Raw genomic sequence first — 56,892 nt, forward strand, 5'->3', positions numbered from 1 at the left:
GCCGCCGCCCAGCGCCACGCCGCCGCCGCGGCCGTGGCGGCGCGGGAGTCCTACAACGCCGCCCGGGACGCCGCGGCCCACGCCAACGCGGCCGCCGCGGCCGCCGAGGAGGCCGCCGACCATGCCGGGGACGCGGCCACCGCCGCCGCCCGCGCCACCGCCGCCGCGAACGGGGCCACCGTCGCGGCGAACAACGCCACCGCGGCCGCGAACCAGGCGGCCGCCGTCGAACAGGCCGCCCGGGACGCCGACACCGAACGGCTGGCGCTCTTCAAACAGGAGCGGATCGAGGAGGCCAAAGCGGCCCGGCAGAGCGAGAACCAGGCCCTGACCACGGCCCTCGCCGACGCCACCGAACAGACCCGGGTCGACAACGAGACGGTGCAGTGGCTGGCCGAGGCCGGCGCGGCCGGGGCCAGCGACGCCACCGTGCTCGGCAGCGGCCGCAAAGCGGCGGCCCGGCTGATCAAAACGCGGCGGCACCTGGACCCGGCAGGCCGCCACCACCGCGCTCACCGGCGGCGTGGACGAGGTACGCGCCTTCGTCACCACCGGACTCGGCACCGCCGCCCTGGAGGACGACCGGGACCGGGTGCTCGACATCACCGCGACCACCACCAAGGACGCCCAGCGGGTGGCCGGTCAGGCGGTGCTCGACAAGTCGCACGCCGAGATCGAGGAGTGGCTGCGGACCCGTGCCTACCCGGGCAAGAGCAACGACGACCGGATCGCGATCGCCAGGCTGATCTCCACCGGCGGGTCGGCCACGAAGGCCGCGGCCACCGCCGCGCTCAACGGGACCGACGCCGCCCGGCAGGCGTTCCTCACCTCCGGCCGGTACGAGGCCGAGGACACCGACAACCGGGTCCAACTCGCCCAGATCATCTCCGCGGGCGGCCCCGAGGTGCAGGCCGCGGGTCAGATCGCGGTGTCCGGCCCGCGGGTCGGCGTCATCGAGTTCCTCAAGCGGGGCCAGTACTCGGCAGCCCGGCGTGACGTCGAGACCGCCACCCACGTGGTCCGGGTCACCGGCCTGGTCCAGCAGGCCGCGAAGATCGCCGCCGACGCCCGGACCGACGCCGCCAACGCCCAGAAAGCCGCCGCCGAGGCCCGCAAGGCCCAGGAGGAGGCGGCCCGGTACGCGCAGGAGGCGAACACCGCGGCGAGCCAGGCCATCACGTACGCCGCACAGGCCACCCAGTCGGCGAAGGACGCGGCCGCCTCCGCCGCCAAGGCCGTCCAGTCCGCGCAGACCGCCCGCAACGCGGCGGCGTCGGCGAGTGCCGCGGCGGCGTCGGCGGCCCAGTCCGCAGCGCGGGCCGAGCGGTCCGCCCAGGCCGCCAAGGCTGCCGCCGCCAACGCCTACACCTCGATGCAGTCGGCCTACGCCTCGGCGAAGGCCGCCGGCAAGAGTGTGGCCGAGGCTCAGGCCGAAGCGGACGCCGCACTGAACCACGCGATCGACCTGCGCCGGCGTGAGGAGGCGGAGGAGCCCGGGGACCTGACCCAGCCGCCGGCCGACGGCTCGCTGCCGTTCCGGTGGACGAACCTCCAGAACAATCTCCTGGCACAGGCGAACATCCAGGCCTCCGGCGCCGAGTGCATCACCGGCACCAAGCAGTTCATCTGCTTCGGGGTGAAGACGTTCGGCGGCAAGACCATGACCATCGGCGACTACCTGCTCTACCCGCACGACCGGAAGACCTTCGACGAGGAGTTGAAGGCCGAGGCCAAGCAGCGCGCAGACTTGCGGCAGGACGGCATCCGGTCCGACATCTACGGGCTCAATCTGCTGGAACACGAGAGCAACCACTCCGATCAGTGGGCGCTGTTCCCGGACACCAAGTCGTATCTGATCCAGTACTGGGCGGCCTGCGGATACTCGTACTGGAAGACCAGGGACCGGGACGAGCCGGACTACGGCGACTACAACTGGCTGGAGATCTGGGCCAACCCCTACCAGGGCAACTACTGGGAGGTCCCGGCGATCGGCAGCCCGCCGCCGTTCAACGTCCGGGAGCCGGTCGACATCCTGGTCGTCCAGGACCGTCTGCTCGACCAGCTGTGGCGCGAACTCACCAAGAAGAAGTGCTACATGGCACTGTGGTGCTGATGCGCACATCGACGAGTCGGGCGGTGGGCGCCTCGGTCGCGCTCGCCGCCCTGGCCGGGCTCGCCGCCTGCACCCCGGCGGACCGGCCGCTGCTGGCGCTCCGGACGGCCGGCGGCGAGCCGGTGATGCTGATCGTGAGCTGCGACGACTTCCGGATCGGCCGGATCTACCTGTACCCGCTGGGCGACAACCCGGCGGTCGCGGTCGACGGCCCCGAGCGGGAACTGGAACGGACCGGATCCGCGGTCCCGGACAGCATGCCGCTCTTCGGGGAGCCGCCCGCCGGGTGGGCGGTCACCGACGACCGGCTCACCGCGCTGGCCCCGGCGCAGCGGTACAGCCTGTTCGCCGGCACACCCGACGGCGACGACACGGTGCCGATCGCCTTCACCGACGCTGATCTGGCCGGGCTCGGGCCGGACGAGGTGCTGGTCGGCAAGGCGCCGATCAGCCATCAGCGGATGACCGAGCAGGAGTTCCGGGAGCAGGGGGAGAAGGACTGCTGACCTGACGGTCAGAATTCAAAACCGCCGGGGCGGTGGTTGCGGTCGGCGATCAGTCCCGCGAGCACCGCCACGGCGATCTCCGCTGGGGTACGGCTACCGATGTTCAATCCGACCGGACGTCGCACCCGGCTGATCTGATCGTCCGGAACGCCCAGTTCGCGCAACGCCGCCACGTGCGGGCCCTCGGCACGTGGGTTGCCGAGGATGCCGATCCACCGGGAGCGGCCGGCCAGCGCCTCCTTGAGCAGCGCGCCGATCTCGATCGCCGGCCGATGATGGTCGGTCAGCAGGATGTCGGTGTGCTCGTCCGCGGCCGCCGCGACCAGGTCGCCGACGTAGGTGTCACCGTGCGGCCGTGGTGTGCCGGACAGGCGGGTCGGATCGGGCTCGACCAGCACGGTCCGGAAGCCCAGCTCCACCCCGAACCGGAACAGCATCTCCGACACCGGCGACTCGAACACGGCGATCAGCCGCCGCGGGCTCCCCTGATCAGTCACCCCTACGACTCTGCCAGACGGCGATCGGAAATTCACCCGACCAGATGTCTCTGACCTACTAGGTCCTGGTCTATAGTCGTGTGCATCGAGTTCCTCGGCGGCGGCTCGTCGAGGGACTACCCTTCACCCCTGGAGGCACTGTTGCCAACCCTTGACGAACGTGTCACCCGACTGGAGCGTGACATGGCGGACCTGAAGCGGCTCCGCGCCAGTCAGGACAGCGTTCTGTCCGACTTCGGCGAGAAACTCCGAGTCCAGCACGAACTCATCCAGGCCGTCGCGGAGACCCAGTCCGAGCACACCGCCTTGCTGAACCGGCACACCGCGATGCACAGGGAGACCGGTGTGCAGCTTGCGGGGCTCAAACTTGACGTGTTCAGCCTCAAGGGCGGCGTGGAGCAGATCATCGGGATGCTCGACACGGTGATCGAGCAGGGCCGCGAGCGGTAGCGGAGCGGGCGATTCGGGGTCGCCGGGCCGGGCGTGTCACGCTAGAGCGCGTGACTGCACCGCTCATGCTCGGCGACCATGCCGTTAATCCGCCCGTCGTGCTCGCGCCGATGGCCGGGATCACCAACGTGGCGTTCCGGCGGCTCTGCCGGGAGCAGGGCGGCGGGGTCTACGTCTGCGAGATGATCACGACGCGGGCGCTGGTGGAGCGGATCCCCAAGACGCTCAAGATGATCGCGTTCGCCGAGGACGAGGGTTTCCGCAGCCTCCAGCTCTACGGGGTGGACCCGGATGTGACCGCGGCCGCCGTCCGGATGGTCGGTGAGGACAACCTGGCCGATCACATCGATCTGAACTTCGGCTGCCCGGTGCCCAAGGTCACCCGCCGCGGCGGCGGTTCGGCCCTGCCGTGGCGGCGCCGGCTGTTCGGGCGGATCGTGAGCCAGGCGGTGGCGGCGGCGAAACCGTTCGGCATCCCGGTCACGATCAAAATGCGCAAGGGCATCGACGACGACCATCTGACGTACGTCGAAGCCGGCCTCGCCGCGCAGGAAGCAGGCGTGACCGCGGTGGCCCTGCACGCCCGTACCGCCGAGCAGCGCTACTCGGGCCAGGCCGACTGGGACGCGATCGCCACCCTGAAGCAGGCGCTTGACGTGCCGGTGCTCGGCAACGGCGACATCTGGGAGGGTTCGGACGCGCTGCGGATGGTCGAGCACACCGGCTGCGACGGTGTCGTGGTGGGCCGTGGCTGCCTGGGCCGCCCCTGGCTGTTCGCCGACCTGGAGGCCGCGTTCACCAAGGGCGCCGACTACCGGCCGGTGCTGCCGGCCCTCGGCGAAGTCGCCAAGATCATCGCTCGGCACGCGCAGTTGCTGGTCGAGGCCCTGGAGGACGAGCGGCACGGTTGCGCCGACTTCCGCAAGCACGTCGCGTGGTACCTGAAAGGCTTCCCGGTCGGCGGCGAACTGCGCCGCGGCCTGGCGATGATCTCCTCCCTGTCCGAGCTGGACGACCTGCTAGCCAAGCTCGACCCGGCCGTGCCGTTCCCGGTTGAGGCGCTGGGCCAGCCCCGGGGCCGGGTCAACGCCCCGGGCAAGGTGTCACTCCCGCACGGCTGGCTCGACAGCCGAGACGACGAGACGGTCCCCGAGGGCGCCGAAACCGACGAATCCGGCGGCTGACCCCACCCGCCTCCCGTTGCCTGCCTCCTGCCTCCTGCCTCCTGCCGCCCGCCTCCCGCCCTCCCCTCCGCGATCTGTGGAGTTCGGACACACCTGTCTCGTGGAACTCCACAAGATCGAGTTGCTGGGTAGGCGGCGGCCGGCACCTCACCGGCCGCCCTCCCGTTGGCGATCTTGTGGAGTTCGGACACGTTCGAGTTTCGCCATTTTTGGCAGCGGTATTGCAGGTCAGGGCCGACGCCGACGTGAGTCTTGCGTTCGTTCTGGTCAGCGCCATCCCCAACGAACTCCGCGGGATAACCGTGAGGTCTTATTGCCGTGGACGGCCGCCCAAGGGCGATGCCGGGAGCGAACAGCCGAGGGCGGGTCCGCCGGCCGCAGCGATAGTCAGCGCACACGTTGACCTGGGCGCAGCGATGGTCAGCGCACGCGTTGACCTGGGCGCAGCGATGGTCAGCGCACGCGTTCGCCGATCGTGTGCGTCTGCTTCGCTCCGACGGGGACAGACGCACACGTTGTGCCGTCCGTGTGCGCCCGTCGTCGTCCCGGCGAGGGTGAAATCGCACGTTGCCGCATTGTGTGCGCTGGTCGTCGCATGCCGGCCGAACCCCGGCGACCACGCCGGCCGAACCCCGGCGACCGCGTCTGGCCGCGCGCTGGTGACCGGGCCGGGCCGAGCGCCGCCGACCGAATCCAGCGGAAGGCCAACGACCAAGGTTTGCGACCGATGCCCGGTGCGCCGTCACCCAAGCGATCCCCAAATGGCGAAACTCGAGGGACGCGCCTGTCTCGTGGAACTCCACAAGATCGAGTTGCTGGGTAGGCGGCGGTCGGCACGTCACCGGCCACCCCTCCCGTCAGCGATCTTGTGGAGTTCGGACACGCCTCGTGGAACTCCACAAGATCGAGTTACTGACAAAGTGGCGGGCGGCGGCAGACGGTGGCGGGCGGTGGGCGGCGGCGGACGGTGGCGGGCGGCGAGCGGTGGATGGCGGCGGAGGTGGCGGGTGGCGGTGGCGGGCGGCGGTGTGGGGGCGGAACGGGCAGGATGCAGGGATGCCCGAGCGTTTCGTGGAACCGTTCCCGTTCTGGCCGGCCGACTCCGAGCCGGGTGACAGGCATCAGTCGGTGGCGTGGGATTCGGCGTCCGACGAGCCGGCCCTGCGGCAGGCGCTGGCCGACGGTGACGTCGATTGTTGGGTGACGCTGTCGCGGCTGCTCCGTGACCAGGGCCGCACAGCCGAGATCAGGCAGCTCTGCGAGCAACTGGCGACGACCGCCACCCAGCCGCAGCTGGCGAGGTTCGTCGAGCTCAGCGCGCAGAATTTCGACGCCGCCTCGGGTGCCCGCTTCCAGTACGAGCTGATCACCAGGTTCCCCGCCGAGGCGACGGCCCTGGAGCACTGCGCCCGTCTGCTGGCCGAGAGCGGCCACCACGACCTCGCGATGAACGTGCAGCGGGAGGCGCTGCGCCGGGGCACGGACCGGACCTACTTCATGGTCAATCCACGTCGGACCATGCGCGCCCTGACCGAGGCGGGCCGCCTCGACGACGCCGAGGAGCTGATGCGGGCGTACGCCGACGAGATGCTCGCCGCCGTGCCGCTGGCGCTGCTGCTACAGGTGCGAGGCCGGGCCGCCGAGGGCGAGGATCTGTTGCGCGGCCATCCGTCGGCGGGCCACCTGTACCTGCGGTTCGCGTTGTGCACCCTGCTGGAGCGGGACGGCCGGCCCGCTGAGGCGGCTTCGATCCGGCCACCGGAGGGCTGGCCGCACCAGATGCGCGGCCGGCTCCCGGCGCCGAACAGCCCGCACGAGGCGATCTGGTCGGTGACCGACTTCCTGGGCCGGGCCTTCGCCGTATGAGGGCGTGGTGACTTCTGGTGCGGATCGCACCAGAAGTCACCACGCGAACCTGACCGTCAGGCGGTGAGTTTCCACTGCTGGCAGGTGTTGCCGAGGGCCGACCACTGGCGGACCGCGACGCCGTCGGCGGTGCCGCAGTTCGTGACGTCGAGGACCAGGCCGTTGCCGCGGTTGGCGATCAGGTAGCCGCCGTTGACGGGGGTGAGGCTCCACTCCTGGCAGGCGTTGCCGAGCGGGGCCCACAGGTTCAGGGCCGTGCCGTTGGCGGTTCCGCAGCCGACCGAGTCGAGGACGGTTCCGCTGTTGGCGTTGGTGATCCGGTAGTAGTTGCCGGCCGTCTTCGTGAACGTCCACTGTTGACAGGCGTTGCCGAGTGACGACCACTGCCGGATCGCCGTGCCGTTGGCGACCGCGCAGTCCGCAGCGTCCAGCACCTTGCCGGTGGCCTGGTTGACGAGCCGGTAACGGGTGCCGCCCACCGGGTACGACACACCACCGCCCGGATCGCCGGAGGGGGCGACGAGTGTGGTGGTGAGCTTGTCCGGCGTACCCAAGTTGGGTGTGCCGTCGCTGTTGAAGTTGACCTTCTTGAGCCGTGTCGTGCGGGTGGCGCCGCAGCCCTGGGCGGTGGTGTCGTTGGCGTGGTAGGCCATCCACGTCTCGGTGCCGTCGGGCGAGGTGAAGAACGAGTGGTGGCCGGGCCCGTAGACGCTGTTCGGGTCGGACCGCTGGAAGATCGGCGTGCTCTTCTTCGCCCACGACGACGCGACGAGCGGATCGCCGCCGGTCAGGGTGAGCATGCCCAGCTTGTAGTCGGGCGTGTTGCAGGAGCTGGCGGAGAAGGTCAGGAACGTCTTCCCGCCGTGCTGGAGGATGTACGGGCCCTCCTCGGTGTTGCCGCCGACCTTCTCCCAGTCGTAGGTCGGGTAGGAGATCCGCGTGCCGTAGGCGGACACCGTCCACGGGTTGCTCATCGGCGCGATGAACAGGCTCTGCAGGTCACCGACCCACGACGAGTAGAGGAAGTAGTTCTTCCCGCCGATCGTCGCGACACTGCCGTCGATCGCCCAGCCGTTGTTCGCCTGCACCTTGAGCTGGCCCTTGAACGAGTACGGCCCGATCGGGTCGGCGCCCGACGACTCGAGGACGAACGAGCGCTGCCCGTCGCAGCAGGCCGCGGTCCCGGCCGAGTAGTACAGGTACCAGCGGGTCCCGTTCGGCCCGGTCAGCTTGTGCAGCGACGGCGCCCACACGTTGCAGCAGCTCGCCGCGGCGGAACCGGTGTACACGACGTTCTCGGTGGCGCCCGGCAGTGCCGCCACCGACTTGGCCTTCTTGATCACCACCTGGTTGTTCCAGGTCGTGGCGGCCAGGTAGTAGTAGCCGTTGTCGAAGCCCACCCACGGGTCGGCGCCGTACGGGGCGGAGGCCACCGGATTGGTGAACCCGACGGCCGCGTTGCTGCTCAGTGGGTTGAACGCGACTGCCACATAGGCCGGCACGGTCATCAGGAGCGTGACGAGCGCGGCTCGCAGAGGTCGGATGCGCCGCATGTCAGTACACCGTCGGCCAGCCGGACGAGCTCCAGCTCAGCAGGTTGATGCCGAGCCGCGCGTCCCCGGCGGCGGTGTAGTAGTGGTAGACCAGCACGTCCTGGGTGCCGTCCTGGAAGACCGCCGGATGCCCGGGGCCGTAGACGGCGTCGTGCGAGGCGAGGATCTCGGTGCCACCACCGGCGGTCATCAGCGTGCCGGCCCGGTCCTTGTACGGCCCGGTGATGCTGGTCGACCGGCCGACCATGGTCCGGTACGTGCTGGACGCGCCCTTGCAGCAGAGGTCGAACGCGACGAACAGGTAGTAGTAGCCGTTCCGGTAGTAGATGTGCGGGGCTTCGACCGACTTGCTGTTCACGAACCGCTCGGCGATGTTGTGGACCGTCGAGTCGGCGCGTTTGCCGGTCGACGGGTTCAGCTTGATCATCTTGATCCCGCTCCAGAACGAGCCGAAGCTGAGCCACCACTCGCCGTTCGGGGTGACCGTCAGGTTCGGGTCGATCGCGTTGAATCCGCTGGTCGTGGTGCTCTCCATGACCTTGCCCTGGTTGGTCCAGGTGCCGGCCGCGCCGGTGGTGCTGGAGGCCAGGAAGATCGCCGACTTGCTGGAGCCGAACGTGGAGGCGGAGTAGTACATCAGGTACTTGCCGCCGCGGTAGGAGATGTCCGGCGCCCACAGGTTGGTGTCACCGTTGGTGTAGGTGTCGGCCCACGGCGTGCCGTTGGGGAAGGCCTTGCCCGCGTCGGTGAACCTGGTCCGGTCGGCCGACGTCTTCAGCCCGATGCCCGGGGCGGTGTAGGCGAGGAGGTAGCCGCCGGCCGGTTTCTTCACGATCGTCGGGTCGTGCGCGAACGTCGAGCCGGTGACCACCCCCGGATTCGGGTAGGTCGCGGCGTCGGCCCGCATCAGGCCGTACGCGCTGGCCGTCACGGCCAGCAGGCCGGTCGCCCCGGCCAGCAGGAACTTGCGGAGACGGGATCGCATGGGGATGCGCCTTTCGGTGGGGGAAACGCAGGTATGTGTTCCGCCGGGCCGGAAAGGTTGCGCGTTTCAGCGCTGCAATGCCAGGAACGCGGTGAGTGACAGCGGGACGGCCATCAAGGCGCACAGCAGCGGCAGCGCCACCGGCAGGCCGAACGCCGCGTAGAGCAGCACCGCCGCGACCTCGGCGCCGAACCCGGCCACCGACAGGGCGGTCGTCCGGGCCGGGCCGGTGATCGCGTCCTGGAGGCGCGCCTCGGCGTGCACCATCGCGAACTGGAGCAGCCCGAACGCCACCGACACCGGCACGATTCCGGCCGGATGCGGCACCAGCGAACCCGCGGCCAGCAGCGCGGCGGCCAGGGCCAGGGCACCGGCCAGCGGACGCGGCGACTCCGGGGAGAGACGATCGGCGAGGCCGCTTCCGGCGGCCATCGCAAGGGCGGTCAGAGCAAACAGCAGCGGTACGGCCGAAGTCGGCGCCCCCATGTCGCGGGCGAGTAACGGCAGGTACTCGTCGAGGGCGGAGAACCCGGGGACCGCGGCGGCGACGGCCAGCGCCCGGAGCACACGGCGGCTGCCGGTGGCGGCCCGCAGGCCTGCTCGTAGCACCGGGAAGTACCCGCCTGCCTCCTCGGCATTCCGGGCTGTTCGGTCGTCCGTACCGGATGAAGGGAGACGAAGGGCGAGCAGACCGCCTGCGGTGACCGTCGCGATGCTGATGACGCCGACCAGGACGTAACCGCCGGCCAGGAGGGCCGGGGTGGCCAGGATGGTGGCGGCGAGCATCGCCAGCATGCTCGCCATGCGGGCGCGGCCCATGATCCGGGTGTACGCCGTGCCGTCGCCGACCTGGTCGTAGACGAGCGCCTCGAGCGATCCGGAGGCGAACGCGCCGCCGAGCCCCCACAGCACGAAGCCCGTGGCGAAGCCCGGATAGGTGGGCCAGATCAGCCAGACCGCCCAGCCGGCCGCGGAGACGATCTCACCGACCGCGTAGACACGCTTGCGGGACCAGGTGTCGGCCAGCGCGCCGGCCGGGATCTCGCACACGAAGGAGACCACCGACCAGATCGCGAACAGCGACGAGATCTCGGCGGTGGTGAGCCCGGCGTCGGCGAAGAGCAGCGCGTAGACCGGGTAGAGGAGCACGCTGTCCTGCAGCGCGTGCACCGCATAAAGGTGTCAGCGTCAAACCGGATGCATGGCTCTCATCCTGCTCCGGCCCGGCCCGATGTCAACGCAATTCGGCCTCGTCGGCGGCGGCCCGCCCGGACTCCCAGCCCTCCAGGCTGTCCACCCGGCTGCCACGCACCCGGACCGTGCGCGGGAACGCCCGGTCCATCGCCTCGTGCACCTTGACCTCGCGGTTGCGCAGCACCGGCAGCAGGTCGTCGTGGCCGGTCAGCTCCCGCTCGACGGTCTGCCGCATCCGCTCGCCGATCCGGATCCCGTAGGAGACCAGGAACGACCGGCGGAACGCCTTCAACCTGGCCTTGCGGACGTTCTTCTCGTCACGCACCATCGCCCGGTTCGCCTGCACCAGCAGCGACGTGTAGAGCAGCTCGACCGCATCGATGTCGGTGTCGAACCCGAAGACCGTGCTGAACCCCAGATCCTGCGACCAGACCGTCCGGCACGTGTTGGCCCGGGCCACCGCGTCGAGCAGGCCCGCCTTCTCGCTCTCGTAGGGGTGGTCGACGCCGATCCGCCTGGCGAACGGCACCACGTCGACCGCCGCGACGGTGACCTCCTCGATCCGGTACCTGGTGATCAGCTCCTGTGCCTTCGCGCTGTAGCTCTCCGCCTCGGCCGGGAACTCGGTCGACTCCGCTTTCGCCAGCAGAGCCCGCACCCGGTCGAGGATCCGCTGGTCACCGTGGTGCGGCACGGTCGTCAGGGGGGTGCCCGGCGGCGGGATCAGGATCTCGATGCGCGGCATCCGCCGCAACTCGGCCAGCAGGTCCAGCGAGGCGTCCAGCACGGCGATCCGGTCCGGTTTACGACCCTCCGGAGTACGCAACCCGTCCGCCTGGTCACGCCAGCGTTCGTCGACCGGATCCCGGCCACGCAGGTAGTCACGGGCGGCGTCGGCGACCAGCCGCCCCTGGATCGGATTGCCCCGCCGGGCCACCGCCCGGTGCAGCTCGGCCGGCTGCCAGCCGTTGCCGAACAGCCGCTCGAACTCGCCGCTCAGCGCCGCGCTCAGGGCAGCGTCGGTCTCGGCGGCGGGTGCGCCGGTCAGGGCGTCCAGCGCGTCCTCGTAGTTCAGAGCGCCGGAGCGCACCCCGTCAATTATCTCCCGGGCGCTCATGGACAGGAATGGTAGTTGCCGGGGTCCTGGTTCCCGGCCAGGACCCCGGCTGCCGTGACCGCCGAGCGGCCGGACGGTCACGGAGTCAGCAGCAGGACCTCCCTGGTCCGGCCGTTCGCGCCGACCAGCCGGTAGCCGCCGGTGGCCAGCGCCTCGATGCGCCAGGAGGTGCCGTCGAGCGACCGGCGGGCGCCGGGCGCGGTGATCCGGTACCACCCGTCGGTGACGTGGGTGAACCGCCAGCGGTCGCCGATCCGCTTCGTGTTCGCCAGGTCGGTGAGCAGCACGTCACCGGCCGGCTGGATGCGGAAGTCCTGGCAGGCGCCCACCGTGAAGGTCTGCACCGCCGCGCCGGCCCCGCCGCAGCCCGCGGGTTGCAGCGCCCGGCCGGCCAGCGGGTTGACGATCCGCGACCAGCCCCCGGTGCTCGGCGTCAGCCGGAACCGCTGGCAGTCGTTGGCCAGCCAGCCCCACTGCGCCACCCGCGCGCCGTCGGCGTCGATGCAGGCGGCCACCTCGGCGACCTTGTTGCTCTGCCGGTTGGTCAGGCTCACCAGGCCGTTGCCCCGGTCGGTGAGCTGCCACTGCCGGCAGGTGCTCTGTTCCTCGCCCGCTGCGAGGGTCACGTCGGCGCCCTCGTAACCGCAGGAGGCGTTCGCCAGGACGGCGTCGCTGTCCCGGTGGACCAGCTGGACGTAGGCGGGGCCGTGCCCGTGCCCGCGGTTGCCGCTGAGCGGGTCGGACAGCCGGGGCCAGCCGTGCGCCCAGGAGATCCGGCGGATCGAGCCCTTCGGCGCGCCGCCGTCCGCCCTGTCGTAGTAGTGGTGGGCGAACAGGCCACCGTAGACGTCGCCGTGGCCCGGACCGGCGAAGTCGTTGTAGCCGGCCAGGATCTGCGTGCCGCCGCCCTCGGTCAGCGGCTTGCCGGCGGCGTCCGCGTACGGCCCGGTGATGCTCCGGGACCGGCCGGCCATCACCCGGTAGTCGCTGTTCACGCCGCGGCAGCAGAAGTCGAAGCTGACGAACAGGTAGTACCAGCCGCCGTGCCACGTGATCGACGGCCCCTCGATCGCCATGCCGCCCCGCGAGGCGATCCGGTGCTCGGTGGTGTCGGTCGCCGACAGCAGCCCGGTCCGCGTGTCCAGCCGGCGCATCCGCAGGCCGTCCCAGAACGAGCCGTACGACAGCCACGCGTTCCCGGCCCGGTCGAAGCTCACGTCCGGGTCGATCGCGTTGACGTCCTCGACCCCGCTGGTGGTGCGCAGGACCATGCCCCGGTCCACCCACTGCGGCTCGTCCAGTGACTTCGTGGTGGCCAGGCCGATCACCGAGTTGTTGGTGCCGAACGACGAGGCCGCGTAGTACAGGTGGTACTCGCCGTCGAAGAAGTTGATGTCCGGCGCCCAGAAGTCGGCCGGGGTCACCCCGAGCTCGTCGACCACCCAAGCCGGCGGGGTGTCGAAGACGGTGCCGGTGTACGTCCAGTGGATCAGATCGGTGGACCGCCGGATCGGCAGGTAGGTGCGGGTGCCGCTGTCCCCGGTGATGATCTCGTAGTACCAGCGGCCCTGCTTGATCAGCGTCGGATCGTGGGCCACCGGGTCGGGATTCGTCGCGCTCGGCGGCACGGCCTGAGCCGGCACAGCGGGAACCGCGGTCAGGAGTATGGCGGCGAGCAGTGCGCCGAGAATTCTCACAAGGCCCTCACAGACGGATGTGACGCGGCGCGCGGTGCTGGCACACCTTTGCAGCGCTGCAAAGACAGGATGCACGCGCGTCGATCCGACAGCAAGGGAAACAACCCGGAAACCTTGATTACGGTGCGGTGGTCCACAGGGCGGAGACCGGCAGCGCGACCATGCCGTCGCCGAAGCTGAGCGACTCGTCACCGCAGTAGAGGACGAAACCCGCGCGGAAACGATCACCGAGGCGTCGTTGCAGGAGCCGGAGACCACGGAAATCGGCCCCGGTCACCGTGGCGGCGGCTTTCACCTCGACGCCGACGACGCTGCCGGAGTTGTCCTCCAGGAGCGCGTCCACCTCGTACTGGTCCCGGTCGCGGTAGTGGTGCAGCCGTACCGTGAAATCCGTCCAGGTGAGCTGACGGGCCAGCTCGCCGAGCACGAGATTCTCGATGAGCCGACCGGCGGAGACATCAGCCGCCGCGCCGGCGGCCAGATGCCCGGCCAGGCCGGGGTCCAGGAACATGACCTTCGGTGTCGACACCGCACGGGTGGTGAGGCTGGCCGACCATGCAGGAACGATCCTGATCAGGTAGATCGTCTCCAGGATGCCGATCCACGACTTGACCGTCGGGAGCGTGACGCCCAGAGCGCTCGCGAGGCGGCTCATGTTGAGCAGGCCGCAGGTCTGATCGGCGAGCAGTGAGATCAGGCGCCGCATGTCACCTGTCCGGTCGATCTCGGCGACCTGCTGGACGTCTCGAACGATCATGTCGTTGACATAGTCGGCCATGAATCGTTCCCGCCGCCGTTCGTTCTCCCGGTGGACCGCCTCGGGGTAGCCGCCGCGCCGAGCCCGGGCCAGATAGTCCCGGCGGGACAGGCCCATCGGCTGTGCGCGAAGCTCCGGACCCTGCCGGAAGGCGGCGGCGACGAAACCGTCCGGAGCATCATCGATCTCACCCTGGGACAGCGGCCAGAGCTCGATGGTCTCCGACCGGCCGGGGAGCGCGTCCGGGAGGCTCTTCAGTGCGAGCAGCCGTGCGGAGCCGGTCAGCAGGAAGCGTCCTGGGCGGCGATCACGATCGACGAGATACTTGATCGCCAGCCACAGATCGGGCACCCGCTGCACCTCGTCGATCAACATCAGGCCGTCGTGATCGAGGAAGCCGAGGGGATCAGCGGCAGCCGCGGCCCGGGTGCCCGGGTTGTCGAGAAAACGGGCAACGCCGTTCGGCGCGGTTTTCAGCACCATCTCCGCGAGGGTGCTTTTGCCGGCCTGCCGTGGACCGTTGACTACGACTACCCGCGTGTCTGCGAGGGCGTCTCTTACCAGCTCGGCGGCTTTTCGAGGGAAGTACTCATCCGCTTTGCGCACGCGTACATCGTACGTCTGACTTTAGATCTGCCGAAGTCTTGGCTTTAGATCTGCCGAAAGGCAGGCTTTAGATCTGCCGAAGAGATCGCCGGGGCGGGGAGGGCGGTGCGGGCCCTCCCCGCCAGGGGTGGCGATCACGCCTCGCCGGTCAGACGTCGAGGTCGTTCTCGATGCGGCGCAGCTGGTGCCGGGACATGGCGAGATTCGCCCGGTCCCGCCGCAGCGCCACGTAGAGGAAGAGGCCCTTCCCCGATCTGCTCGTCAGCGGCCGGATCATGTGGTACTGCGTGTCCAGCGTGATCAGGATGTCCTCGATCTTCTCGGAGAGGTTGAGCATCTCCATCGCCCGCAGCTTGGCCCGGACCACGTCGGTGTTGCCGGCCGCCGCGACGGTCAGGTCGAGCTCCTTGCCGCCGCCGAGGGTGCCCAGGGCCATGCCGCTGGTGTGGTCCACGAGCGCGACGCCGATGCAGCCGTCGATCTCCATGATTTCCTTGAGTGCGGTGTCCATGTCAGGCATGGGAATCGTTCCTCCGTTGTGGTGGGTGGTGTGTCAGCCGGTCGCCTGGCGGCGACGGGCCATGTTCGGCAGGGTTGCCATCGGGGTCCGCCGGGCGAGCGGGGTCGGTGGTCCCGCCTGTGTGGGGATCTCCGGGCGCAGCTGAGGCGCCGTCTCCAGGGAGAGGATCCGGATCAGCCGGCGTACGCACCGGCGTGCTTCCAGGTGGACCATGGCGAGGTTGGCGTCACCCGACGTCACCACGGTGAGCAGCGCATTCGGGCCCGCGGTGTACGACGTGATGTAACCGCCGTCGCACTCGACCACGGATTCCCGCAGGTCACCGTGGTTCACCGCGTGGGCGAACCGGCGGGCCAGGGCCAGGTGGGCCGCGGCCAGCGCGGCCAGGGTGTCCGGCTCGATGCCGTGCGAGTCGTGCGCCACGACCAGCCCGTCGGCGGTGGCGAGGACGCTGCCGGACAGTTCCGGCAACCTGCTGCGCAGGCGCCCGAGTTCCTCGAGTACCGCCGGATCCACCGTCATTCCGCTTCCTCGCTCCTTCGGCTGGTCGGGGGTGCGCGCGTCACCGCAGTGCCCTCAGTGCGGTTCGGATGCGCTTGAGCAGGACCTCGTCGGCGCCCTGGTGCACCGGCGGGCTCTCGCCTGCCATCTCCTTGGGCAGCTTCGCGCCGGGTTTTCGGCGGGCCAGCCGCGGCGGCCGGATCGCGCCGGAGCTGTGCTCACCGGGCAGCGCCGGCGCAGGCGGTGGGTCACCGTCCGCCGGCGGGCGCCGCGCCACGGGTTCCGGACCGGGCATCACGGGTACGGCCACCGCCGCCGCCCGGGCCAGCGGAACCGAGACTCCCCGTGGCTGCGGGAGCCGGACGAACTCACGAGTGTCCGCCGCATGGATCTCCGGTGGCTCGATGAGTCCCGCGGCGGCCATCCGGCGCAGCTCCTGGATGATCGCGTAGCCCGCCCGGCCGAGTAGTTGCGCCAGGTCGGCCGGGGTGCGCTGCCCGTCCGCCTGGACCAGCAGCTCCCACTGCGGCGCCGTGATCGTGACCCGTTCCCGTGGCGGCCTGGCCACCGGGATCACCGGCGCCACGTCGATCAGCGGGTTCGGGAAGATCCCGTCGAGCAGCCCGATCCGGCGGCCGACCTCCCGGTCCACCGCGGTCGCGTCGATGTGCACGACCGGCCCCAGCCAGTGCGTGGCGCCGGGCCGGAACTCGGCCGGCGCCGCCCGGTCGGCGAGCACGAAATACGCCGCGTCGTAGGTGGCGCCGAGCACACACAACTCCAGCTCACCCTGGGTGAGATGGCCCTGCTCGACGAGCAGCCGGCCGACCCGGGCGGTCGGCGCGCCCAGGTCGAACGCGCTCTGCCAGGTCCGTCCGGCCAGCCGCCCGGACGAGGTGAGCAACTCGCCCACCCCCGGCGCGGACGACGACTCGGCGTAGATGACCCGGCCCTCGAACACGTAGACCGCACCGCCCGGATGGCCGCCGACCAGCAGCGCTCCGGTCTGCCGCTCGCCGGCGACCCGCGTGAGCAGGTCCCCGGGCGCTGCGGTCCTCGTGCGGGCCACCGATCGCTCCTTCATGGTCAGTGGGCGTGTCATCGCTGGGCGACCAGTTCGTCGGCCAGGCGCTGCATCTTGCGGCGGGCCACGGCGAGGTTGCCGCGAACCCGGTCCAGCCACACGTAGAGCACCAGGCGGCTGTCGAACTCGGTCTGGACCATCCGCAGGAGGTGATAGCCCCCGGCGGTGGTGATGATCAGGTCTTCGAGCAGGTCGTGCGGTATCGCCGAGACGAACAGTGAACGGCTGTTCGCGGCTTGGACCACCTCGGCAGTTCCGGCCGCCGCGGCTTCGTGGTCCTCATTGGGCGCTGCACCGGTCGTGGCGACCGGGAAGCCCGTCGTGTAGTCGACGATGCTGGCCCCGACAGCGCCGGGGATCGTCATGGCCTCCTGTAGACAGTGGTCGACGCCGGGCACTTCACTCCTCAGCGCTACGGTCGGAGTTCGGACGTTTCCCGTCCGCCACCGTGGGCCATCCTCCGGTGACCGTGCGACCACAAGTCGCACGTTCTGTGCGTCATGAGCCCGTCACCCGGAGCCGGATTCCGCGTTCACCACGGCCACCACCCCGAGGTCACGTAACCTGATCGTCATATGTCGATCAGGGAGGTTGCGTGCCCAGTCGGTGGGAACAGGTCGTGGTGGACTCCGAGGACCCGGCACGGCTCGCCCGGTGGTGGGCCGAGGCGCTCGGCTACGTGATCGTGCACGAGGCGCCGGACGAGGTGGAGATCCGCCGCACCCCGGCCGAGATGCCGGGCCTGCTGTTCACCCCGGTCACCGAGGTCAAGAAGGGCAAGAACCGCCTGCACCTCGACCTGCGCCCGGACGATCAGGAGGCCGAGGTGGAACGCCTGGTCGGGATGGGCGCCCGGTACGCCGACATCGGCCAGGGCGACGTCGGCTGGGTCGTCCTCGCCGACCCCGAGGGCAACGAGTTCTGCGTGCTCGCCGGCTCTTCTAGTACTTGAACTGGCTGATCAGGCCGCGGATGTCGTCGGCCGCGGTGCTGACCAGGCCGGCCGAGTGCCGGGTGGTGTTCGCGCCCTCCGCGGTGAACGCGCTCGACTCCGTGATGTGCGAGACCGTGCCGCTGATGTCCGAGGCCGCCGCCTGCACCGCGCCCACGTTCCGGGCCAGCGTGTCGGTGGTCGCCGACTGCTGCTCGACCGCCGCCGCGATCATCCGCTGACCGTCGTCGATCCGCCCGATGACCGCAGTGATCGCCTCGATCGCCTTCGCGGTGCTCTCCGTCATCTCCTGAATCGCGTGGATCTTCGCGGTGATCTCGCCGGTCGCCCGCGCCGTCTCCCCGGCCAGATCCTTGACCTCGGTCGCCACCACCGCGAACCCCTTGCCGGCCTGCCCGGCCCGAGCCGCCTCGATGCTCGCGTTCAGCGCCAGCAGGTTCGTCTGCTCGGCGATGTTCGTGATCATCCGTACGATGTCGCCGACCTCCCGGCTCGCGTCACTGAGCCGGCCCACCGCCTCCGCCGTCCGGTTCGCGCTGGTGGTCGCCTCGTGCGTGGTCGACGACGCGGTCGCGGTCTGCCGGGCGATCTCCCGGATCGACGCGGACAACTCGTCGGTCGCCGCCATCATGTCGCCCACCGACCCGGACACGTGCACCGCCGACGTGTCCGCGCTGCGTGCCTGCTTCGACGTCTCCTCGGCCGAGCCGTCCAGCTCCCCGGAGAGCATCTGCAGCTCGTCACTAGCCTCGCTCAGCGTGTTCACCCGCTCGGCGGTCGCCGCCACGGTCGTCTGCAGCGCCGACATCGCCTCGTTCAGGGCCTGCGCCATCTCGCCGAACTCGTCCCGGTTGACGATCGGCGCCCGTACCGTCAGATCCCGCTGTGCCAGCGTCCGCAACGTCTCCCGCATGCCGCGCAGCGGCTTCCGCAACGCCCGCACCGTCAGCACACAGACGACAAGGGTCAGCAGGTTAGCGATGCCCGCCGCCCATTGGATGAACGTCGTGCTGTCCGACCCCGCCTGCGTGCCGCGCTCGCTGGCCGTGGTGACCGCCGCGAGCACATCGTCGTCCAGCTTGCCGAGGCTCTCCTCCAGCGCCCCGAACTGGTCCAGGAACGCCGCGAGCGACTCCTGGGCGGCCGCCCGGTCGGTCGCAGCGGTGGCCACCGCCGACTTCGCCAGGTCGCCGTACTTGATGATCTCCGGGCGGGTCTCCTCGTACTGCGCCTTCAACGACTCCGGCACCAGCGTCGACGCCTCGTCGAACTTGTCCAGCATCGTCTGCGCGTGCTCGGACACCGCGCCGACCTCGTACTCCTCCCGTTGCTGCGGCGTGGTCGCGAACATCGCCGACATCACGTCGGCCCGCAGCGCGTCGTGCATCATGTCCGCGTTCCACTGGTTGCTCATCGCCGCGCTGACCGTCGCGATCTCCTCGTTCGCGGCGCTCTGATCCTCCGAGTTGCGCACGGCGAAACCCGTGACCAGCGCGACCGCGAACAGTCCCGCGCCACCCAGCACCACGAGGCGGCCGACGATGGAGATCCCCACGGTTGACCCATCGGCAACCCGGACATTCGGCTTAGGGTGGGGATCATGACGGCCGCCGACGCCCAGAGATGGGCAGCCGAGCCCGCCAAGGACAGCGGGTACGGACGTACCCCCTACCAGCGCGACCGGGCTCGGGTACTCCACTCCGCCGGGTTCCGCCGCCTGGCCGCCAAGACCCAGGTGCACACCGCCGGGTCCGACGACTTCCTGCGCACCCGGCTCACCCACTCCCTCGAGGTCGCCCAGATCTCCCGCGAGATGGGCGCCCGCCTCGGCTGCGACCCGGACATCGTCGACGTCGCCGGCCTCGCCCACGACCTGGGCCACCCGCCCTTCGGCCACAACGGCGAGGCCGCCCTCGACCTGGCCGCCGAACCCTGCGGCGGCTTCGAGGGCAACGCGCAGACCCTGCGGGTGATCACCCGGCTGGAGGCCAAGGTCCCCGGCGCCGGCCTCAACCTGACCCGGGCCACCCTCGACGCCTGCTCCAAATACCCGTGGTTCCGCAAACCCGGATACCGCAAATTCGGGGTGTACGCCGACGACCGCCCGGTCTTCGAGTGGCTCCGAGACGGCCGCGACGACGAACGCCGTTGCCTGGAAGCCCAGGTGATGGACTGGGCCGACGACGTCGCCTACTCGGTGCACGACGTCGAGGACGGGGTGCACGGCGGCTACCTCGCCCTGCGCGAGCTGATCGACGACCCGTCCGAGCGGGCCGCGCTCTGCACCGACGTGGCCGCCACCTACTCCGACGAGAGCCTCGACGACCTGGGCGCCGCCCTCGACCTGCTGCTCGCCGACCCGGCCGTGTCCGGGGTCGCCGGATACGACGGCGGCTACGACTCCCTGATCGCCCTCAAACGGATGACCAGCGTGCTCACCGGCCGGTTCGTGGCGTCCGCGGTCGGCGCCACCCAGAGCCGCTTCGGCACCGAGCCGCTGCGCCGCTACGCCGCCGACCTGATCGTCCCGCGCACCGTCCGGAACCAGTGCGCGCTGCTCAAGGGCATGGCGCTGCGGTACGTGATGCGGTCCCGGGCGGCCGAGCAGTGGTACGCGCAACAGCGGACCATCCTGGCTGAGCTGGTGGCGGCGCTCACCCGTACCCCGCAGAGGTTGGATCCGCTCTTCCGTCCGTTGCACGAGGCCGCCGCCGACGACGCGGCGGCGCTGCGGGTGGTGATCGACCAGGTCGCGTCGCTGACCGACCACGCGGCCGTGGCCTGGCATTCCGCGATCGTCGGAAGCCACCGGGAACCCGCCGGCGGGTGATCGGCCGGGCTTCGCCGGGACACGCGGGACCCTGCTGGCGGCCGGCCGTCCGGGCGAGGCAGGATGTATGCCGTGGCGGGCAGGGTCAAGGACGAGGACATCGCACTGGTCCGCGACCGGACCTCGATCGTGGACGTGATCAGCGAGACGGTCACGCTACGGTCGGCGGGCGGCGGCAACCTGAAGGGGCTGTGCCCCTTCCATGACGAGAAGACACCATCCTTCAACGTCTCACCTGCCCGAAATGTCTATTTTTGCCATGGCTGTGGCCAGGGTGGCGACGCGATCAAGTTCCTGATGGACGCGGAGCATCTGTCGTTCATCGAGTCGCTCGAGCGGCTGGCCGGCAAGGCCGGGCTCCAGCTGCGCTACGACACCGAGACCGGCGCCGCGCCCGCCCCGCGCCCGCAGGCCGGGCAGAAACAGCGGCTCATCGCGGCGCACGCGGCCGCCGTCGACTTCTACCGCGACCAGCTCGGGTCGCCCGGCGCGCGCAAGGCCCGCGAGTTCCTCGCCGAGCGCGGGTTCGGGCGGGACGCCGCGGAGCGGTACGGGTGCGGCTTCGCCCCGGACAGCTGGGACGCGCTGAGCAAGCACCTGCGGCTGAAGGGTTTCACCGCGGAGGAGCTGACCGCGGCCGGACTGTCCAAACCGGCCCGCTCCGGCTCGCTGATCGACAGGTTCCGGCGGCGGCTGCTCTGGCCGATCCGTGACCTGAGCGGCGACGTGATCGGGTTCGGCGCGCGGAAACTGTTCGACGACGACGACGGCCCGAAATACCTGAACACGCCGGAGACGCCGATCTACAAGAAGTCGCACGTGCTCTACGGCATCGACCACGCGAAACGGGAGATCGCCAAGCGCGGGCGGGCGGTCATCGTCGAGGGCTACACCGACGTGATGGCCTGTCACGAGGCGGGCGAGCCGACCGCGGTGGCGACCTGTGGCACGGCGTTCGGCGTCGACCACATCCAGGTGCTGCGGCGGCTGCTGATGGACAGCGACAGCTTCACCGGCGAGATCATCTACACCTTCGACGGGGACGCGGCCGGGCAGAAAGCCGCGCTGCGGGCCTTCGAGGAGGATCAGCGCTTCGTGGGGCGTACCTTCATCGCCGTCTCGCCGGACAACATGGACCCCTGTGAGCTGCGGCTGGCCCGCGGTGATCTGGCGGTCCGCGACATGATCGCGGGCCGTGAGCCGCTGGTCGACTTCGCCCTGCGGCAGACCATCTCGCGCTTCGATCTGGACACCGTGGAGGGGCGTGTCGAGGCGATGCGCCGCGCCGCGCCCCTGGTTGCCAAGATCAAAGACAGAGAGAAGCGTCCGGAGTACGCGCGGAAGCTCGCCGGCGACCTCGGGATGGACCTCGACCCGGTCCAGCGGGCGGTCAACAACGCTCTGCGGGGTGAGGCCGCCGAGCAGCAGCGCGCCCCCCGGTCCCAGGCGGCTGCCGACTCCCCGCAGCGGCTGGTCGAGCGGGAGGCGCTGAAACTGGCGCTCCAGGAGCCGGTGCTGGCCGGCCCGATGTTCGACGCGGTCGGCTCGGAGAACTACGGCGACCAGGTGCTCCAGTCGGTGCGCGAGGCGGTCGCCCAGGCGGGCGGGGTGTCCTCGGCGACCGGTGGCGTGGTGTGGATCGAGAAGGTCCGCGACGCGTGCGCCGACATGGGCGGGCAGATGCTGGTCGGAGAGCTGGCGGTGGAGCCGCTCTACGTCGACGGCCCGGTCGATCCGCGGTATGTGCAGGTCACCCTGGCCCGGTTGCAGGGCGGCGCGCTCGCCACCCGGATCCGGGACCTGAAATCCAAGGTCCAGCGGCTGAACCCGGTGGCCAACAAGGATCAGTACCTGGCCCTGGCCGGGGAGCTCTTCTCACTCGAACAGCAGGCACGGGCCCTGCGCGAGCAGGCAGCAGGTGAACTGTGAAGCTCTTCCGACGACGTCCCTCGCTGCCGGCCGCGTCCCGGCCCCCGCTCGCGGCGGAGGAACGGGTGGTGGCCTGGTGCCAGGTCGCCGAGTCGGCGGAGGACGTGGTGGTCGCCACCAACCACGGGATCTGGCTGCCGTCGGCGGTCGACCGGCTGGGCTGGCACGAGATCCACAAGGCCGCCTGGTCCGGGCGTGAGCTGCGGATCACGCCGTCCGAGGTGGCTGTCGAGCGGGACGGCTACACCGTGCTGGTGGACGGCCCGGTGGTGTCGTTCCTGCTGCTGGAGCCGGGGGAGCTGCCCGATCAGGTGCGGGCCCGGGTGACCCGCTCGGTGGCGTACACCTCGCATCACTCGCTGCCGGAGGGTGCGGTGCGGGTGGTGGGCCGGCGGGTGAGCGGGCGTGACGGGCTCAGCTGGGCGGTCCGCTACGACTCGGGCACACCGGTGGAGGCCGACGAGGTGCTGGCGGCGACCGACGAGCTGGTCGGGGCGGCGCGGTCGGCGACCGAGGCCGTGGACTGAAAAACTGTCGTACCCCTTCCGTAGGGTCGGGGGCGTGAACTCCCTCATCCATGCGCGCGGGCTGATCAAGCGGTTCGGTGACTTCACCGCGGTCGACGGGATCGATGTCGATGTGCGGGCCGGGGAGGCGTTCGGCTTCCTCGGGCCCAATGGCGCGGGCAAGAGCTCCACGATGCGCATGATCGGTTGTGTGTCCCCACCCTCCGACGGGGTGTTGCGCATCCTCGGCATGGATCCGCGGCGCGACGGCCCGGCGATCCGGGCCCGGCTCGGCGTCTGCCCGCAGCTCGACAATCTCGATCCCGAGCTGACCGTGCTGGAAAATCTGGTCACCTACGCCAGGTTCTTCGGCATCCCGCGCCGGGTGGCCCGGGCCCGTGCCACCGAGCTTCTCGAGTTCGTGCAGCTGGGGGAGCGGGCCGGCAGCAAGGTGGAGCCGCTGTCCGGTGGCATGAAACGGCGGCTCACCATCGCCCGCGCCATGGTCAACGAGCCTGATCTGGTGCTCCTCGACGAGCCGACCACCGGCCTCGACCCGCAGGCCCGCCATCTGGTGTGGGAGCGGTTGTTCCGGCTCAAGCAGCAGGGCGTGACGCTGGTGCTGACCACCCACTACATGGATGAGGCGGAGCAGCTCTGCGACCGGCTCGTGGTGATGGATGGCGGGCGGATCGTGGCGGAGGGCTCACCACGTGAGCTGATCGAGGCGCATTCCACGCGTGAGGTGGTGGAGCTGCGGTTCCCGACCGACGACCAGGGCACCTATGCGGGCAAGCTGGAGGGCATCGGCGAGCGGCTTGAGGTGCTGCCCGACCGGGTGCTGCTCTACGTGGCCGACGGTGACGGCGCGCTCGCCGAGGTGCACCGGCGGTCGCTGAGCCCGTCCAGCTCGCTGGTGCGGCGCAGCAGCCTGGAGGACGTGTTCCTCCGCCTCACCGGCCGGACGCTGGTGGACTGATGACCCCGTCGGTCTACGTCCTGGAGTACCACCTGGTCAACTATCGGCGGACCTGGCGGGCGAGCGTGTTCTCGTCGCTGGTCCTGCCGCTGCTCACGATGCTGGGGTTCGGCCTCGGTGTCGGGGGTTTCGTCATCGGCGGGGTCGACGGCGTCTCCTACCTGGAGTGGATGGTGCCCGGCCTGATCGCCAGCACCGCCGCCCAGGTGGCCGTCGCCGAGTCCACGTGGCCGGTGATGAGCTGTTTCACCTGGGTGAAGACGTATTTCGCGCAGGCCGCCGCCCCACTGCGGATCGGTGACATCCTCGGCGGTCACCTGGCCTTCATGCTCTTCCGGGTGCTGGTCAGCACGGCCGCGTTCCTACTGGTGGCGTTCTGTTTCGGCGCGCTGCGGTCGGGCTGGGCGCTGGCGGTGCTGCCGATCTCGCTGCTGCTCGGCGCGGCGCTCGCGGCCCCGGTGGCGGCATATACGGCTTCGGTCTCCAGCGACAGCTATCTGGCCATCCTGTTCCGTTTCGCGGTGCTGCCGATGTCGCTGTTCTCCGGCGTGTTCTTCCCGATCGAGTCGCTGCCCACGGTGCTGCGCTGGGTGGCGTGGGCGCTGCCGCTCTGGCACGGCGTCGACCTGAGCCGGGCCGCCACCCTCGGGCTCGACCCCGGGCCGGGCGCGGTCTGGCGGGTGCTCTACCTGCTGGCCTGGGGCGTGGCCGGCTGGTTCCTGGCTTCCTGGCGCTATCGGCAGCGGTTGGTGGTCTGACGTGCCGGCTCGATGTCTTCAAACGCGGCCGGTGGTTGGCGTGCCGGCTTGGTGTTCTCAACGGCGGCCGGTGGTTGACGTGGTGCCTTCGTCGCCTGCGGCAGCGGTTGGTGGTCTGAGTTTGTTGATCTTTATGGACTCGGTGATGGCTGGTGGTCTGACGTGCTGACTCTCGCGCTTCCCCGGCGGTTGATGGCCGTCCAGGCGATGGGCCGGCGTTCGGCCGCCGTCGCCGGTCGCAACATGGCCGCCCTCCGGACCGCCTACCTGCTCGTCATGGTCGGCGGCTTGCTGGAGCCGGTGCTCTACCTGTTCTCGATCGGTGTCGGCGTGGGCGCCCTGGTCGGCGAGATCCCGCTGCCGGGCGGCCGGGTGGTGGGCTACCCCGAGTTCGTCGCGCCGGCCATGCTCGCGTCGTCGGCGATGAGCGGGGCGCTCTCCGAGACCACCTTCAACTTCTTCGGCAAGATGAAATTCATGCGGCTGTACGAGGGGATGCTCGCCACCCCGGTCCGGCCGATCGAGATCGCGCTGGGGGAGCTGTCCTGGGCGATGTTCCGGGGCAGCCTCTACTCGGCAGCCTTCCTGGTGATCATGGTCGCGATGGACCTGACGACCCCGTTGCGTGCGCTCGTGGCGTTCCCGGCGAGCATCCTGATCGGGTTCGCCTTCGGGGCGCTCGGCATGACCATCTCCACCGTGATCCGCGGCTGGCAGGACTTCGACATGATCGGCGCCGGCATGTTCGTGCTGTTCCTGTTCTCCGGCACGTTCGTCCCGGCCACCGCCTATCCCGACGTGCTGCGCTGGATCGTCGAGATCACCCCGCTCTACCGTTCGGTCGACCTGATCCGCGGCATCAGCCTGGGCTCGGCCGGTCTGGTCCAGGTGCTCGACGTCCTCTACCTGCTGGCGCTGCTGGTCGGCGGCCTGTTCGTGGCGGGCCGCCGAATGGAGCGGTTGCTGTGCCGATGACCACCCACCGTTCCTCCTGTGGTCAGCCGTCTGCCCGGGTCTCTGTTCCTCCTTTGGTCAGCCGTCCGCCCAGGTCTCTGTTCCTCCTTCGGTCAGCCGTCTGCCCGGGTCTCTGTTCCGCCTGTGGTCGGCCGTCCGTCCGGGTCTCTGTTCCGCCTGTGGTCGGCCGTCCGTCCGGGTCTCCGTTCCCCCCGCGGTCAGCCACTCTCCCAGGCTCCGCGATCTGGATAGAAACCCAGTCCTGAGCGGTGAGAAGCTGCCGGTGACTGGGGCCATGACGCGAGGCTTGTCCGATCTCGCGGGGCGTGAGGGCGCGATGACGCCTGCTCGCAGCAGTTTTCCCCACCCCGGGCAGGCTCGAAGCGTCCCGGAAGGCCTGTGGATTTCCGGCACACCTGACGCTTCCGCAAGGCTTTCGCCGTACCCGGGGCCAACTCCGCTGCTGCGCGATGCTCTCCCGCCGAGCCTTCGGCTGTCGCACCGGTCGCGCAGGCGACTGGGCCACCGACTCGAGGCGGTAATGTCGTATTTGCGGATTATTTGTTCCCGGTCAGGCTTGTAGATCTTGCACGGTTCTCCTCGCTGGCGGCGATCTTGCATGGTTCTTCATGTCTGGGTGTGGTTTGTCGTGCAAGGTCTACTGCGCTGGGGAGACCTTGCAGCTTTCTTCCTGCTGGGAGGTGGAAAGGGCTGCAAGATCGGCGCGGACGTGGAAAGTCGTGCAAGATTCGCGGGCGGTGTCAGCGGTCAGGACGCGTTTCCGCTCGCGGGCGGCGAGCCGTAAGCGGCAAGCCGTTGCCGGTGCTGTCGTTGTGCCGGACCGGCATCGGCCTTGTCGGCTGGCACTGCGACGATCCGGCTTCCTGCCACCTGGAGCGGTAGCTGGGGTGGTCCGGCTTTCTGAGGCGTGGCGCGGTTGCTGGGGTGGTTCGACCTTCCTGAGGGCTTGGCGCTGTTGCTGCGTCGGTTGGGGGCCTCTTTCGGGCGGTGCTGTTCTTGTTTGGGTGACCGACACTGACCCGGACGGGACATCGCGGCTGGAAACGGGTTAGGAAAGTGGCCTTGCCGGGCAACAAAACCGCAGGTCGTCAGCACCTGTCGTGCGAACGGCCGAGTGCGCCGCCTGCCACGGTCCCACGGCGACCGGACTCGCTGCCGTGGTTCGCTCCGATGTTGTGGTTCGTGGCTGTGGCCTGGTCTGTCGCTTCTGCCCGGAGGAAACCCATGAGACTTCGACACAAGGCTGACGAGCAGCCCACGGGCGCGGCCGGCACCGATCGGGCCGCCGACGAGGCGCGCCGTCAGGGGGGAACCGACTACGACCTGGCCGCGGCGGCCACCGTGCGCACCGGCGAGGACCGGGACGTCGACCTCGGCGGTGCGAGCCCCGACGCCGGGCCGGACCGACCCGCCCAGCTGAAGGGCAAAGGTATCGCCGCCGCGATCAAGCGGACCTTCAAGCAGTTCTCCGAGGACAACATCTCCGACTGGGCGGCGGCGCTCACCTACTACGGCGTCCTGTCGATCTTCCCGGCCGCCGTGGTGCTGGTGTCGATGCTGGGCCTGCTCGGCACCGACGGGCAGAAGACGGTGACCGACGCGGTCAACGACCTCACCCCGAACGCCCAGCTGCGCAGCCTCGTCGACACGGTGCTCACCCAGGTGGGTGACTCCGGGGCGGCCGGGTTCGCCGCGATCATCGGTCTGGTCGTGGCGTTCTGGTCGGCGTCCGGCTACGTGGCCGCCTTCATGCGTGCCTCCAACGCCGTCTACGACGTGCCGGAGGGCCGTCCGATCTGGAAGACCCTGCCGATCCGGGTCGGGGTCACCGCCGTCATCGGCATCATGCTGATCGCCTCCGCCGCCATCGTGATCTTCACCGGCGAGCTGTCCCGGGTCGTCGGCGAACGGCTGGGCTTCGGCGGGGTGGCCGTCACGACCTGGAACATCGTCAAATGGCCGGTCCTGGTCGTTCTCGTCAGCCTGATGTTCGCCCTGCTCTACTGGGCCTCGCCGAACGCCAAGACCGGCGGCTTCCGCTGGATCACCCCGGGCGGGATCTTCGCGGTCGTGCTGTGGGTGGCGGCGTCCGGCGCGTTCGCGTTCTACCTGGCCAACTTCGCCAGCTACGACAAGACGTACGGCACGCTGGCCGGCGTGATCGCCTTCCTGGTCTGGCTGTGGATCTCCAACATGGCGATCCTGCTCGGCGCCGAACTCGACGCCGAACTCGAACGAGGCCGAGCCATCGCAGCCGGCCACCCGGCCGACGACGAGCCGTTCCTGGAACTGCGCGACACCCGCAAGATCAAGAAGGGCAGCGAGCACGGCCTGAGCCAGAACTGACCCAGCCCCACCTGCGGAGGCCCGGCACCCAGCCGGGCCTCCGCGTCGTCCTGCCGCGATCTTGTGAAGTTCGGCGGGACGGGGCGGAACTCCACAAGTCTTCCGGGGCGCTTCGCGCCTGCCCGGGGTGGGGGAAAACGGCTGCGGGCAGGCGTCATGGCGCCCTTACGCCCCGCGAGATCGGGCGAGCCTCGCGTCATGGCCACAGTCACCTGCAGCTTCGCAACGGGTCGGGTTTTGTCTTCTAGCCAGATCGGTGGGAGATTCCGGCCTCCGGCGTGGTGGTGATCTTGAGTGCGGAGGCGTCCGCATCTCGCCGGGCTGCCGGCTGGCGTGGGTGGAAGTCCGAGTGGGATGCGCGGGCCGGCGGTGCCGGGGTTGGCGGTCGGCGATTGGGGAGTGAGAGACGGCAGTTCGGGGGTGCGGATGCGCGGGGCGTGTTCACGTGCATCCGCGCTGTGGTGCAGTGGCACGGGGCGGACGCACGCGCAGCCGAACATTGCATGTCCGTTTAAGCGGGATCTGAATAACCGGGCTGTCCGAGTATGCCTGTCTGTGACCGTCCGCCGAACGCTACTCGCTGGTCACCCCCGGCGAACTAATTTGCGTGCTTCAATGAATGCGGCTGCTTTCGATCATGTTCGCGCTGGTCGGTGCGTCGCACGGGGAGTGTGCCGGTGATCCGGTGTGCGGCTCAGGCTCGTACCCGAGGGCAGGCATTCCACGGATGGAGGCGTCGATGGCAACCCGGCGGCACGAGATCAGCCGATCAGGAACGGACTCCGACATGGTCCATACTGGAGTCGTTAGCGCGTGCGAATGCACGTGCACCTGCACGGGTGAACTCGTCCGGGGAGGATTCTGATGCGGCTTCGACATCCCTCCGGCCGGATCGTGCACCTCAGTTGCGGCATCAGCCTAGACCACGCGGAGGACGTCTCCACCGCGATCGATCGGCTCGACGCGGCCAATGCGGCCCTGCGCGGGCACTTCGGCACCGGCGCCCTCAGCGTGGCGCTCCGGTTGCCGTACCGGCTGGCTGCCGCCCTCGCCGAAGACGGGCGCGCCCGCACCCGGCTGCGTGCCGAACTCGACGCCCGTGGGCTCGAGGTCGTCACGTTGAGCGGAGCGCCCGGTCCCGAGGGCGGCGCCGCCGACCCGACCGACTGGAGTGACCCGGCCCGCGTCCGGCACACCCTGGAGCTGGCTCGCATCCTCGTCGACCTGCTGCCGTTCGAAGAGGTCCGCGGGGCGATAGACACCTGCGGGCTGGGCCGGTCCGACGACTGGGACGAAGGGCACCGGAAAGCCGGCGCCCGGCACCTGTCCCGGCTGTCCGGCGGGCTCGCCGATCTCGCCTGGCGGGTCGGCCGTGCGGTCCGGGCCGGGTTCCAGCCCGGCCCCGGCAAGGTACTGGACAGCCCCGAGCAGACCGTCGCCGCGCTCAGCCGCATCGACAAGGACCGGCTCGGCATATGCCTCGACCTGGTCACCGTTCTTCGTGACTGGCCCGGCCCGGAAGCGGGCATCGACCGGATCACCGACGCCGGCCTCTCCGTCATCACCGCCCGGATCAGCGACCCGGCCGCCGCCTGGCAGCCCGTCCTGCGGCACCTGCTCGCCGCCGACACCGCGCGCACCGAGTATGTGGACGTCGACGTCACCGGCACCGACGAACAGCGGGGCACGGCTCTCGCGTACGTCCTGGATGAACTGACCACTCTCGGTCTGGTGCCCGAACAGCAACCCTGCACCGCGCCCTGATCAAGGCCGGACATGCCGCGGCGCCGCTCCCCGGCTGGGGGCGGCGCCGCGGGCAGCCGGCGTCAGTAGGTGGTGCCGGTGCTGGTGCTCTTGGGGGCGGCGGTCAGGGAATCGCTCGGGGCGAGCAGCTCGTCGGTGGTGTCGGTGCTCCGGCCGGTGGTTCCGGTCGTGTGGAGCTTCTCACCGAGCTTGGACGACTGGAGCTTGTCCTTGCCCTCGGTGTAGAGCTTGTTGGCCTGCGCCTGGGCGACGCCGGCGGCCTCCTGCACCGTCGGGTGCTCCCAGAGCTTCTGTGCGTTCGCCCGGATCTCTTCGTACTTCTCCCGGCCGGCCCGGCTGCCCAGGACGAAGCCCGCCGCGAGACCGGTGAGGAACATCAGCTTTCCGCGCATGGTGGCGGCTCCTTCCGTAGTTCGACGCGCATGCGTCTGCGGGGGTGCATACCCATCCTGCCGGGGCGATACTCCCCGCATCCTGATTTCTGCCGGCCTGTCCAGCCGCCGTGCGAACGGGGGTATCCCGTTCGCACGGCGGCTGGGCAGTCATGTAGTCTGTTGTCCGTCGCCAGGGAAACCGGGCGACAAGCAGGAAGAACTATCCCCGATAGCTCAATTGGCAGAGCAGCCGGCTGTTAACCGGCAGGTTATAGGTTCGAGTCCTATTCGGGGAGCCATCAACCAGGCCAGTCTGGCCTGGTTTTTGTGTTTCCAGGCCGTGTGGATCGCACGGCCTTTCACTATTCCCAGCTCACCACATCTTCGGCTGCCCTGCCTCACCCCCGGAGGATGAGGAAGCCTCGCCTTCGGAGGATGAGGGAGGCGAGCGCGGAAATCGTTCCGCGCTCGCCCTGTGGCTTACAGCCAGCCGCGCTGGGCGGCCTTCAAGCCGGCCTCGAAGCGGCTGCGGGCGTTGAGGCGTTCCATCAGGTCGGCCATGATCCGCCGGGCGGTTCGGTGCGAGACGCCGAGCCGGGTGGCGGCGGCCTCGTCGGTGAGCCCCTGGGCCAGGAGTTTCAGCAGTGCCCGCTCCTGTGGGGTGAGGCCCTGACGATCCGGGTCGGTGGCCGCGCCCAGCGGGGTCGCGATCTCCCAGACCTGCTCGAACAGGGCGATCATCGGCGCGAGGATGGCGGCGCCGGACACCAGGAGGGCGCCGCGGCGGGTGTCGCTCGGGTCGATCGGGATCAGTGCGGCCTTGCGGTCGACGACGACCATGCGGGGCGGCAGGATCGCGGAGGTACGGAACTCGGCGCCACTGTCGGTGAGGAAGCGGGCGTGCGTCATCGTGTCCGGGGAATTGCGGATGCTGTCCAGCCCGATGGTCCGCATCCGGACGTTGCGGGCGAGGATGTGCGCGTCGTTGCGGCGGGCGTGCTCCAGGGCGGCCGGCGACTGGGCACCACCCGACATGAAGGTCATCACCTCGTCGCGGGCCTCCTGGGCGAGCAGTTGCAGCTGGTCGCGGACCGCGTCCATGCCGAGCAGCTCGCTGGCCACCGGGCCGGACGCCCGTTCGGTCCGGCTCAGGTCGTCGATGAGGCGGGCGATCGCGGCCTGATTCTCGGCCACCTCCTGCTGCCGGCGGGCCAGGTCGGCCTGCTGGCGGGCCAGCGCCGATCGCAGGCCGATCTCGGGGGCCACGACGTGGATGCCCTGTGGCGCGTCCGCCGACTCGCGCAGGAGTGCCAGGTCGAAGAGTGCGTCCAGAGCGGTGCGGATCTGCTCCTCGGTGACGTCGAGATGCTCGACCAGTTCGGCGACTCCCCGGCCGGGCTCCTCCAGTAGCGAGCGGTAGACCGACTCCGTCGTAGTGGGCAATCCCAAGGCAGCCAGCACTAGATCTGCTCCCCCCGCAGAAAGACAGTTTGATCTTGGATCGCGATGGTTACACACGCGCGCACCAGTATCAATGAGTTCCGGGGCTCTGTGTTGCCCGTCGGTTGCTCAGCGTGCTTGGTGGCCGCAACCGACCATGGCCGTTTCCGGCCAGGCCCCATCTCTTCCGTAGGCGGTCCGTCATTGGCGAAGATATTTCCAGAACGCCAGCCGCCACCCGGGAAACGGCGAGCGATTCGAATCGAGCATTGATTTTCCGCTGCTATCTCGAACGGGGTCGTCTCATGTCTGCACGTATTCGTTACGCCGGTGTCGCTCTCTCTTTCCTCGTCGGTGTCCTGGCGTTCGCCGGACTTCTCGACGGTAACGGGAGCGTCGGCGCCCCGGCGGCGTCGGGACCGGCGGCCGTGCAGATCGCCGACGGCCCGTCCGGAAGCCTGATCTGGGACTGATGCCTGATGCGGCTGGCCATGGTTTCCATCCTTCCCGCCGGTGACCTCGTGCTTCCGGTCAGCGAGGCCGTTGTGCTGGATACGGTCTGGGCGGCCGTTCTCCCCGAAGATGCTGTCGAGCACCTGTCGGTGCGGGTCCTGCAGTGCGAGATCGTTGTCGGTGTCTTCGCCGTGACGATGGACGCGGAGTGGTTGCGGGCCGTCGCGCTGAACCTCGTGACGCGGGCCTGCCGGATGTCGCCGTTGCTGCGCGACGGAATCGTCGGCCGGCATCGGGACGTCGCGAATCTCAATCTTTAGAAACACCCTCTTTTCTGACTTCGACCGCCGGATACGGCTGTCTGAAAACAATGGAGCTTTTCATGCGGGCACGATTCTCTTCCAATGCATCGAAGAACATCGATCAAAACAAGGGTGGGGTGCGCCACAGGGGTGGCCGGCTGCTCGCCGGAGCGCTCGGCCTGCTGATGGCCACCGGCCTCGGCGCGGTGGTCGGCGCGACCGCCACGGCTGTCGCCACTCCGGTCGCGGCGTCCGCGGCTTCCTCGGTGGGCGGCCAGATCAGCCGCCAGGAGGTCATCGACCGTGCTGACTTCTGGGCGGACCTGGGGCAGCCCTACAGCCAGACCACCTGGTCCGACGATCCGCAGGGCAGGTCCTATCGCAACGACTGCTCCGGACTGGTGTCGATGGCCTGGCACATCGACCACAGCTTCACCACCGCCACCTTCCCGGGCAGCGGCCTGGCCACCAAGCTCGGCAGCATCAACGATCTGAAGCGCGGTGACGCCATCCACCGGACCGGGCACATGGAGTTGTTCGCGTACTGGAAGAACGAGCGTGATCACACGCAGGGCGCCTACGTGTACTCCTTCAACAAGGAGGGACAGCCCGTCCGGTCACCCAACGACGAGGGCCGCAAGGGCGAGATCGGCTTCAACAACTGGTCCGACATGCTGACGTACGACGCCTGGCGTTACAAGAACATCGTCGACAACGTCCGCCCGTTCGACAGCTTCACCGGTGACGCCGACGCCGACCTGGTGATCCACAACGGCACCGATGTCGGCGTGCGTAAGGGCACCGGTTCCGGTTTCTCGGATCTGGGTGTGGTGACGTCGGGCTGGGGCCGGTTCCACGGCATGCAGGTGACCAACGGGATGGGCCGGCTGTATTACGGCGACTTCAACGGTGACCACTACACCGACATGATCGTGCACTCCGGTACCGACGTGTCGGTGCGGCTGAACAGCAAGAACAACTCGTTCGGCAGTGGCACCGTGGTCAGTTCCGGGTGGGGCCGGTTCCACGGCATGGACGTGACCGACGGGCTCGGCCGGCTCTACTTCGCCGACTACAACGCCGACGGGTTCACCGACATGATCGTCCACCAGGGCACCGATGTGTCGGTTCGCTTGAACAACCAGGACGGCGCGTTCGGCAGCGGCAAGGTGGTCAGCTCGGGCTGGGGCCGCTTCCACGGCCTGAACGTCCCGAACGGCATGGGCCGGCTCTACTTCGCCGACTACAACGCCGATGGTTTCGACGACATGATCGTGCACTCCGGTACCGACGTCTCGGTGCGGCTCAACAACAACGGCAAGGGCTTCACCCCGGCCGGGACGGTCAGCTCGGGCTGGGGCCGGTTCCACGGCATGGACGTGACCGACGGTCTGGGCCGCCTCTACTTCGCCGACTACGACGGTGACGGCTACGACGACATGGTCGTCCACCAGGGCACCGACGTCTTCGTCCGGCTGAACAACACGGCCAGCGGGTTCGACGGTGGCCGCCTCGTCACCTCGGGCTGGGGCCGCTTCCACGGCATGCAGGTGACCAACGGCATGGGCCGCCTCTACTTCGCCTGATCCGGCCGCTCGCCCCTTCCCGACCGCAGTCGTCCGGGTCTGCTGGGCCACCCCCTCGCCCAGCAGACCCGGCCACCCCCCTTGGAGACGTCATGACCTTCGGCACCTCGATCAAGCGCGGCATCACCGCGGCCCTGGCCGGCGGACTCCTGGTCACCGGGATGTCCACGTCGGCGCAGGCCGCCGAGGAACCGGCCCAGGCCGCCGACTACGGAACCCTGGCCATCTCGAACGCCCCCTGCGACGCCGACGGCGCGACCGGCACCGACGCCGGCCTGGCCGACGCACTGAACGGCGTGCTCACCGACAAGCTCGACGGCTACATGACCGGCTACCGGGTGTCCTGTGCACGGGAGATCATCGAGGCGGTACGGGAACGGGGCCTGGCTCGCCGGGCGGCCGTCATCGCGGTCGACACCTCGATCGTCGAGACGGGACTGCAGAACCACGACGTCGAGGTCGACCACGACAGCCTCGGGCTCTTCCAGCAGCGTGCCTCCTGGGGAAGCGTCGCCAACCGGCTCGACCCGGCATGGGCGACCAACGCCTTCCTGAACAAGATGATCAAGGAGTATCCGAACGACGGGTGGCAGACCGCGCCGATCGGTGAGGTCGCCCAGACGGTCCAGGTGTCCGCCTACCCGGACCGCTACGCCGTCGAGGCCGCCGACGCCGCCCGGATCGTGGACGCCGTCTGGGACCACGCCGTCGACCGGCCGTTCGACAGCTTCACCGGTGACGCCAAGACCGACCTGGTGGTGCACACCGGCACCGATGTCGGCGTACGCAAGGGCACCGGTTCCGGTTTCTCGGATCTGGGTGTGGTGACCTCGGGCTGGGGCCGGTTCCACGGCATGCAGGTGACCAACGGGATGGGCCGGCTGTACTACGGCGACTTCAACGGTGACCACTACACCGACATGATCGTGCATTCCGGTACCGACGTGTCGGTGCGGCTGAACAGCAAGAACAACTCGTTCGGTAGTGGCACCGTGGTCAGTTCCGGGTGGGGCCGGTTCCACGGCATGGACGTGACCGACGGACTCGGCCGGCTCTACTTCGCCGACTACAACGGCGACGGGTTCACCGACATGATCGTTCACTCCGGCACCGAGATCTCGGTTCGGCTCAACACCCGTAACGGCGGGTTCGACGGCGGCCGGGTCGTGACCAGCGGCTGGGGGCGGTTCCACGGGATGAACGTGACCGACGGGATGGGCCGGCTCTACTTCGCCGACTACGACGGTGACGGTTTCGACGACATGATCGTGCACTCCGGCACCGAGGTATCGGTGCGTCTCAACACCGGCAGCGGGTTCGACGGCGGCCGCGTGGTGACGACCGGCTGGGGGCGGTTCCACGGGATGAACGTGACCGACGGGCTCGGGCGACTGTACTTCGCCGACTACGACGGTGACGGTTTCGACGACATGATCGTGCACCAGGGCAGCGACGTGTCGGTGCGTCTCAACACCCGCGGCGGAGGCTTCGACGGCGGGCGGGTGGTGACGACCGGCTGGGGTCGCTACCACGGACTGAACGTGACGAACGGGCTCGGGCGGCTCTACCTGGCCTGATCCCGCATCGGGTGCCCCGATCGGCTGCGGCCGGTGGGGGCTTCGGCATGAGGGTCGCCGAGCGCGCAACGGTGATCCTTCTGGATCGGGTTCGGGTGGGCGTACTCCCGATGGGGTTTGATCCTCCGGCCTTCGGCCGCATGTCGCTTTTGCCTTCTCCGTGGCAGTTGCCCGGGTACGCTGAGTATCGCGTTGATTGCAGCCAGTGAGGTGGACATGTCGCAGCCGGTAGAGGTGGACGTCGTCATCATCGGCGGCGGGCTCGCCGGGCTGTCCGCTGCCCGCCGGCTGGATCGCGCCGGCGTCGAATGGCTGCTGGTGGAAGGGTCGGACCGGCTCGGCGGGCGAGTCGCCACCGATGTGATCGACGGCTGGCGGATGGACCGCGGATTCCAGACGATCAACACCGCCTATCCGCGGCTGCCCGCGCTCGTCGACGTCGATGCGCTCGACATGCGCTACTTCACGTCCGGGGTGCTCGTGCGGCGCGGCGGTGAGCTGCACCGCCTGGAGAACCCGCTGCGTGAACCGCTGATGACCCCGCAGACCCTGATCTCCGGCATCGGCACCCTCACCGACCGGCTCAAATTCGCCGCGCTCGCCACCCGTTGCGCGACCATGCCGGTCAACCGGATCTTCGACATGCCGGAGACCACCACGCAGGAGATGCTGCGCGCCGCCGGGCTCTCCCACCGGATCATCGAGGAGGCGCTCCGGCCGTTCTTCTCCGGCGTCTTCGCGGAACGGGCCCTCGACACCTCCAGCCACGTCGCCGCGATGGTGCTGCGGTCGTTCACCCGTGGCCGGATCGGGGTGCCCGCCGCCGGCATGGCCGCGCTGCCCGCCGCGATCGCCGGGCCGCTGCCGTTCCCGCAGCTCCTGATCGGCGCCCGGGCCCTCGCCATCGGGCCCGGCATGGTCGTCACCGAGGGCGGCGAGATCCGCTGCCGGGCCGTGATCGTCGCCACCGACCCGATCGGCGCCGCCGCCCTGCTGCCCGACCGGCTGGCCCGGCCCGACGTGCACAGCCTCACCACGTTCTACTTCGGCGCCCCGCGCGCGCCCGTCGACGAGCCGATCCTGCTGCTCGACGGCGACCGGCGGGAGATCATCGCCAACACCGTGGTGATGAGCAACGCCGCACCCGAGTACGCGCCGAGCGGCCGCAGCCTGATCGCCGCCACGGTCGTCGGTGTCTCGGCGCCCTCCGGCGCCTCGGAAACCGTCATCCGGGTCGAACTGTCGAGGATGTACGGGGCGCCGACCGACGACTGGGAACTGCTCAGCGTGGTCACGGTCCCGCAGGCGCTCCCCGCGGCCCGCCCGCCCCAGACCCGGCTCCGCAAGCCGGTCCACCTGGGCGACGGCCTCTTCGTCGCCGGCGACCACCGGGACAGCCCGTCGATTCAGGGTGCGATGGCCGGCGGCTGGCGCACCGCAGGAGCAGTCCTGGCGTCACTCGGCGCCCGGGTCGGGGTTTAATGCCCGTTTTCAGGGAGTTTCAATGAGTGACATCAACCCGGAGAACTACGCTGAGTTCACCACCCAGGATGGTCCTGAATGTCCCAGTTGCTGTGACGAGGAGACGCCCCGGGTGGAGGATCTCCAGCCACCGGACATGGTCGAAGATCCCCGGCGACAGATCGTTCTTCTGCCGAAATCCCTGGTGCGGTGATAGATCGCTAGGCTCGGGGGCAGGGCACGGGATAGGATCGCCGCCGGTACGGGGCGGTAGCTCAGTGGGTTAGAGCAGTCGACTCATAATCGATCGGTCACGGGTTCGAGTCCCGTCCGCCCCACCAGGTTTGGCATTGCGCGAACCGGATCCGGTTCGTTGCCGTCGCCGGGGGACGTAGCGGGTGTCGCCGCGTCCACCGGGACGGCCTCGTCGCGGGGCAGCCGGAACACCGGGATGATCTCGTCGCCGATGATGCGGATCTCGGCGATCAGTTCCTCGATAATGGCTTTGCGCTCGGGTGAGTCGCCGTTGGCGATCACGTGTTCGAGGCGGGCTCGGGTCTTCGCGAGGGTGCTGGGCGACGGTGCGACGGGTTCGTCGCTGATCAGGTCGGTGATCTCGTCGCGGCGGACCTTGAGGGCTTCGATCTCGGTACGGAGCTCGCGCAGGCGCGGGCCGGTGTCTTCCTCGTCCATGGTGCCGTTCTCGAACGCTGTCCGGTATTTGTCGCGTGCGGTGGTCTTGGCGGTGATGGCGGCTTCGATGGCGTCGAGTTCGGCGTGCCGGTCGGCGTTGGTGTCGTGGTGGTGGGCTCGTGCCTGGCTGATCGCGGTGGCGATGAGTGTGTCGGCGTCACGGTAGAAGTCGTGCAGGGCCTGGAGGACGGCTTCGTCCATGGCGGGGGCGTCCAGGCGGGGACTGGTGCAGCCGTGGGCGCCGTATCGGCTTCGGGAGTAGCAGGTGTAGTAGTGGTAGCTGCGGGTGCGGCCTTTCGCTGAGGTGCCGATGTACTTGTTCTTGCAGCGTGGGCAGGTGATCAGGCCGGTGAGGCGGTAGTCGGATCCGTTCATGGCTCGCTGGTTGTGGGCGTCGGAGCGGGTGTCGGCGATCTCGCGGATGTGGTCCCAGGTGGGGCGGTCGATGAGCGCGGGGTGGGCGTCGGGGACGTGGGTGTCGCCGTAGACGATGTCGCCGGTGTAGGCGGGGTTCTCCAGGAGTCGGCCGATCGTCATGCCGGACCATTTCTTGCCGGTGCGGTTGGTGATGCCGCGTCGGTTGAGTTCGTCGGCTATGGCGCGGGTGCCGAGGCGTTTCTTGACGTACATGCGGACGATTTCGGAGAGGATCGCCGCTTCGTGTTCATGTGGGGTGAGTTTCTGGGTTGCTCGGTCGATGAGGTAGCCGTAGGGGCGGTTGCCGCCGGGCCATTTTCCTTTGGCGGCTTTGGCGTTCATCCCGTTGATGACGCGGTCGATGATGGTTTCTCGTTCGAATTCGGCGAAGACGCCGAGGAGTTGGACGAGCATGCGGCCGATGGAGGTGGAGGTGTCGAACGGCTCGGTGGCGGAGGTGAACGCGACTCCGGCGTCTTCGAGTTGACCCAGCAGGTCCAGCAGGTCGGACAGGCGGCGGGAGAACCGGTCGACGCGGTAGACGAGCAGTACGTCATAGCGGCCGGCTGCGGCGGCGCGTAGGGCGCGTTGCAGGCCGGGGCGTTCGGTGGTGGCTCCGGACGCGTCGTCGGTGAAGGGTTCTCCGGCGATGGTCCATCCGGGCTGGGAGTTGACGTACGAGGTGAGAGCGGCGAGCTGGGCGTCGATGGAGAACGGCTGGTGCTCGTCGTCGGTGGAGCGGCGCAGGTAGAGAGCGACGCGGCGCGTGCCGGTGGGGGTGTCGCCGAAGCCGGTGCGTGGGCGGCGGCGTCGGGAGCGGGCGGTGGTGGCTGCCACGGGCGTTTCCTTCCGAGGGGTGGTGGGACGCGGGGTGGCGCTTGTCGCGCCACCCCGCCTCGTCCTGCGTCATGCGGTCAGGTCGTCGGGGTGTTCGCGTTCATAGCGGGCGATGAGCACGGCGAGCGCTTCCACCGCCCTGGCGTATTGGGCGGCGGTCATGGGGACCGTTTCGATGTGGTGGATTCGGATGTCGGTTATGGCGGCCTGTTTCCGACCCGATGCGGTCCGTGATTTTCTGGCTTTTCTGTATCCCGGACCGGTTTCGGCTGGCGTATTTCGATGATACCCGATTTCTGTTGTTGAATGGTCGGGGTCGCGCGGCATATGCCTCCATGAGAGATGCGCATGATTGAGTGTTTTGCGTGACGAATCATGTGCTCGGGTTCCTTTCTTAAATGCGGCTTCTGTAATTGCATCTTGGTCGGCCAAGGCTTCTTTGGCGCGAGCCGTGGCCGGCACCATCGACGGGTGCCGGCCACGGTGAGAGCGTGCGAGTGCTACTGAGGTTGTGGTGCCGTCCGGTCGTCGGTGACGAAGACGTCGAGCAGTGCGACGGCGTGGCGTAGCCGGGCTTGGGCCTCGCGGTTGCTGGTGGAGTACTGCAGGTCGGCGTGGAGTTGGTCGACGACGCCGATGACTGGAGCCGTGCGGATGGCGGCTTGCGGTGTGCCGCGCAGCCAGGTGGTGGCGAGTTGCCGGGAGGCGGCCGCGGCGGCGAGGTTCTCCGCCGAGACCACGTAGTCCCGGCGGCCGGTGTCCGGGTGGTGTCGATTGGTCGGTCCGGGCGGTTCCGTGGTGAAGATGCGCAGCCACCGGACGGCGCGGCGTAGGGCGTGGTGGGCTTGCTGGTCGCTGGTGTGGTCGTCGCGCAGGATGTCGAGCAGTTCGGCGACCATGGCGATCACCGGGGCGGTCTGGACCGCCTTGACCGGATGCGCCAGCAGGGTCGCGGTGAACCACTGCACGTCGTCGGGGTGGCGGATCGGTTCCGGTTCGCCGAGCAGTTCGGCAAGGTTCCGTGTCGCTTGCACATCGTCTCCGTGGTTGTTGCTGGTCGTGGTGAGTTCGGGTTCGTGGGCGTTCATCAGCTGTGCTCCGTGGTGTCGTCGTATGGGAGTTCGGCCAGGCGTAGCCGGGCACCGTGGTGGCCGTGCAGCCACCACACGTTCTCGGCGGGCGACTGACCGGTGGCGGTGACGTGGTCGCCGGCGGCGGTGGCCACCAGGTCAGGCACGTCGGTGTCGGTGAGAAGGTGGTGGAGGTTGAGTTCGCGACGGGCGGAGGGCAGCCAGAACAGCACCGGCCACCGCCAGCGGGTCATGTCCGCGAGCCGGACATAGTTGATGATCTTGTTGGCGAGGATGGTCAGGCTCTCGGTGCCGAGATCCATCTCGAGCAGGAACGGCACCTGCCGGTCGTGTTCGGCCCAGACGCCGTGGGCGTCCGGCCGGGGCAGATTCTTGAGGAGCATCAGGCTCGGGTCGTCGCCGGTACGGAAGAAAGCTCCTCTCTCCTGGAGTGCGGAGGCGGACCGCCATTGGATGAGGCGGCTGCCGGGGTGGGTGCGTTCGTGGGCGGCCAGGTCGACGAAGAACTGGTTGGTGGCCAGCAGGTGCGGCAGGTTGGCCCGGGAGGTCAGGTGCTGGCGGCGCTGCCGGGCCTGGTCGCGGCGGGGCAGGGGGTCGCGGCGTTGGGCGGCGACGATTTCGGTGCCGAGTTGGTCGAGCAGGTAGTGGTACGGATAGGAGCCGCCCTCCCAGCGTTGCGGCCGGAACCGAGCCACGACGCCTAGGGCGAGGAGCTTGAGCAGCCGCCGCTGACAGAACGTCAGCGAGCCGAACAAGGCGGTGTTGATCTGGTCGGTGGTCAGGACGCCGTGGTCGTAGAGCCAGCCGAGTAGCCGCAGATCGCGGCCGGTGAGAGCGGATTGCGCCCGTAGTAGGCGCTGTTCATTACTGGTAGGGATAGGCATCACCCCCAGGGGAGACCCCAGATGAGGGTCTGTCGCAGCACACGACGGTCACCGCCGGATAGCGGCTGACCTGGGCTGACAGGTGGACGATGGGGTCGGTGTGGGTGTCGGTGTCAAGACCGACCCCCACACCGTCACCGGGACGCACCCCGGCACCGACACCCCGACTCCAGCGAGCCGGTCGGTCTGAGCCGAAAGCCGTGCTGCTTCCGTTCCGAGGACGGGATTTGTCGGCTGGTTGAGCTGGTGGCGCTGTGATCGGCGGTCCGGGCGTGCTGTCGCAGTTGGGTGCCGGTTGGGTTCCGAGCGAGGTGGACAGCGATGGTGACGGATCCTTGGTCGCGGGCGTGACAGGTTCTGACAGATCGACCGCGGGCACTGGGCCTGGACTTCGGCAGGAGCACGGAGGTATCTTCCGCGGCCCTGCTAACGGGCGGTTCATGGACACTCCTTCTCGTAGATAGGACGGCAGACGGCTCGCCGCAGCACTGCCGACAGCCGTCATCACGACGGCGAGCCGGTGACAGCGGCAGTCTGCAGGTCGGCTTCCCCCGTCGCCGGGGGTGCGTCGCCGTCTCCGGTTGGTGCGTCGGGGCGGGCGGGTTGGTCGCGGATCAGCTTGACCAGTGCGGACGCCCGCGCGTTCGACATCGCGTGACCCTGTCGGCGTAGTACCTCGACCAGGGCTTCGCGTGACAGTGGGCGACCCTCGCGGGCCAGGTCGTCCGCGGCTTTGCGGGCGACGGGAAGTAGGTCGCGGATCTCGTCGTCGACAGTCGCCGGTGGCGGACCGTCGTCCGCACCGGTTGTGGGCTGTTGCGGACGTCCGGGACCGTCCGGGACGGCCGCCGAGGCCGGAACCGTGGCGGCCGGGCCTGATCCGGCGCGGCCGAGGGCGATCTTCACCATGGCCAGGAACCCGACCGCGGGTAGCGCAGCCGCGAGCCAGCCGATGACCGACGGCTCGGCCTCCACGACCTGCGCGCCTAGCGACAGCACCACCGCGACGACCAGCACCACGGCCGGGAACCACAGGTGAGCGCCGAGGCGTTTGCGGCGCCGCAGTTCCAGGCCGCCGGCCACGGACATCAGTTCCAGCACCACGGCGTCGGCCCACGCCAGCCACCCTGGCTGGCCGTGCGCCTCGGCGACGTCGTGCACGTGCGTGAACGAGGCCGCCGCCGCGGCCGCCCCGATCGCCAGCATGATGATGACCTGGACGACACCCTCGACCCGGGCGGCACGGTCCGCCCGCTCCGGGAATGGCGCACGGGGTTCGTTCACCGGCGGCCCCGCGCGGGTGGTGATGCCCGGCCGTGCCGGGCGGTGCGAGAGATTCCGTTCGCGGTGACAGACCGTGACAGAACGCGAACGTGTGCGGATCGGCGCTGGTGACAGATCCGGCGCGTATCCTGCTCTCCCCAAACAGCGTGACAGTGATCGATAATCATGGCTTCACTCTCCACAGAAGACGACGAACCTGCCCCGCGGCAGCGGAACAGGGGATGAACGAAGCAGCCGCCGCAGCCCGGTGAGGACAGCGACGGCGGCACGCAAGCAAGAGAGCGCGGGCTTGCTACAGGAGAAAGGGGCGGCTCGACGCCGTTCTGGACACCAGGGCGACAAGATTTTTCGAGCGATCACACCGGCGACGGGGGTTGGTGGTGCAGCCGAACCGATCGACACCACTTGCACGCAGCGCTGAGCTGGGCCTACGCGATCTCACTCCGCTCGTGCTGCCGGGCAACCGGGACGGCGTAGAAGCTCGGTACGGTCCGCTGTTCGACTGGTTCGAGGACCGCTTCGCGATGCTCAACTGGACCATCCCGGCCGATCATCTCGCTCCCGGTCTGCCGCCCAAGGACATGCGGCCCCGCATGCTCCTGCGGTTCCTGCTCGAAGACGCCGACTATCCCCAGCGGGACAAGATCTGGGCCGCTGTCATCACCGGCGCCCGCCGGCCCGGGGCTGCCGAGCCATACCGGCTTCTTGCGATCAGCCTCGCCGCCCGCGGCCTGCGCCGCTCCCGCAAGCGCGTCATCCTGGTCCACCGTGACGACACCGACGACATTGACCACGACCTCATCCATGGCTTCCTGAAACGGATGGCGACCATCGACGTCCGCGCGACGAACCTCGGCATGAAGCTGATCGAGAGCGGCGTCACCTACGCCAAGGGCCAACAGGCCCGGCCGTCCAAACGGGCCCGGAATCCCCGAAAACGCCGGCCGCCCGCAGCCATAGCCGAACCTGTGGCCGACGGCACGCCCGACGAGGACCTCATCGGCCTCTTCCACGAATTTCTAGCTGCGCTCGCCGCCGATGGACGGCCGCTGGCCGAGCGGGACGTCAAGCTGCTCACCATCACCGGCTTCGACCACGTCAGCGTGAAGGACGCCGCCGACCAGTTGGACATGAGCCTGGAAACCGCCTACAAGCAACGCCAGCGCGCCAAGGCCCGTTTCGTGAATTACCTGGCCGCCCGCGACCGGGAACCCGACGAGAAACCTGCCGATGGAGTTCGCGAGAAGTCGGTCACCGGTCCCGGTGCCACGGCATCTGCGGAGGCGGAGGCACCACCGACTCGTCGAACGGCTCCGAACCCTGCCCCACCGCGATCAACTCGCCGATCAGGATCGACAGTTCCTGATGCCAGCTCGGATCACGATCTATCCGCAGCACCCCACGAATCCGATCCGTCAGTACCAGCACCGGACCACCCGAACGACCGGCCAGACTGAAATCCGGCCCATGAACCAGCACCACCACACCCGCGAGACCGGCTTGCACCGTCACCTCCGGCGGAAACGGCCTTGAGCGCGCGATGTCCCACAGCACCACCACGAGATCCGCCAGCGGGGCCTCGTCCTCGACGAACGCCACGTACGACGACGCCGCACCCCGCGACCGCATCGGCCACACCGATGCCGAGAGGTCGCGCAACTCGGACGCCAGCGCTTCCGCGTTCTCCCGGCGCGCGAGGGCCGCCGCGGGCGGACCACTCTCGCCGCTGCCGGGTTGATCGGATGGTCTTGTCACAGATGCCAGCCTGCCAGCATCTTCAGATAGTCGATAGCTGGACTTTCATCGATGACCAGAAGTTCGAGGTCGAGCCTTGTGACCGCGGGAACCTCCCACACAGGATCCGGCGACTCGACGGTGGAACCCGGCTCGGCGGGAGCCACGGGGAAGTTCCCGCCGAGCCGGGTGCTCTTGTCGGCCGTCAGATGTAGTCGGGTTCGAGTTCGCTTCGGGCGGTGTCGAGCAGTTCGGCGGCGAACGCCTGGCTATCGACCTTGCCGATCCAGTCGACGAGGGTGCTCCGGGCCTGATCGATCTGTGCGGCGAGCGCGTCTTCGCCGACGAAGTCCGCCGGCGCGATCACGCGTCGCAGCGAGGTCGACTCGATGGCGGCCTTGGCCAGCTTCTCGCCGATCCAGAAGCCGGTGCGTTCGCGGATCACGAAGGTCAGGTGGACGCTGTCCTCGGTCTGGTCGAGGGCGTGCGGGTTGTGGACCCAGCCGCGCGGGAGCACGAGGACCTGTCCCGGTTTGAGCTCGATCTCCAGGTCGGGGCCATCGGCCTTGAGCTGCTCGACCAGTTCGCCGAGCGGCTGAGTATTAGATGCCTTGTAGCCGCGATGCGGTTCGTCGACGACCGGCCGCCAGATCTGCCAGGTCTTGCAGCCTGCGGCTTGGTAGACGATGCCGATGTTCTGGTCCCAGTGGTAGTCGAGGCCCTGGGCACCGGCGGGAGTGACGAACGCGGTGACGTAGCAGCCGTAGCCGGTCTCTTGCTGGATGGCTCGGCACATGGCGTGCAGCGGCGGGTACCAGCGGTCCAGGTTGCGGATCTGGAAGCTGTAGCCGCGCTCGCGCCACATCGCGATCCGTGCGGGGTCGAGCTTGCTGGCGGTCGCGTACGCGCGCGGGTGCCGGGCGGCGCCATCCTTGACGACGTTGATCTCGTCGGCGGGCGCGCAGCCGGTGTCGAGGTAGGTGTTGAGCAGTTTCGCGTTGACGATGGCCGGCAGGTGACTGCCGTCGGGCAGGTCGTGAACTGCGGGCTCGGTCGGCCAAGTCGTCATCATGTCCTGGTACGTCGCTTGATCGAACAGCATCCTGAGGGACACATCGTCCTCCGCGGGGTGGAAGTGGTCAGGGGCGAGGCGGGAGCGGGCATGGGATGTCGGGCAGATGCGTGTGCGGACAGCAGATGGCCGCGTACGCGACGACTCCGCCGTTCGGGTTGATGTAGTACTGCCAGTAGGCATCCACGCCGTTGACCAACCCGTCACGGGAGGTCACCTTTCGTGCGTCCAGTCCGACATCGCTGGCCAGCGGTGCGGCACCGTCAACAGCGGGGAACCCGACATCGCCGTCTATAGGCGGGTGACGCTTGTAGGTGGCGGCCATCCAGTCGATGGCTTCGTCGACGCCGGTCCAGGTGAGATCAGCTGAGGCGGCGCTGCGGCGTAACAGGTAGTGGCCGAGCCGCATCGGAGGCAGTGACGATCGGAGGAATTCCTGGGTCGCGGGTGTGCCGGGCACACCGGGTCGGCGCAGCGATTCGTCCTTCAGATCCTTGCTCGATCCGGTCCAGAGGTACCCGTGCCAGTGCCCGAGGGCCATCCCGCTTCCTCAATCTGTTGTCAGCTGCGGTGGGCCGCCGGAGGGCGGCCCACCCGGTGTGAACTGGGCTTGCGGATCAGGCGTTGTCGCCCGGCCCGGTGATGGCGGTGACGAAGTCGGTCATCTCCGCCGCGCTGAAGCGCAGGGTCGGGCTGGCCGCACCGAGCTTGGTGTCGCGGATGGCGTAGGCGCCGGGCTCGCCGGGGATGTCCGCGAACGAGACGCAGGACTCCAGGCTGCCGCCGATGTTGCCGCCGCACGGCGTGCGGAACGCCGTTTCCGGGACCTCGACCGAGTACAGGTCGTCGGTGTCCATGGCATGCTCTCCTTTGCGTGTGCGCCACGAGGTCCGTCCTCGCGGGTGGTGCATTCGCCCCGGTCTGGTCGTCGTCTTTCGCAGGGAAGGCGACCGGACCGGGCGTCTGAAGGGCCGAGAAATCGATCGCTCGGCGTTCACGGGGAGGTGCTTTCGCTTCCGACTACGTGATGCGTCGGCTGGTCCTCGCCGTGGGTGCCGTAGCAGACGCGGCAACGGAGATGTAGGGCGTCGGCTGGCTGGTCGTCGCTGGGGACGTAGCGATGTGGCCGGTAGTCGAGACGTTCGACGGTGACCATCGGGACGATGCCGTCGTGGATGACGTGCGTGGCCGTGACGGCTGCGAGGTCGTAGCCTGCCTCGGCGAAGCAGAAGTGGAAGCGGTGGCTGTAGAAGCCGGTCTTCAGGACAGACGCCATGACCGCCGGGAGCGCAGCCCCCTCCATGCACTCGGGCAGGTGGACGAGGACTGCGGGCGGGTAGTGCCTCATGATCATCCTCAGGCCGCCCGGTCGGTCGATGCAGTCTCGTGAGCGTCGAACCAACCGAGGATTCGGTCGTAGATCGCGTCGTCACGGCCGCTGGCGCGATGCCCGTCAGCGCGGTCGTCGATCATGTCGATCGCGCAGGACTCCAGGTAGAGCCGCAGCGATCGGCGATGCACCGCGCCCTGTTCGGCCAGTTCGACCTTGCCGGGTGCGCACGGCCACGGCTCACCGCAGGCCAGGCAGTCCCACGTCGGCCGGTCGGGCTGGTGTGGCGTCCTCGGGACCAGCATCAATGGCCGCCGTTCGCGCGGCGCCGCTGGGCCGGGGTGAGTGCTCCGGCTCGCCCGACCTGGTTGTAGGACTGCGTCGGCAGCGCCGACCAACTCGGTGCGCTCGGCGTGGGCGGCGGAGTGGTAGCCGCGGGCAGGTCGGCGGTGGTCATCGCGCCGCAGTGCGGGCACCACCGGCTCTTGACCTTGAAACTGATCAGGCCCGCGAGGAACCCCACCAGGAGCGCGCTTGACGCCGCTATCGCCACCACTGGGATTCACCTCCGCGAACGAGGTGATTCGTGGTCGTCGCCATGTCCTGCCTTCCGTGATGTCGAGGGCACGCCGAACTGCGACGTACTGTCACGGTGGTCCGCTGGCCCACAGGTTTGTTGTGGTGTGGCGGGACCGCGTGCCCGGTCTCGATTCAGGGGTGGCGGCCGGCGTGGTGCGGTGGTCGCCGTGGGCTTCGCTGCTGTTCACCAGGTGTTTCGGTCACAGCGTGGCGGTCCGGTGACCCGGAAATGAAGGCGACAGGCGTCAGCCGCTGTCAGCCGACGCGGCAGGTGTCGGAGTACAACCCGGATGGCGTACGGCTACTGTGCGCTCATGAGCGTTGAGCCGAAGCGAGCCAGTGAATGGACCATCCACGGCGAGCGCGTCGTCGATGACACCCGCCGGGCGGTGCTGAGCATCGCGGAGGTGGAGCTACCCGACGGCGTCCGCTTCGAGCAGTACGTCCTGCGGATCCCGGCCGCGGCGATGGTCATCGTGCTCGACGACGACGAACGCGTGCTGATGATGTGGCGGCACCGCTTCATCGTCGACCGCTGGGTCTGGGAACTGCCCGGCGGCTACCTCGACCCGGCCGAGGACTCCATGACCTGCGCCGCCCGCGAAGTCGAGGAAGAGACCGGCTGGCGGCCACGCAGCATCGAGAAACTGATCAGCTTCCAGCCGATGGTCGGCACCATCGACCAGGAGAACATCGTCTACCTCGCCCGCGGCGCCGACTTCACCGGCGCGGCCCCGGACATCAACGAAGCCGAGCGCCTTGGCTGGATCCCGATCGACGAGATCCAGCAGCACATCGACAACGGCACCATCGTCGGTGCCGGCTCGGTCTCCGGACTGCTCGCCCTGCTGCTGCGCAAGGCGACCGGCAAACTCTAGGCGCTGGCCAGGACCGGCCGGGCCCGCGCGGCGAAGTCCTGCACCGCAGGTAGTCCGACATGCTTGGAGAGGCGATCAGCGAGGTCGGTCAGGTAGTCGCGGGCACGTGACGAATACAGCCCCTCCGATGCTTCGACCGCCTCGACACCGACACGTGCGGCTTCCTCCGGCTCGCCGTTCTGCGCATGTGCCACGGCGAGCAGTACGAGGTTGAACTGCCGTCCCCGCGCGTACTGTCGGCCGTCCATGTCCAGCGACCGGGTAGCGAACCGTGTCGCGATATCGCCCCGCCCGAGTGCGGTGAAGCAGTGGCCGAACTTGGCCGCCAGGTAGGACTCGTCGAAGTAGCCGATCCACTGAGGCTCGCTGGTCCGGTCAGCCTTGTCGAAGATCGCCTCGGCCCTGTTCAGTGCGGCTGCGCAGGCCTTCTCGTTGCCGCCAATGGCATGACCTTGAGCTTCGAGGACGGCTGATTCCGCCTCGATCGCGGCGATGCCCGCCTCGGCCGCTGCGCGGCTGGCGGCCTTGGCCAGGTCCACCGCTTCGCCGGAGGCCCGCAGGAACGCGGCCTGATGGCTCATCGCCGCCAAGATTTCAGCTCCGAGCGCCCGGTCACCGGCGCCTGCCGCCAGGCGTAGAGCTTGGATCAGGTATCGCTGGGCCAGCCCGTGCATCCCGGCGTCGTACGAAGCCCAGCCCGCGAGCTGGGTCGTCTCCGCGACCGCGGACAGCAACTGGCGTCCGGTCGCCGCGTCGTAGCGGCCGTTGATCAACTCGGTGACGTCGGCGTTGAGGAACCGGACCAAGCTGTCGCGGATGTGGCCGCCGCCGAACTGGTTGTCCAGCGTCCGGTACGTCGAGGTCATCCGGCGCACGGTCTCGACGTCGGCGGCACCGATCAGACGCTCACCGTTGCCGGCTGGGCGCTCGTCGAGCGACGACATCAACCATCGCATCGCCGCAGGCAGGAAGGCCGTCGCGCTGAAGCCCACCTGCCGAAGAAGGTTCCGCCGCTGCATATCGCCTCGCCAAAGATCAACAGCGACATCTATGCCGTGCCGCCAGTCCGGCGCGAACTCTAGCCCGGACGGCATGGTCACCACCGATGATTCGACCGCGACGGGCCGGGTATCGGTGTCGGCTGACACCTCGGACACCATGGCGGACAACTGACCGCCTGCTTCGAGTGCCTGATCAAGCAAAATCGCGACGGAAACGCTTGGTCGTTTGATCCCCGATTCGAGATCCCACAGGTGGCCGTGCGAACAATGGATCATCCCGCCGAGCCGGCGCAATGACAATCTGTGCTGTTCACGCAGTTCCTTGAGCCTGCGGCCGAAGTCGGGATGGGAAACAACAGTCCGCCGTGGCATTGGCCACCCCCAACGACTAGCTGAACGCCTCGGAACTGGGCATCACCGGACACCATAGCCCTCAGGCGGACGTTTCCTGAGCCCGTGTAGTACTGGATAGACCAGCAGGACGAGTTCAACGGACAAGACCGGCGGGCCGCTGGCCGACTTCGTGGCGAATGCCGAAGGTGACCCGTCACCTCTGACGCTCCAGTACTCGTTCCGACGCCGTCCGACATCCGGATCAAGCCTGCTGAAACCCTCCTAACCAAGCCCGCGCTGAGCTTGTCCAGGATCGCCGCCCGTACGCCGAAGCCGTTCAAGAAGGTCGGCGATCTCTCTGGCCTCCTCGTGATCGGGACCGTGTAGCACCTCGAGGTTCTCGTACAGCGAGATCAGCTCAGCCCTAGCCTGTTCACGATCGCCCTCGGCCAATAGCAGCATCGCGATGTTGCGTCGTAGGTCCACCGCTTCCTCGGAGACGTCTCCCTCTCGGGCTCGGACATGGGTGAGGACCTGCCGGAATTGCTGGATGGCGAGAGTGGTCTCGCCGAGTTCGGCCCGGCAGTGTGCCGCTTGGCGCCGGCAGTCGAGCGCAGCGCGGCTGGTGGGGCCAGCGGTGCGGACGAAGGCGTCGTACAGTGCGTCGAATTCCGGCAGGGCGGTCCGGTAGTCGCCGCCGATGATTAAGATCGCGGCCCGACGTTGGCGGAGCTCGAGGACCCGTCGGCTCTCGATGCCCAGAGCTGCCGCGGCGGGTTCGATGACCTGCTGCAACTCCTCGGCAGCCTGCGCGAATCGTTCCCCTTCGAGCAAGCTGTCGGAGCGTGCAATCGCATCCTTGATTGCTCCGCGAAGGTCGGTGGCCACCTGGCCGGGCTGCGCAGAAGCGCCCGGGTGGTCAGTAACGGTTGCCGGCTGCGGCTCAGGCCGAGGCCGGGGTGCGTTGGGCTGGCGGTAGAGCAGCGTGGGGTCGGGGACGCCGGGCGGCGCCTGGCCGGGCGCGGGCGGGCGTGAACCCGCCACGGGCAGAAGCGGGAACAATCGGTCGTAGACGTCATACGCATCGTGAGGGCGCTGTTCGGGCCGTTTGGCGGTGAGGTCGAGAACCAGCGCCTCCAGCGCCTCGGGAACGTCAGCGCGGATCTGGCGCAGCGGCTGCGGCGCCTGTTCCATGTGCTGGCGGAGAAGCTCGAACTCGTTGCCGCCGTCGAACATAGTTCGGCCGGTGAGTAGTTCGTGCAGCATGCAGCCGAGGGCGTACAGGTCGCTCTGCGGGCTGATCTGGCCGCCCTGGATCTGTTCCGGCGACATGTAGCGGTGAGTGCCGAGGAGGCTGCCGGTCGCCGTGAGTCGGGTGACGTCGGTACGCAGGATGGCGGCGATCCCGAAGTCGAGAACCTTGATTTCTCCGCCGGCGGCCACCAGGACGTTGTCGGGTTTCAGGTCGCGGTGCACGACGGGGATAGCGTGCGCGTGCGACAGAACGGTGCAAATCTGAGCCGTGATGGCCGCCGCCCATTCGATCGGCAGCGGTCGAGCTGGGTTGATGTAGGCGCGCAACGAGGTACCGCGGACGTACTCCATGACCAGGTAGAGCCGGTCGTACGCGCTGTCGAGCACCGCGTCGTAGACCTGGGGGACTCCGTGGTGCTGGATACGGGCGGTGACCCGCGCCTCGCGGCGGAAGCGCTTGGCGAACTCCTCGGCCTGCTCGGCCGAGACGATGACGTCGGGGCGGATCCGCTTGATGGCGACCTCGCGGTCGAGTACGCCGTCGTAGCCGCGCCAGACCTCTCCCATGCCGCCGGCGTCGATTTCGTCGACCAGTTCGTATCGGCCGCCGATAGGTACTGCCTGCACCCGTCACCCCGCGTTTCGGTTGCCACTTCCGGCCGACAGTGTCCCTTGTAGATGTTGACCCGTCCAGGCTGGCGGGCTCCGGACATCAGGCTGCGTCGTCCTCCACTCCCTCCTGACGGCGGATCATCCGCCAGGCGGCGCTGCGGGCACTGCGGTTGAGCGAGCTTCGGTAGTTCTCCTGCGGGTCGAAGTACTTGCGGCCCTTCTCGGCCATGGTGTCGAAGTGGTCCATCATCTTGTCCTCGAAGATTGGGTCGAAGACGTGGCCGAAATTCTCCTCGTCGTTGACGACTGCGGCCTGACGCACCCGAGGGTGGTCGATCGCCTCGTTGAACGGCTTGATGACGTCCTGCTCGGTGAACTCGGTGCCATGCTTCTCGTTGAACCGGTCGATGAGCTCTGACAGCAATGACTTCTCCGGCTCCTGGGCACCGCTTGGGCCCTCGCCGAAACCCTTCAGCACGCTATCGCCGTCGGGGCTCAAGCGGATGTCATGATCGCCAGTGTGTTCCACCCGCAGGTGGCTTAGATCGACCTCGCCGATATCCACGCCGCCGTCATCCCGGCGCGGTAGCACGTTGAGCAGGTGCCGCCCGTACAGGTATAGGCGCTCCAGTTCGGCGTCCGTGTAGGTGACGATCCCCGACAGGAAGCTGTACTTGCGTACGTAGTCGTTGAGATTGGCGCGGAAAGCTTCGGCGCTGGCCTGGTCTTCTTCGTCGTCGCTGTCGAGCAGCTCGGTGAACCGGCGCACCGCCGGGTCCAGGTTTCGGTACAGCTCGGCGTGCAGCTTCTCCCACTTCTTCGTGTTTCCGGCGGCCTGCCGCTCGGCGGCCAGGTAAGCCGTAACGAACTCCTGCATCTCTGAGTCGACGAGCAGGTCCGCCGCCATCACCCTGCTCTGTGCCACGAACAACAGATTGGGGTCCGACGGCAACGTCGCCGCCTCCTCGTAGTACGGCAGGAACGCGTCCTTGATGTCCTCAGCCTCATTCGCGAAGTCCAGGACCACCAGGTCGGACTGCTCCTTGCGGTCGGCAGTGCGGTTGAGCCGGGACAGGGTCTGCACAGCGGCGATACCCAGCAGCCTCTTGTTGACGTACATGGTGGTGAGCAGCGGCTGGTCGAAGCCGGTCTGATACTTCTCCGCCACCACCAGGATCCGGTATTCAGGCTGCCGAGCGCCACCGGACCGGGTCGCCTTGTCGTCAGCCCGGGTATAGGCGAACGCCTTGGGCAACCCTGACTCGGGTAGACCGTCGTTCTCCTTGGCCTCGGTGGTCTCCTTATCGTCGTCGTACTTGAGCGTCCCGGAGAACGCCACCAGCACCCCGATGTCGTTGTAGCTGCGGTCCTTGAGGTACTCCTTGATCGACCGGGACATCTGTACAGCGCTGTGCCGCGACGCTGTGACCACCATCGCCTTGGCCCGGCCGCCGAGCCGCCCGGCGCTGTGCGCCTTGAAGTGCTCGACGATGATCTGCGCGTGCTGGGCCACGGTGGAGGGGTGGGTCAGCGCGTACCGGGCCAGCAGCGGATTCGCCTTGGCCGCGTCGACTCTCCGCTCGTCCGGGTTCTCGTTGACCAAATGCCAGTAGGTGTTGTAGGTGACGTAGTTGCGCAGGGGATCGAGGATGAACCCCTCCTCGATCGCCTGCCGCATCGAATACGTGTGAAACGGGTGGTACTTCCCGTCATCACCGAGCGTCCCGAAGTCCTGCAGGGTCTTGGCCTTCGGTGTCGCGGTGAACGCGAAGTACGACAGGTTCGCAGCCCGCTGCCGCCTACGCGCCTTGGCCTTCAACTGCGCCTCGACGTCGGATACCGGCGCACTAATCGCGCCCTGCTCCTCCGAGTCGGCGTCCAGGCCCAGATCGCGCAGCACCGCCCGAACCGAACCGGCGGCGTCACCGGACTGCGACGAATGCGCCTCGTCCACCACGATCGCGAACCGGCGCCCCTGGATCTCGGTCGGATTGCGCCGTAGGTATTCCTCCAAGGCCGGGAACGATTGGAGCGTGACCGTGACGATCTTTCCAGTCTCCTGCGACAGCACCTTGGCGAGTTGCTCAGACTTCGACCCGTGCTGCCCGTCGATCTTCACGACCAAGCCGGCGGTCTGCTCGAAGCTGCCGACCGTCTCCCGCAATTGGCCGTCCAAGTTCCGCCGGTCGGTGATGATCAAAACCTTGTCGAAGACCGCCGCACCGGGCTCCAACCCGGCGGCCAGCGCGTCCGGATCCACTTCAGCGGCGTCGGTGGGCACATGCAACGACGACAGCCGGTGCGCCAGCCAGGCGATCGTGTTTGACTTACCCGAACCCGCCGAAGCCATCACCAGGTAGTTGCTCCCGGCACCGTGCCGGGACGCGTGCGCCGTCAACTTCTTGACCACATGCCACTGGTGATACCGCGGGAAGATCAACCGCTTCCGGGTACGCCCGTCCGCGCTCTTCTCCTTGTGCAGGTGGACGAAGCGCTCCAGCAGATCAAGCCAGTTATCCCGCTGCCAGACCTCCTCCCACAGGTACGACGTGGCGTACTTGCCGAACTCGGTGGCCGCCGGGTTGCCCTGCCCACCCGGCCGACCCGGCCCCTCCGAACCGGTGTTGAACGGCAGGAACCGGGTCGCCCTCCCCCGCAACTGGGTGGTTACGAACACCAAGTAGGGATCCACCGCGAAATTCGCGACGACCCGCCGCATGAAAATCAGCTCGGTCGGATCCCGCTCGGTCTTGTACTGCTCCTTGGCATTCTCGACACCCGACCCGGTCAGCGGGTTCTTCAACTCGGCCGTTGCGATCGGAATCCCGTTGAGGAACAACGCGAGGTCGAGCCGGTTGCGCTGGTCCGACTGCTTGGTCGCGTACGCCAACTCGCGCACCACGCTGAGCCGGTTCTTCCGGTAGTCGTCCAGGATTGCGTCCGACTCCACCAACGACGGCTTGAAGTACGCGACCCAGATCCGAACCCCATGATCCTTCACGCCCTTGCGCAGAACGTCGACCAGCCCGTCAGTGATGATCGCCTGGTCGAGTCGCTTGACGAAGCCCCGTTGGGCGTCGTCCCGGTCACCGCCATAGAACGCGACCAGGTCCTCCCACTCCTTGGCCTGGGTATCGCCGATGAACTCGAACAGCCGTCCGGTGTCGAGCCCGACGTCCGCCCGGTAGTCGGTGTTGTTCCCCACCTCCCACCCACCAGCGGCGAGGGAGGCAACGATCGCATCACCGAATGCTGACTCGTGATGAATGGGACTCATGGCCTGTCAGCCCTCGGTTCCTCGTACGTTCAATGTGGAAACATCGATCTGCCTTGTTACAGCGGCAGCTATTAGCGACTGGCGTCGTTCGACGAGCACAGATTGCTGTTTCGAGAGTTTGGTTTCCAGCAAAGTTCGCCGACCGCTGATGGCATCTAGGTGCGCGACTATTCGATCCTGAATGCTTCTGGCAGGAAATGGGAAGCGATGGGCCCTTAGCTGCTCGCCCGTCAAATGAGCGATGGTCGTCGTGTTTCCCTCGACCGCGAAGACATTCAGCGCCGTCGCCGCGCGCATGCAATAGTACAGCCAGCGAGGCGAACTGTAGCCGCACACGCGGATCCGATGCAAAGCCTTCTGATAATAAATCTCTTCGACGCTTCCGTCCCAGATTGCTGAGCGCCCCGGCTCGCCACCCTCGCACACCAGAAGATCTCCCGGAAGGAGGCGATAGCGCGACTGTTCCTGTGGGGCGAAATTCATCTTCAGCAGGTCGTCGGTGTTAATTCTGTCCCACTGTACGTTTGTATTGCGAAGATAGGGCTTCAGGTGCTCGCCTTGCACCCGATCCTGATTTAGCATTTTCCCAAGCAGAACTTCGAACTGGTATCCGACAGGCATCACCGGCCAGCTGGACGGGACACTCCCAAGCCACGATATTCCACTTACTCGCCGCTGCCCTGGCTCGTTAAGCCCAGCGATCGACGCGTATACGGCTGCGAGAGTACGTTCTTCTAGCAGGTCACGCTGCTTTCGCAGCTTTTCGCTCAGCGCTTCGATTCGCGACGTCTCACTCTCGAGGTAGTTCGCAATACGTTGCTGCTCGATTACTCCGGGAAGGTTTACTTCGATTTCCGCCAGATCTTCCCAATATAGACGCCACTGCGCAGGGCGAATGCCCTTGGACCGCATTCGGAATTCATTGACCAGCGGAGCCGATCGAAGGAGGAAGTGTAGGTAGCTCGAAGTCACCTCCGGGCTGACGGCACACACTAAATAGTCTGGACTTACAATTCCATCGAAGCGTGAGACCGCGAGCGATCCCTGCCATGCTTTCATCTTGTTGATTACAAGATCACCTGGCCGCACCACTTGGTAACGTGAAAGATCCAGGGGTGTTTTGTTGAAGTTGTCATCCCGGGAAGACTTCGGAATGACGCCATGGTCGCGATAGACGGAAAGCACCTGCATGTCCGGGTGTCCAACAATTTCCCGAGGCTTAAGCAGGTAGCGCAGCCGGAGGGCGCCACCATCAACCGTCATTGCGTTACCTCACCGAGAAGATCTTGAATTTCCGCCTCCAAGGCCTTCAATTCGGCGTCAATCTCGGCGAGAGGGCGGGGTGGCTGATAGACATAGAAGTGACGGGTGAAGGGGATCTCGTAGCCGGTCTTTGTCTTGTCGTGATCGATCCAGGCGTCCGGGACGTGGGGCAGAACCTCGCGGTGCAGGTATTCGTCGACGTCCTCGTCGAGCGGGACGTTCTCGTAGTCACGTAGATCCGGGTCAGGCTCGGTACTGCCCTTGAGGAACTGCACCTCGCCCTCTGGGTCGCGTACGCCGATGATCTCGCGCATTGCCTTCTGGAAGGCGGTGCCGGTGGGCCACGGCACCCCTGCTTCCGCCATCGTCTTGCGCAGCGTGTCCCACGCATCGCGCTTCGTCGGCCACGTCCGGCCCGCCAACGGCTTCAGTGCGGTGGCTAGTGCTTCGGCGTTGGTCACTTTCTGGATCGTTTTCGAGGCTGCCAGTTCGGTCAGTGTTTCCTCGGTGACCTCGAAGCGCAGTTTCAGCGGGCGTTCGACGGTGATGCGGTGGTAGCCGAAGTCCTCGTTGGCGAAGATCTTCACCTTGGCGTGCATCGGGTGTTCGGGGTTCTGGGCTGCGTCGAGAGCCTCGGCGTACAGCTGGGTGATGGTTTTGATCTGTTTCGGTTCGATAACTTTCCGCTTGTCGCCGAGGGATTTTCGCATCTTGGCGAACTGGTCGCGGGCGTCGAGTAGGACGACCTTGCCTCGGTGGCCGTTGGATTTGCGATTGGTCAGGATCCAGAAGTAGGTGGAGATGCCGGTGTTGTAGAAGAGCTGATCGGGCAGGGCGACGATGCCTTCGAGCAGGTCGCTCTCCAGGATCCACTGACGGATGCGGGACTCGCCCGACTCGGCGGCGCCGGTGAACAGCGGCGAGCCATTGAAGACGATGGCGATTCGGCTGCCGCCTTTGCCGTCGGCGGTGACCGGCTTCATTTTCGAGATCATGTGCTGAAGGAACAGCAGCGAGCCGTCGTTGATCCGAGGGAGGCCGGCGCCGAATCGTCCGCTCTCGCCGAGCGCCTCGTACTCGTGCTCGACCTCGTCCTTGACCTTCTTCCATTCCACGCCGAACGGCGGGTTGGCCAGCAGGTAGTCGAAGCGTCCGGTGCGGTGGCCGTCGTCGCTAAACGAGTTGCCGAACTTGATGTTCGCCAGGTCCTGATCCTTGATCATCATGTCGGATCCGCAGATGGCCCAAGATTCTGGGTTCAGCTCCTGGCCGTAGACGGTGACCTCGGCTGATTGGTTGAGCCGCTTGATGTGCTCCTCGGCGGCCGAGAGCATGCCACCAGTTCCGCACGCCGGGTCCATGACCGTACGCGAAACCACGGGCAGACTGAGCGCGTCGTCGTCCGGCGCGATCAACAGGTTGACCATAAGTTCGATGACCTCACGCGGGGTGAAGTGCTCACCGGCGGTCTCGTTAGATTGCTCGGCGAAG

Annotated in this window: 53 protein-coding genes, 2 tRNA genes and 1 pseudogene (1 of these 56 only partly in view); 24 read left to right on the forward strand and 32 right to left on the reverse strand. The window is 68.2% G+C overall.

The window, feature by feature from the left end:
- Positions 1-516, reverse strand: a pseudogene (locus AB0E94_RS32115) (hypothetical protein); the annotation flags it as partial.
- 7 nt (positions 517-523) lie between these two features.
- Between AB0E94_RS32115 and AB0E94_RS32120 the strand changes: the two are divergent.
- Positions 524-2,113 (forward strand): ALF repeat-containing protein, encoded by a 1,590-nt coding sequence (locus AB0E94_RS32120; RefSeq protein WP_360333975.1) that lies wholly within the window; start codon positions 524-526, stop codon positions 2,111-2,113.
- A complete protein-coding gene (locus AB0E94_RS32125; protein WP_360333978.1) occupies positions 2,113-2,619 on the forward strand; it encodes a hypothetical protein in 507 nt (168 codons plus the stop codon). Before AB0E94_RS32120 ends, AB0E94_RS32125 begins: the two co-directional genes overlap by 1 nt.
- 8 nt (positions 2,620-2,627) lie before the next feature.
- On the opposite strand, the gene AB0E94_RS32130 is transcribed toward AB0E94_RS32125, so the two are convergent.
- Entirely contained in the window at positions 2,628-3,116 is a 489-nt protein-coding gene (locus AB0E94_RS32130; RefSeq protein ID WP_360333980.1) for an XdhC family protein, read from the reverse strand.
- Between the two features lie 78 nt (positions 3,117-3,194).
- Between AB0E94_RS32130 and AB0E94_RS32135 the strand changes: the two genes are divergently transcribed.
- The 3 genes from AB0E94_RS32135 to AB0E94_RS32145 all read left to right on the forward strand — a co-directional run bounded on the left by AB0E94_RS32135 (position 3,195) and on the right by AB0E94_RS32145 (position 6,616).
- On the forward strand, positions 3,195-3,566 hold the full coding sequence (locus tag AB0E94_RS32135; protein ID WP_360333983.1) for a hypothetical protein: 372 nt from the start codon (positions 3,195-3,197) through the stop codon (positions 3,564-3,566).
- 65 nt (positions 3,567-3,631) lie between these two features.
- Complete coding sequence (gene dusB, locus AB0E94_RS32140; protein ID WP_360334205.1) at positions 3,632-4,750, forward strand: tRNA dihydrouridine synthase DusB; 1,119 nt, start codon at positions 3,632-3,634, stop codon at positions 4,748-4,750.
- 1,056 nt (positions 4,751-5,806) lie between these two features.
- Positions 5,807-6,616 carry a hypothetical protein gene (locus AB0E94_RS32145; RefSeq protein WP_360333986.1) on the forward strand — a complete coding sequence of 270 codons (810 nt, stop codon included), beginning with the start codon at positions 5,807-5,809 and terminating at the stop codon, positions 6,614-6,616.
- Between the two features lie 56 nt (positions 6,617-6,672).
- On the opposite strand, the gene AB0E94_RS32150 is transcribed toward AB0E94_RS32145, so the two are convergent.
- The 10 genes from AB0E94_RS32150 to AB0E94_RS32195 form a co-directional block, all read right to left on the reverse strand.
- A complete protein-coding gene (locus AB0E94_RS32150; protein ID WP_360333989.1) occupies positions 6,673-8,169 on the reverse strand; it encodes a family 43 glycosylhydrolase in 1,497 nt (498 codons plus the stop codon).
- 1 nt (position 8,170) lies between these two features.
- A complete protein-coding gene (locus tag AB0E94_RS32155; protein ID WP_360333992.1) occupies positions 8,171-9,154 on the reverse strand; it encodes an arabinan endo-1,5-alpha-L-arabinosidase in 984 nt (327 codons plus the stop codon).
- Positions 9,155-9,220: 66 nt separating this feature from the next.
- Positions 9,221-10,324 carry an MFS transporter gene (locus AB0E94_RS32160; RefSeq protein ID WP_360333995.1) on the reverse strand — a complete coding sequence of 368 codons (1,104 nt, stop codon included), beginning with the start codon at positions 10,322-10,324 and terminating at the stop codon, positions 9,221-9,223.
- 64 nt (positions 10,325-10,388) lie between these two features.
- Entirely contained in the window at positions 10,389-11,465 is a 1,077-nt protein-coding gene (locus AB0E94_RS32165) for a DUF2786 domain-containing protein (protein ID WP_360333998.1), read from the reverse strand.
- Positions 11,466-11,542: 77 nt separating this feature from the next.
- A complete protein-coding gene (locus AB0E94_RS32170; protein WP_360334001.1) occupies positions 11,543-13,162 on the reverse strand; it encodes a family 43 glycosylhydrolase in 1,620 nt (539 codons plus the stop codon).
- Positions 13,163-13,280: 118 nt separating this feature from the next.
- On the reverse strand, positions 13,281-14,525 hold the full coding sequence (locus AB0E94_RS32175; protein ID WP_360334004.1) for an ATP-binding protein: 1,245 nt from the start codon (positions 14,523-14,525) through the stop codon (positions 13,281-13,283).
- Positions 14,526-14,673: 148 nt separating this feature from the next.
- Positions 14,674-15,045, reverse strand: coding sequence for a hypothetical protein (locus AB0E94_RS32180; protein ID WP_109591698.1), 372 nt, complete (start codon positions 15,043-15,045; stop codon positions 14,674-14,676).
- A 33-nt stretch (positions 15,046-15,078) separates the two neighbouring features.
- Entirely contained in the window at positions 15,079-15,567 is a 489-nt protein-coding gene (locus AB0E94_RS32185; protein WP_360334007.1) for a roadblock/LC7 domain-containing protein, read from the reverse strand.
- 40 nt (positions 15,568-15,607) lie between these two features.
- Complete coding sequence (locus AB0E94_RS32190; RefSeq protein WP_360334010.1) at positions 15,608-16,615, reverse strand: DUF4388 domain-containing protein; 1,008 nt, start codon at positions 16,613-16,615, stop codon at positions 15,608-15,610.
- Positions 16,616-16,644: 29 nt separating this feature from the next.
- A complete protein-coding gene (locus AB0E94_RS32195) occupies positions 16,645-17,028 on the reverse strand; it encodes a hypothetical protein (protein WP_360334013.1) in 384 nt (127 codons plus the stop codon).
- Between the two features lie 197 nt (positions 17,029-17,225).
- Here AB0E94_RS32195 and AB0E94_RS32200 point away from each other — a divergent pair, with 197 nt between their 5' ends.
- On the forward strand, positions 17,226-17,582 hold the full coding sequence (locus AB0E94_RS32200; RefSeq protein ID WP_360334016.1) for a VOC family protein: 357 nt from the start codon (positions 17,226-17,228) through the stop codon (positions 17,580-17,582).
- Here AB0E94_RS32200 and AB0E94_RS32205 read toward each other — a convergent pair.
- Positions 17,572-19,137, reverse strand: a complete 1,566-nt coding sequence (locus AB0E94_RS32205) for a methyl-accepting chemotaxis protein (protein ID WP_360334019.1) — start codon at positions 19,135-19,137, stop codon at positions 17,572-17,574. The two genes, AB0E94_RS32200 and AB0E94_RS32205, sit on opposite strands and share 11 nt — an antisense overlap.
- 45 nt (positions 19,138-19,182) lie before the next feature.
- Here AB0E94_RS32205 and AB0E94_RS32210 point away from each other — a divergent pair, with 45 nt between their 5' ends.
- The 8 genes from AB0E94_RS32210 (at position 19,183) to AB0E94_RS32245 (ending at position 29,669) form a co-directional block, all read left to right on the forward strand.
- The gene (locus tag AB0E94_RS32210; protein ID WP_360334022.1) at positions 19,183-20,412 is read left to right on the forward strand and encodes a deoxyguanosinetriphosphate triphosphohydrolase; all 1,230 of its coding nucleotides are present in this window, start codon (positions 19,183-19,185) and stop codon (positions 20,410-20,412) included.
- A gap of 63 nt (positions 20,413-20,475) precedes the next feature.
- Positions 20,476-22,341: a DNA primase gene (gene dnaG, locus AB0E94_RS32215; RefSeq protein ID WP_360334025.1), complete on the forward strand. Its 1,866-nt coding sequence runs from the start codon at positions 20,476-20,478 to the stop codon at positions 22,339-22,341.
- Entirely contained in the window at positions 22,338-22,868 is a 531-nt protein-coding gene (locus AB0E94_RS32220; RefSeq protein WP_360334028.1) for a hypothetical protein, read from the forward strand. Before dnaG ends, AB0E94_RS32220 begins: the two co-directional genes overlap by 4 nt.
- Before the next feature lie 34 nt (positions 22,869-22,902).
- The gene (locus AB0E94_RS32225) at positions 22,903-23,826 is read left to right on the forward strand and encodes an ABC transporter ATP-binding protein (RefSeq protein ID WP_360334031.1); all 924 of its coding nucleotides are present in this window, start codon (positions 22,903-22,905) and stop codon (positions 23,824-23,826) included.
- A complete protein-coding gene (locus AB0E94_RS32230; protein ID WP_360334034.1) occupies positions 23,826-24,584 on the forward strand; it encodes an ABC transporter permease in 759 nt (252 codons plus the stop codon). Before AB0E94_RS32225 ends, AB0E94_RS32230 begins: the two co-directional genes overlap by 1 nt.
- A gap of 162 nt (positions 24,585-24,746) precedes the next feature.
- Entirely contained in the window at positions 24,747-25,559 is an 813-nt protein-coding gene (locus AB0E94_RS32235; RefSeq protein WP_360334037.1) for an ABC transporter permease, read from the forward strand.
- 1,224 nt (positions 25,560-26,783) lie between these two features.
- On the forward strand, positions 26,784-27,905 hold the full coding sequence (locus AB0E94_RS32240; protein ID WP_360334040.1) for a YihY/virulence factor BrkB family protein: 1,122 nt from the start codon (positions 26,784-26,786) through the stop codon (positions 27,903-27,905).
- An 864-nt stretch (positions 27,906-28,769) separates the two neighbouring features.
- Positions 28,770-29,669 (forward strand): hypothetical protein, encoded by a 900-nt coding sequence (locus AB0E94_RS32245; RefSeq protein WP_360334043.1) that lies wholly within the window; start codon positions 28,770-28,772, stop codon positions 29,667-29,669.
- Positions 29,670-29,731: 62 nt separating this feature from the next.
- Here the strand turns inward: AB0E94_RS32245 and AB0E94_RS32250 are convergent, their stop codons facing one another.
- Complete coding sequence (locus AB0E94_RS32250) at positions 29,732-30,061, reverse strand: hypothetical protein (protein ID WP_360334046.1); 330 nt, start codon at positions 30,059-30,061, stop codon at positions 29,732-29,734.
- Positions 30,062-30,266: 205 nt separating this feature from the next.
- Here AB0E94_RS32250 and AB0E94_RS32255 point away from each other — a divergent pair.
- Positions 30,267-30,342 (forward strand) — tRNA-Asn (locus tag AB0E94_RS32255).
- A gap of 181 nt (positions 30,343-30,523) precedes the next feature.
- Here AB0E94_RS32255 and AB0E94_RS32260 read toward each other — a convergent pair.
- Positions 30,524-31,486 carry a helix-turn-helix transcriptional regulator gene (locus AB0E94_RS32260; protein WP_360334049.1) on the reverse strand — a complete coding sequence of 321 codons (963 nt, stop codon included), beginning with the start codon at positions 31,484-31,486 and terminating at the stop codon, positions 30,524-30,526.
- 302 nt (positions 31,487-31,788) lie between these two features.
- On the opposite strand from AB0E94_RS32260, the gene AB0E94_RS32265 reads away from it, so the two are divergent.
- The 7 genes from AB0E94_RS32265 to AB0E94_RS32295 all read left to right on the forward strand — a co-directional run bounded on the left by AB0E94_RS32265 (position 31,789) and on the right by AB0E94_RS32295 (position 37,203).
- Entirely contained in the window at positions 31,789-31,956 is a 168-nt protein-coding gene (locus tag AB0E94_RS32265) for a hypothetical protein (RefSeq protein ID WP_360334052.1), read from the forward strand.
- A gap of 6 nt (positions 31,957-31,962) precedes the next feature.
- Positions 31,963-32,256 carry a hypothetical protein gene (locus AB0E94_RS32270; protein WP_360334055.1) on the forward strand — a complete coding sequence of 98 codons (294 nt, stop codon included), beginning with the start codon at positions 31,963-31,965 and terminating at the stop codon, positions 32,254-32,256.
- 119 nt (positions 32,257-32,375) lie between these two features.
- On the forward strand, positions 32,376-33,824 hold the full coding sequence (locus AB0E94_RS32275; protein WP_360334057.1) for a VCBS repeat-containing protein: 1,449 nt from the start codon (positions 32,376-32,378) through the stop codon (positions 33,822-33,824).
- A gap of 92 nt (positions 33,825-33,916) precedes the next feature.
- On the forward strand, positions 33,917-35,401 hold the full coding sequence (locus tag AB0E94_RS32280) for a VCBS repeat-containing protein (protein WP_360334060.1): 1,485 nt from the start codon (positions 33,917-33,919) through the stop codon (positions 35,399-35,401).
- Positions 35,402-35,617: 216 nt separating this feature from the next.
- Positions 35,618-36,883 (forward strand): NAD(P)/FAD-dependent oxidoreductase, encoded by a 1,266-nt coding sequence (locus tag AB0E94_RS32285; protein ID WP_360334063.1) that lies wholly within the window; start codon positions 35,618-35,620, stop codon positions 36,881-36,883.
- Positions 36,884-36,905: 22 nt separating this feature from the next.
- Entirely contained in the window at positions 36,906-37,076 is a 171-nt protein-coding gene (locus tag AB0E94_RS32290; RefSeq protein ID WP_360334066.1) for a hypothetical protein, read from the forward strand.
- 50 nt (positions 37,077-37,126) lie between these two features.
- Positions 37,127-37,203, forward strand: a tRNA-Ile gene (locus AB0E94_RS32295).
- On the opposite strand, the gene AB0E94_RS32300 is transcribed toward AB0E94_RS32295, so the two are convergent.
- From AB0E94_RS32300 to AB0E94_RS32320, 5 genes are all read right to left on the reverse strand, one after another.
- Positions 37,160-38,809: a recombinase family protein gene (locus tag AB0E94_RS32300; RefSeq protein ID WP_360334208.1), complete on the reverse strand. Its 1,650-nt coding sequence runs from the start codon at positions 38,807-38,809 to the stop codon at positions 37,160-37,162. The genes AB0E94_RS32295 and AB0E94_RS32300 overlap by 44 nt on opposite strands.
- A gap of 69 nt (positions 38,810-38,878) precedes the next feature.
- Positions 38,879-39,274, reverse strand: a complete 396-nt coding sequence (locus tag AB0E94_RS32305; RefSeq protein ID WP_360334069.1) for a hypothetical protein — start codon at positions 39,272-39,274, stop codon at positions 38,879-38,881.
- A gap of 35 nt (positions 39,275-39,309) precedes the next feature.
- Positions 39,310-39,897: a hypothetical protein gene (locus AB0E94_RS32310; RefSeq protein WP_360334072.1), complete on the reverse strand. Its 588-nt coding sequence runs from the start codon at positions 39,895-39,897 to the stop codon at positions 39,310-39,312.
- A complete protein-coding gene (locus AB0E94_RS32315; protein ID WP_360334075.1) occupies positions 39,897-40,784 on the reverse strand; it encodes a replication-relaxation family protein in 888 nt (295 codons plus the stop codon). The genes AB0E94_RS32310 and AB0E94_RS32315 overlap by 1 nt, the downstream gene beginning before the upstream one ends.
- A 504-nt stretch (positions 40,785-41,288) precedes the next feature.
- Positions 41,289-42,068, reverse strand: coding sequence for a DUF2637 domain-containing protein (locus AB0E94_RS32320; RefSeq protein WP_360334078.1), 780 nt, complete (start codon positions 42,066-42,068; stop codon positions 41,289-41,291).
- A gap of 449 nt (positions 42,069-42,517) precedes the next feature.
- Between AB0E94_RS32320 and AB0E94_RS32325 the strand changes: the two genes are divergently transcribed.
- On the forward strand, positions 42,518-43,525 hold the full coding sequence (locus AB0E94_RS32325; protein WP_360334081.1) for a hypothetical protein: 1,008 nt from the start codon (positions 42,518-42,520) through the stop codon (positions 43,523-43,525).
- 294 nt (positions 43,526-43,819) lie between these two features.
- On the opposite strand, the gene AB0E94_RS32330 is transcribed toward AB0E94_RS32325, so the two are convergent.
- The 7 genes from AB0E94_RS32330 to AB0E94_RS32360 all read right to left on the reverse strand — a co-directional run bounded on the left by AB0E94_RS32330 (position 43,820) and on the right by AB0E94_RS32360 (position 46,760).
- A complete protein-coding gene (locus AB0E94_RS32330) occupies positions 43,820-43,969 on the reverse strand; it encodes a hypothetical protein (RefSeq protein WP_360334083.1) in 150 nt (49 codons plus the stop codon).
- Between the two features lie 38 nt (positions 43,970-44,007).
- Positions 44,008-44,871: a cupin domain-containing protein gene (locus tag AB0E94_RS32335; protein ID WP_360334086.1), complete on the reverse strand. Its 864-nt coding sequence runs from the start codon at positions 44,869-44,871 to the stop codon at positions 44,008-44,010.
- A 70-nt stretch (positions 44,872-44,941) separates the two neighbouring features.
- Positions 44,942-45,415 carry a hypothetical protein gene (locus tag AB0E94_RS32340; protein ID WP_360334088.1) on the reverse strand — a complete coding sequence of 158 codons (474 nt, stop codon included), beginning with the start codon at positions 45,413-45,415 and terminating at the stop codon, positions 44,942-44,944.
- 76 nt (positions 45,416-45,491) lie between these two features.
- Entirely contained in the window at positions 45,492-45,731 is a 240-nt protein-coding gene (locus AB0E94_RS32345; RefSeq protein WP_285556696.1) for a DUF397 domain-containing protein, read from the reverse strand.
- Between the two features lie 137 nt (positions 45,732-45,868).
- Positions 45,869-46,222, reverse strand: a complete 354-nt coding sequence (locus AB0E94_RS32350) for a hypothetical protein (protein WP_360334092.1) — start codon at positions 46,220-46,222, stop codon at positions 45,869-45,871.
- 8 nt (positions 46,223-46,230) lie between these two features.
- A complete protein-coding gene (locus AB0E94_RS32355) occupies positions 46,231-46,509 on the reverse strand; it encodes a hypothetical protein (RefSeq protein ID WP_360334095.1) in 279 nt (92 codons plus the stop codon).
- Positions 46,509-46,760, reverse strand: coding sequence for a hypothetical protein (locus AB0E94_RS32360; RefSeq protein ID WP_360334098.1), 252 nt, complete (start codon positions 46,758-46,760; stop codon positions 46,509-46,511). Before AB0E94_RS32360 ends, AB0E94_RS32355 begins: the two co-directional genes overlap by 1 nt.
- 337 nt (positions 46,761-47,097) lie before the next feature.
- Between AB0E94_RS32360 and AB0E94_RS32365 the strand changes: the two genes are divergently transcribed.
- Positions 47,098-47,661: an NUDIX hydrolase gene (locus AB0E94_RS32365; protein ID WP_360334099.1), complete on the forward strand. Its 564-nt coding sequence runs from the start codon at positions 47,098-47,100 to the stop codon at positions 47,659-47,661.
- Here AB0E94_RS32365 and AB0E94_RS32370 read toward each other — a convergent pair.
- From AB0E94_RS32370 to AB0E94_RS32390, 5 genes are all read right to left on the reverse strand, one after another.
- Entirely contained in the window at positions 47,658-49,034 is a 1,377-nt protein-coding gene (locus AB0E94_RS32370; RefSeq protein ID WP_360334102.1) for a helix-turn-helix transcriptional regulator, read from the reverse strand. The genes AB0E94_RS32365 and AB0E94_RS32370 overlap by 4 nt on opposite strands.
- Before the next feature lie 243 nt (positions 49,035-49,277).
- Positions 49,278-50,876, reverse strand: coding sequence for a protein kinase (locus AB0E94_RS32375; RefSeq protein WP_360334105.1), 1,599 nt, complete (start codon positions 50,874-50,876; stop codon positions 49,278-49,280).
- A gap of 85 nt (positions 50,877-50,961) precedes the next feature.
- Entirely contained in the window at positions 50,962-54,066 is a 3,105-nt protein-coding gene (locus tag AB0E94_RS32380) for a type I restriction endonuclease (RefSeq protein WP_360334108.1), read from the reverse strand.
- Positions 54,067-54,144: 78 nt separating this feature from the next.
- Entirely contained in the window at positions 54,145-55,401 is a 1,257-nt protein-coding gene (locus AB0E94_RS32385; RefSeq protein WP_360334111.1) for a hypothetical protein, read from the reverse strand.
- Positions 55,398-56,892: the 3' portion of a class I SAM-dependent DNA methyltransferase gene (locus AB0E94_RS32390; protein ID WP_360334113.1), read on the reverse strand. The gene runs 593 nt beyond the window's last position; only the last 1,495 of its 2,088 coding nucleotides appear in the window; its start codon lies beyond the right edge, outside the window; it ends in the stop codon at positions 55,398-55,400. The genes AB0E94_RS32385 and AB0E94_RS32390 overlap by 4 nt, the downstream gene beginning before the upstream one ends.

The sequence above is a fragment of the Actinoplanes sp. NPDC026670 genome (assembly GCF_040638175.1).
Lineage (GTDB): Bacteria > Actinomycetota > Actinomycetes > Mycobacteriales > Micromonosporaceae > Actinoplanes.

Excerpts from the sequence above, each read along its gene's own strand:
- AB0E94_RS32125 (WP_360333978.1), top strand. The coding sequence starts at position 2,113 with ATGCGCACATCGACGAGTCGGGCGGTGGGCGCCTCGGTCGCGCTCGCC.
- dusB (WP_360334205.1), top strand. The coding sequence starts at position 3,632 with ATGCTCGGCGACCATGCCGTTAATCCGCCCGTCGTGCTCGCGCCGATG.
- AB0E94_RS32145 (WP_360333986.1), top strand. The coding sequence starts at position 5,807 with ATGCCCGAGCGTTTCGTGGAACCGTTCCCGTTCTGGCCGGCCGACTCC.
- AB0E94_RS32150 (WP_360333989.1), bottom strand. The coding sequence starts at position 8,169 with ATGCGGCGCATCCGACCTCTGCGAGCCGCGCTCGTCACGCTCCTGATG.
- AB0E94_RS32155 (WP_360333992.1), bottom strand. The coding sequence starts at position 9,154 with ATGCGATCCCGTCTCCGCAAGTTCCTGCTGGCCGGGGCGACCGGCCTG.
- AB0E94_RS32165 (WP_360333998.1), bottom strand. The coding sequence starts at position 11,465 with ATGAGCGCCCGGGAGATAATTGACGGGGTGCGCTCCGGCGCTCTGAAC.
- AB0E94_RS32180 (WP_109591698.1), bottom strand. The coding sequence starts at position 15,045 with ATGCCTGACATGGACACCGCACTCAAGGAAATCATGGAGATCGACGGC.
- AB0E94_RS32185 (WP_360334007.1), bottom strand. The coding sequence starts at position 15,567 with ATGACGGTGGATCCGGCGGTACTCGAGGAACTCGGGCGCCTGCGCAGC.
- AB0E94_RS32210 (WP_360334022.1), top strand. The coding sequence starts at position 19,183 with ATGACGGCCGCCGACGCCCAGAGATGGGCAGCCGAGCCCGCCAAGGAC.
- dnaG (WP_360334025.1), top strand. The coding sequence starts at position 20,476 with ATGTATGCCGTGGCGGGCAGGGTCAAGGACGAGGACATCGCACTGGTC.
- AB0E94_RS32230 (WP_360334034.1), top strand. The coding sequence starts at position 23,826 with ATGACCCCGTCGGTCTACGTCCTGGAGTACCACCTGGTCAACTATCGG.
- AB0E94_RS32240 (WP_360334040.1), top strand. The coding sequence starts at position 26,784 with ATGAGACTTCGACACAAGGCTGACGAGCAGCCCACGGGCGCGGCCGGC.
- AB0E94_RS32245 (WP_360334043.1), top strand. The coding sequence starts at position 28,770 with ATGCGGCTTCGACATCCCTCCGGCCGGATCGTGCACCTCAGTTGCGGC.
- AB0E94_RS32250 (WP_360334046.1), bottom strand. The coding sequence starts at position 30,061 with ATGCGCGGAAAGCTGATGTTCCTCACCGGTCTCGCGGCGGGCTTCGTC.
- AB0E94_RS32265 (WP_360334052.1), top strand. The coding sequence starts at position 31,789 with ATGTCTGCACGTATTCGTTACGCCGGTGTCGCTCTCTCTTTCCTCGTC.
- AB0E94_RS32270 (WP_360334055.1), top strand. The coding sequence starts at position 31,963 with ATGCGGCTGGCCATGGTTTCCATCCTTCCCGCCGGTGACCTCGTGCTT.
- AB0E94_RS32280 (WP_360334060.1), top strand. The coding sequence starts at position 33,917 with ATGACCTTCGGCACCTCGATCAAGCGCGGCATCACCGCGGCCCTGGCC.
- AB0E94_RS32285 (WP_360334063.1), top strand. The coding sequence starts at position 35,618 with ATGTCGCAGCCGGTAGAGGTGGACGTCGTCATCATCGGCGGCGGGCTC.
- AB0E94_RS32290 (WP_360334066.1), top strand. The coding sequence starts at position 36,906 with ATGAGTGACATCAACCCGGAGAACTACGCTGAGTTCACCACCCAGGAT.
- AB0E94_RS32305 (WP_360334069.1), bottom strand. The coding sequence starts at position 39,274 with ATGGTGCCGGCCACGGCTCGCGCCAAAGAAGCCTTGGCCGACCAAGAT.
- AB0E94_RS32310 (WP_360334072.1), bottom strand. The coding sequence starts at position 39,897 with ATGAACGCCCACGAACCCGAACTCACCACGACCAGCAACAACCACGGA.
- AB0E94_RS32315 (WP_360334075.1), bottom strand. The coding sequence starts at position 40,784 with ATGCCTATCCCTACCAGTAATGAACAGCGCCTACTACGGGCGCAATCC.
- AB0E94_RS32335 (WP_360334086.1), bottom strand. The coding sequence starts at position 44,871 with ATGACGACTTGGCCGACCGAGCCCGCAGTTCACGACCTGCCCGACGGC.
- AB0E94_RS32340 (WP_360334088.1), bottom strand. The coding sequence starts at position 45,415 with ATGGCCCTCGGGCACTGGCACGGGTACCTCTGGACCGGATCGAGCAAG.
- AB0E94_RS32345 (WP_285556696.1), bottom strand. The coding sequence starts at position 45,731 with ATGGACACCGACGACCTGTACTCGGTCGAGGTCCCGGAAACGGCGTTC.
- AB0E94_RS32350 (WP_360334092.1), bottom strand. The coding sequence starts at position 46,222 with ATGAGGCACTACCCGCCCGCAGTCCTCGTCCACCTGCCCGAGTGCATG.
- AB0E94_RS32355 (WP_360334095.1), bottom strand. The coding sequence starts at position 46,509 with ATGCTGGTCCCGAGGACGCCACACCAGCCCGACCGGCCGACGTGGGAC.
- AB0E94_RS32365 (WP_360334099.1), top strand. The coding sequence starts at position 47,098 with ATGAGCGTTGAGCCGAAGCGAGCCAGTGAATGGACCATCCACGGCGAG.
- AB0E94_RS32370 (WP_360334102.1), bottom strand. The coding sequence starts at position 49,034 with ATGCCACGGCGGACTGTTGTTTCCCATCCCGACTTCGGCCGCAGGCTC.
- AB0E94_RS32385 (WP_360334111.1), bottom strand. The coding sequence starts at position 55,401 with ATGACGGTTGATGGTGGCGCCCTCCGGCTGCGCTACCTGCTTAAGCCT.